The 57,671-nt window shown below is 63.4% G+C and carries 50 protein-coding genes and 2 tRNA genes (2 of these 52 cut by a window edge); 33 read left to right on the forward strand and 19 right to left on the reverse strand.

Features of this window, described 5'->3' with window-relative positions; all coding sequences use genetic code 11:
* Together AC22G6_RS09365 and AC22G6_RS09370 are read left to right on the forward strand one after the other, a co-directional pair.
* A protein-coding gene (locus AC22G6_RS09365; RefSeq protein ID WP_487366564.1) for a DUF7379 domain-containing protein crosses the window boundary here: on the forward strand, positions 1-1,491 show its final stretch. Its footprint begins 4,551 nt before the window's first position; the window shows 1,491 of its 6,042 coding nt (coding positions 4,552-6,042); the start codon falls outside the window, past its left edge; the stop codon is at positions 1,489-1,491.
* Between the two features lie 108 nt (positions 1,492-1,599).
* The gene (locus tag AC22G6_RS09370) at positions 1,600-2,571 is read left to right on the forward strand and encodes a toll/interleukin-1 receptor domain-containing protein (RefSeq protein ID WP_487366565.1); all 972 of its coding nucleotides are present in this window, start codon (positions 1,600-1,602) and stop codon (positions 2,569-2,571) included.
* Between the two features lie 37 nt (positions 2,572-2,608).
* On the opposite strand, the gene AC22G6_RS09375 is transcribed toward AC22G6_RS09370, so the two are convergent.
* Together AC22G6_RS09375 and AC22G6_RS09380 are read right to left on the reverse strand one after the other, a co-directional pair.
* Positions 2,609-3,229 carry a glutathione S-transferase family protein gene (locus AC22G6_RS09375; RefSeq protein ID WP_487366566.1) on the reverse strand — a complete coding sequence of 207 codons (621 nt, stop codon included), beginning with the start codon at positions 3,227-3,229 and terminating at the stop codon, positions 2,609-2,611.
* Between the two features lie 234 nt (positions 3,230-3,463).
* Positions 3,464-3,814 carry a hypothetical protein gene (locus AC22G6_RS09380; protein WP_487366567.1) on the reverse strand — a complete coding sequence of 117 codons (351 nt, stop codon included), beginning with the start codon at positions 3,812-3,814 and terminating at the stop codon, positions 3,464-3,466.
* A gap of 159 nt (positions 3,815-3,973) precedes the next feature.
* Between AC22G6_RS09380 and lysS the strand changes: the two genes are divergently transcribed.
* From lysS to AC22G6_RS09405, 5 genes are all read left to right on the forward strand, one after another.
* Positions 3,974-5,476: a lysine--tRNA ligase gene (lysS, locus tag AC22G6_RS09385; RefSeq protein WP_487366568.1), complete on the forward strand. Its 1,503-nt coding sequence runs from the start codon at positions 3,974-3,976 to the stop codon at positions 5,474-5,476.
* 233 nt (positions 5,477-5,709) lie between these two features.
* Positions 5,710-7,272: an SIR2 family protein gene (locus AC22G6_RS09390; protein ID WP_487366569.1), complete on the forward strand. Its 1,563-nt coding sequence runs from the start codon at positions 5,710-5,712 to the stop codon at positions 7,270-7,272.
* A 125-nt stretch (positions 7,273-7,397) separates the two neighbouring features.
* On the forward strand, positions 7,398-7,889 hold the full coding sequence (locus tag AC22G6_RS09395) for a hypothetical protein (RefSeq protein ID WP_487366570.1): 492 nt from the start codon (positions 7,398-7,400) through the stop codon (positions 7,887-7,889).
* 198 nt (positions 7,890-8,087) lie between these two features.
* The gene (locus AC22G6_RS09400) at positions 8,088-8,408 is read left to right on the forward strand and encodes a DUF3175 domain-containing protein (protein ID WP_487366571.1); all 321 of its coding nucleotides are present in this window, start codon (positions 8,088-8,090) and stop codon (positions 8,406-8,408) included.
* Between the two features lie 395 nt (positions 8,409-8,803).
* Complete coding sequence (locus AC22G6_RS09405; protein WP_487366572.1) at positions 8,804-9,673, forward strand: DMT family transporter; 870 nt, start codon at positions 8,804-8,806, stop codon at positions 9,671-9,673.
* 51 nt (positions 9,674-9,724) lie between these two features.
* Here the strand turns inward: AC22G6_RS09405 and AC22G6_RS09410 are convergent, their stop codons facing one another.
* Complete coding sequence (locus AC22G6_RS09410) at positions 9,725-10,375, reverse strand: alpha/beta hydrolase (protein ID WP_487366573.1); 651 nt, start codon at positions 10,373-10,375, stop codon at positions 9,725-9,727.
* A 218-nt stretch (positions 10,376-10,593) separates the two neighbouring features.
* Here AC22G6_RS09410 and AC22G6_RS09415 point away from each other — a divergent pair, with 218 nt between their 5' ends.
* Positions 10,594-10,983, forward strand: coding sequence for a DUF488 domain-containing protein (locus tag AC22G6_RS09415; RefSeq protein WP_487366574.1), 390 nt, complete (start codon positions 10,594-10,596; stop codon positions 10,981-10,983).
* A gap of 110 nt (positions 10,984-11,093) precedes the next feature.
* Complete coding sequence (locus AC22G6_RS09420; RefSeq protein WP_487366575.1) at positions 11,094-11,825, forward strand: hypothetical protein; 732 nt, start codon at positions 11,094-11,096, stop codon at positions 11,823-11,825.
* Between the two features lie 62 nt (positions 11,826-11,887).
* Here the strand turns inward: AC22G6_RS09420 and AC22G6_RS09425 are convergent, their stop codons facing one another.
* Entirely contained in the window at positions 11,888-13,024 is a 1,137-nt protein-coding gene (locus tag AC22G6_RS09425; RefSeq protein ID WP_487366576.1) for an ABC transporter substrate-binding protein, read from the reverse strand.
* A gap of 379 nt (positions 13,025-13,403) precedes the next feature.
* Between AC22G6_RS09425 and AC22G6_RS09430 the strand changes: the two genes are divergently transcribed.
* From AC22G6_RS09430 to AC22G6_RS09460, 7 genes are all read left to right on the forward strand, one after another.
* Positions 13,404-14,483 carry a C45 family autoproteolytic acyltransferase/hydrolase gene (locus AC22G6_RS09430; protein WP_487366577.1) on the forward strand — a complete coding sequence of 360 codons (1,080 nt, stop codon included), beginning with the start codon at positions 13,404-13,406 and terminating at the stop codon, positions 14,481-14,483.
* Positions 14,484-14,621: 138 nt separating this feature from the next.
* Positions 14,622-15,755, forward strand: a complete 1,134-nt coding sequence (locus AC22G6_RS09435; RefSeq protein ID WP_487366578.1) for a hypothetical protein — start codon at positions 14,622-14,624, stop codon at positions 15,753-15,755.
* A 109-nt stretch (positions 15,756-15,864) separates the two neighbouring features.
* Entirely contained in the window at positions 15,865-16,332 is a 468-nt protein-coding gene (dtd, locus tag AC22G6_RS09440; RefSeq protein ID WP_487366579.1) for a D-aminoacyl-tRNA deacylase, read from the forward strand.
* A gap of 154 nt (positions 16,333-16,486) precedes the next feature.
* Positions 16,487-17,575: a polyamine ABC transporter substrate-binding protein gene (locus tag AC22G6_RS09445; protein WP_487366580.1), complete on the forward strand. Its 1,089-nt coding sequence runs from the start codon at positions 16,487-16,489 to the stop codon at positions 17,573-17,575.
* A 17-nt stretch (positions 17,576-17,592) separates the two neighbouring features.
* Positions 17,593-18,705 carry an ABC transporter ATP-binding protein gene (locus AC22G6_RS09450; protein WP_487366581.1) on the forward strand — a complete coding sequence of 371 codons (1,113 nt, stop codon included), beginning with the start codon at positions 17,593-17,595 and terminating at the stop codon, positions 18,703-18,705.
* Positions 18,702-19,646, forward strand: a complete 945-nt coding sequence (locus AC22G6_RS09455; protein ID WP_108948489.1) for an ABC transporter permease subunit — start codon at positions 18,702-18,704, stop codon at positions 19,644-19,646. Before AC22G6_RS09450 ends, AC22G6_RS09455 begins: the two co-directional genes overlap by 4 nt.
* Complete coding sequence (locus AC22G6_RS09460) at positions 19,643-20,473, forward strand: ABC transporter permease subunit (protein WP_108975339.1); 831 nt, start codon at positions 19,643-19,645, stop codon at positions 20,471-20,473. Before AC22G6_RS09455 ends, AC22G6_RS09460 begins: the two co-directional genes overlap by 4 nt.
* Before the next feature lie 246 nt (positions 20,474-20,719).
* Here AC22G6_RS09460 and AC22G6_RS09465 read toward each other — a convergent pair whose 3' ends face one another.
* Positions 20,720-22,153, reverse strand: a complete 1,434-nt coding sequence (locus AC22G6_RS09465; protein ID WP_487366582.1) for an alanine/glycine:cation symporter family protein — start codon at positions 22,151-22,153, stop codon at positions 20,720-20,722.
* Between the two features lie 280 nt (positions 22,154-22,433).
* On the reverse strand, positions 22,434-23,738 hold the full coding sequence (locus tag AC22G6_RS09470) for a hypothetical protein (protein WP_487366583.1): 1,305 nt from the start codon (positions 23,736-23,738) through the stop codon (positions 22,434-22,436).
* 213 nt (positions 23,739-23,951) lie between these two features.
* Here AC22G6_RS09470 and mnmC point away from each other — a divergent pair, with 213 nt between their 5' ends.
* The 4 genes from mnmC (at position 23,952) to AC22G6_RS09490 (ending at position 29,344) form a co-directional block, all read left to right on the forward strand.
* On the forward strand, positions 23,952-25,892 hold the full coding sequence (gene mnmC / locus AC22G6_RS09475; RefSeq protein ID WP_487366584.1) for a bifunctional tRNA (5-methylaminomethyl-2-thiouridine)(34)-methyltransferase MnmC2/FAD-dependent 5-carboxymethylaminomethyl-2-thiouridine(34) oxidoreductase MnmC1: 1,941 nt from the start codon (positions 23,952-23,954) through the stop codon (positions 25,890-25,892).
* A gap of 27 nt (positions 25,893-25,919) precedes the next feature.
* Positions 25,920-26,858 (forward strand): sodium-dependent bicarbonate transport family permease, encoded by a 939-nt coding sequence (locus AC22G6_RS09480; RefSeq protein ID WP_108948495.1) that lies wholly within the window; start codon positions 25,920-25,922, stop codon positions 26,856-26,858.
* A gap of 4 nt (positions 26,859-26,862) precedes the next feature.
* Positions 26,863-27,174: a P-II family nitrogen regulator gene (locus AC22G6_RS09485; RefSeq protein WP_487366585.1), complete on the forward strand. Its 312-nt coding sequence runs from the start codon at positions 26,863-26,865 to the stop codon at positions 27,172-27,174.
* A gap of 106 nt (positions 27,175-27,280) precedes the next feature.
* Entirely contained in the window at positions 27,281-29,344 is a 2,064-nt protein-coding gene (locus AC22G6_RS09490) for a sensor domain-containing diguanylate cyclase (RefSeq protein ID WP_487366586.1), read from the forward strand.
* Between the two features lie 9 nt (positions 29,345-29,353).
* Here the strand turns inward: AC22G6_RS09490 and gltX are convergent, their stop codons facing one another.
* The 5 genes from gltX to thrC all read right to left on the reverse strand — a co-directional run bounded on the left by gltX (position 29,354) and on the right by thrC (position 33,837).
* The gene (gltX, locus tag AC22G6_RS09495) at positions 29,354-30,751 is read right to left on the reverse strand and encodes a glutamate--tRNA ligase (RefSeq protein WP_487366587.1); all 1,398 of its coding nucleotides are present in this window, start codon (positions 30,749-30,751) and stop codon (positions 29,354-29,356) included.
* A 103-nt stretch (positions 30,752-30,854) separates the two neighbouring features.
* Positions 30,855-30,929 (reverse strand) — tRNA-Val (locus AC22G6_RS09500).
* A gap of 51 nt (positions 30,930-30,980) precedes the next feature.
* Positions 30,981-31,055 (reverse strand) — tRNA-Val (locus tag AC22G6_RS09505).
* A gap of 80 nt (positions 31,056-31,135) precedes the next feature.
* Complete coding sequence (locus AC22G6_RS09510) at positions 31,136-32,215, reverse strand: GGDEF domain-containing protein (RefSeq protein WP_487366588.1); 1,080 nt, start codon at positions 32,213-32,215, stop codon at positions 31,136-31,138.
* Positions 32,216-32,388: 173 nt separating this feature from the next.
* Positions 32,389-33,837: a threonine synthase gene (gene thrC / locus AC22G6_RS09515; protein WP_487366589.1), complete on the reverse strand. Its 1,449-nt coding sequence runs from the start codon at positions 33,835-33,837 to the stop codon at positions 32,389-32,391.
* Between the two features lie 335 nt (positions 33,838-34,172).
* Between thrC and AC22G6_RS09520 the strand changes: the two genes are divergently transcribed.
* Together AC22G6_RS09520 and pabB are read left to right on the forward strand one after the other, a co-directional pair.
* Positions 34,173-34,295, forward strand: a complete 123-nt coding sequence (locus AC22G6_RS09520) for a hypothetical protein (protein ID WP_487366590.1) — start codon at positions 34,173-34,175, stop codon at positions 34,293-34,295.
* Complete coding sequence (gene pabB / locus AC22G6_RS09525; protein ID WP_487366591.1) at positions 34,292-36,100, forward strand: aminodeoxychorismate synthase component I; 1,809 nt, start codon at positions 34,292-34,294, stop codon at positions 36,098-36,100. Before AC22G6_RS09520 ends, pabB begins: the two co-directional genes overlap by 4 nt.
* 45 nt (positions 36,101-36,145) lie before the next feature.
* Here the strand turns inward: pabB and AC22G6_RS09530 are convergent, their stop codons facing one another.
* Both AC22G6_RS09530 and parA read right to left on the reverse strand, forming a co-directional pair.
* Positions 36,146-37,039 carry a hypothetical protein gene (locus tag AC22G6_RS09530; protein ID WP_487366592.1) on the reverse strand — a complete coding sequence of 298 codons (894 nt, stop codon included), beginning with the start codon at positions 37,037-37,039 and terminating at the stop codon, positions 36,146-36,148.
* Positions 37,036-37,701 (reverse strand): ParA family partition ATPase, encoded by a 666-nt coding sequence (parA, locus tag AC22G6_RS09535; RefSeq protein WP_487366593.1) that lies wholly within the window; start codon positions 37,699-37,701, stop codon positions 37,036-37,038. Before parA ends, AC22G6_RS09530 begins: the two co-directional genes overlap by 4 nt.
* A 200-nt stretch (positions 37,702-37,901) precedes the next feature.
* Here parA and AC22G6_RS09540 point away from each other — a divergent pair, with 200 nt between their 5' ends.
* Together AC22G6_RS09540 and AC22G6_RS09545 are read left to right on the forward strand one after the other, a co-directional pair.
* Positions 37,902-39,173, forward strand: coding sequence for an O-acetylhomoserine aminocarboxypropyltransferase/cysteine synthase family protein (locus AC22G6_RS09540; protein WP_487366594.1), 1,272 nt, complete (start codon positions 37,902-37,904; stop codon positions 39,171-39,173).
* 112 nt (positions 39,174-39,285) lie between these two features.
* Positions 39,286-39,837 carry a hypothetical protein gene (locus AC22G6_RS09545; RefSeq protein WP_487366595.1) on the forward strand — a complete coding sequence of 184 codons (552 nt, stop codon included), beginning with the start codon at positions 39,286-39,288 and terminating at the stop codon, positions 39,835-39,837.
* A gap of 140 nt (positions 39,838-39,977) precedes the next feature.
* On the opposite strand, the gene AC22G6_RS09550 is transcribed toward AC22G6_RS09545, so the two are convergent.
* Positions 39,978-40,934, reverse strand: coding sequence for a DMT family transporter (locus tag AC22G6_RS09550; protein ID WP_487366596.1), 957 nt, complete (start codon positions 40,932-40,934; stop codon positions 39,978-39,980).
* A gap of 103 nt (positions 40,935-41,037) precedes the next feature.
* Here AC22G6_RS09550 and AC22G6_RS09555 point away from each other — a divergent pair, with 103 nt between their 5' ends.
* The gene (locus tag AC22G6_RS09555; protein ID WP_487366597.1) at positions 41,038-41,829 is read left to right on the forward strand and encodes an AraC family transcriptional regulator; all 792 of its coding nucleotides are present in this window, start codon (positions 41,038-41,040) and stop codon (positions 41,827-41,829) included.
* A gap of 84 nt (positions 41,830-41,913) precedes the next feature.
* Here AC22G6_RS09555 and AC22G6_RS09560 read toward each other — a convergent pair whose 3' ends face one another.
* On the reverse strand, positions 41,914-43,716 hold the full coding sequence (locus AC22G6_RS09560) for a M61 family metallopeptidase (protein ID WP_487366598.1): 1,803 nt from the start codon (positions 43,714-43,716) through the stop codon (positions 41,914-41,916).
* A 785-nt stretch (positions 43,717-44,501) separates the two neighbouring features.
* Between AC22G6_RS09560 and AC22G6_RS09565 the strand changes: the two genes are divergently transcribed.
* The 3 genes from AC22G6_RS09565 to AC22G6_RS09575 all read left to right on the forward strand — a co-directional run bounded on the left by AC22G6_RS09565 (position 44,502) and on the right by AC22G6_RS09575 (position 50,000).
* On the forward strand, positions 44,502-45,464 hold the full coding sequence (locus AC22G6_RS09565; protein ID WP_487366599.1) for a 2-hydroxyacid dehydrogenase: 963 nt from the start codon (positions 44,502-44,504) through the stop codon (positions 45,462-45,464).
* 107 nt (positions 45,465-45,571) lie between these two features.
* On the forward strand, positions 45,572-48,751 hold the full coding sequence (locus AC22G6_RS09570; RefSeq protein ID WP_487366600.1) for an error-prone DNA polymerase: 3,180 nt from the start codon (positions 45,572-45,574) through the stop codon (positions 48,749-48,751).
* A 94-nt stretch (positions 48,752-48,845) separates the two neighbouring features.
* Positions 48,846-50,000: an NAD(P)/FAD-dependent oxidoreductase gene (locus tag AC22G6_RS09575; RefSeq protein WP_487366601.1), complete on the forward strand. Its 1,155-nt coding sequence runs from the start codon at positions 48,846-48,848 to the stop codon at positions 49,998-50,000.
* Between the two features lie 63 nt (positions 50,001-50,063).
* Here AC22G6_RS09575 and AC22G6_RS09580 read toward each other — a convergent pair whose 3' ends face one another.
* The gene (locus AC22G6_RS09580) at positions 50,064-50,969 is read right to left on the reverse strand and encodes a LysR family transcriptional regulator (protein ID WP_487366602.1); all 906 of its coding nucleotides are present in this window, start codon (positions 50,967-50,969) and stop codon (positions 50,064-50,066) included.
* A gap of 109 nt (positions 50,970-51,078) precedes the next feature.
* On the opposite strand from AC22G6_RS09580, the gene AC22G6_RS09585 reads away from it, so the two are divergent.
* Both AC22G6_RS09585 and AC22G6_RS09590 read left to right on the forward strand, forming a co-directional pair.
* Positions 51,079-52,098: a zinc-binding alcohol dehydrogenase family protein gene (locus tag AC22G6_RS09585; RefSeq protein WP_487366603.1), complete on the forward strand. Its 1,020-nt coding sequence runs from the start codon at positions 51,079-51,081 to the stop codon at positions 52,096-52,098.
* 142 nt (positions 52,099-52,240) lie between these two features.
* A complete protein-coding gene (locus AC22G6_RS09590; protein ID WP_159098210.1) occupies positions 52,241-52,528 on the forward strand; it encodes a hypothetical protein in 288 nt (95 codons plus the stop codon).
* Between the two features lie 41 nt (positions 52,529-52,569).
* Here AC22G6_RS09590 and AC22G6_RS09595 read toward each other — a convergent pair whose 3' ends face one another.
* The 3 genes from AC22G6_RS09595 to AC22G6_RS09605 all read right to left on the reverse strand — a co-directional run bounded on the left by AC22G6_RS09595 (position 52,570) and on the right by AC22G6_RS09605 (position 56,006).
* A complete protein-coding gene (locus AC22G6_RS09595) occupies positions 52,570-53,259 on the reverse strand; it encodes a VIT1/CCC1 transporter family protein (RefSeq protein WP_108948511.1) in 690 nt (229 codons plus the stop codon).
* 96 nt (positions 53,260-53,355) lie between these two features.
* Positions 53,356-54,663, reverse strand: a complete 1,308-nt coding sequence (locus AC22G6_RS09600) for a homoserine dehydrogenase (protein WP_108975381.1) — start codon at positions 54,661-54,663, stop codon at positions 53,356-53,358.
* Between the two features lie 44 nt (positions 54,664-54,707).
* Positions 54,708-56,006 (reverse strand): pyridoxal phosphate-dependent aminotransferase, encoded by a 1,299-nt coding sequence (locus tag AC22G6_RS09605; protein ID WP_108948513.1) that lies wholly within the window; start codon positions 56,004-56,006, stop codon positions 54,708-54,710.
* A gap of 160 nt (positions 56,007-56,166) precedes the next feature.
* Here AC22G6_RS09605 and AC22G6_RS09610 point away from each other — a divergent pair, with 160 nt between their 5' ends.
* The 3 genes from AC22G6_RS09610 to AC22G6_RS09620 all read left to right on the forward strand — a co-directional run.
* Positions 56,167-56,547: an Mth938-like domain-containing protein gene (locus AC22G6_RS09610; RefSeq protein WP_108948514.1), complete on the forward strand. Its 381-nt coding sequence runs from the start codon at positions 56,167-56,169 to the stop codon at positions 56,545-56,547.
* 89 nt (positions 56,548-56,636) lie between these two features.
* A complete protein-coding gene (locus AC22G6_RS09615) occupies positions 56,637-57,092 on the forward strand; it encodes a peroxiredoxin (protein ID WP_108948515.1) in 456 nt (151 codons plus the stop codon).
* A gap of 22 nt (positions 57,093-57,114) precedes the next feature.
* Positions 57,115-57,671: the start of a PhoH family protein gene (locus AC22G6_RS09620; RefSeq protein ID WP_108948516.1), read on the forward strand. It continues 871 nt past the right edge of the window; only the first 557 of its 1,428 coding nucleotides appear in the window; its start codon is at positions 57,115-57,117; its stop codon lies beyond the right edge, outside the window.

Consider the following 57,671-nt stretch of genomic DNA (forward strand, 5'->3'; position numbering starts at 1 on the left):
GCCCACGGCATCTTCGGCAAGCGCGCACGCGACGGCAGCTACCGCAGCGGCGTGGTGCTGTCGGACGGTCTGCTGCTGTCGGCACGCGAAATCGATCTGATGGAAACCGTGCCCGAACTGGTCTTCATCAACTGCTGCCATCTTGCCAAGGGCGGCTCGGGCGGCGGACGTCTGGCCGCGGGGCTGTCGCAGGAGCTGATCAGCATGGGCGTGCGCTGCATCGTCGCGGCCGGATGGGAAGTGCGCGACGACGCCGCAAAGCTGTTCGCCACCCGCTTCTTCGAGCAGATGCTCGAACACGGTGCGAGTTTTGGCGATGCCGTCCATCGCGCGCGCAAGGACACGTTCGCGGAATACGGTGACTGCAATACCTGGGGCGCCTACCAGGCATACGGCGACCCCGACTTCCGGCTTCGTCATGTTCACCGCGAACCCACTGACAACTACCCGCTCACCGCCCCCGAGGAACTCCTCGACTGGCTGGAGCAACGCCACCTCGACGCACACATCCAGACCGCAAACAGCGTGCGCTTCAGCGACCTGCAACACCGGATCGACGCCCGCTTCGCGGCCCTTCCCGAAGGCTGGAAGCGCCGCGCCGACGTTCAGCAGGCCCTCGGCCGCCTGCTCGCCGACTACCCGCTCAAGGACAGCTTTGCGGGCGCCCATGCGGCCTACCTGAACGCTGTTCGCGCCGACTCGTCGGACATGAAGGTCCCCTTCTCGGCCATCGAGCAGCTGATCAACCTCGAGAGTCGCGAAGCGGAGCGTCTGTGCAATCCCGGGCCGGAGCAGGATCTGAAGGCGGCCAGGGCACTCGCCGACAGCGCAGTGCGCCGCGCCCAGGCGCTGGCCGCCTTCGCAGCCTGCACCGGCGCGGGAAGCGACGTGCCGGGGGCCGCCAACGCCGCCGCCCCGAACATGGAGCGCATGGCGATTACCGGCAGCGCCTACAAGCGCCAGGCAATCGTCATGTTGCGCGGTGGCGCGGCGTGGGACGAGATTTCGACAGTGCTGCAGGCTGCGCGCGACGCCTATCAGGCCGGCGAAGGCCAGCCCGGACCTTCGCCCTGGAACCCCTATGCCTGCATCAATCGCCTGCAACTCGACGCACTCGTGACCCGGCCTTCGAGCAGGCGCGACGACCCTACGCCGCTCATCGAAACCTGCCAGCTTGCAGCACGCGGCAACTTCGAGCTCAGCTACCGGTTCTTCGACGCGGTGGCGAGTGCAGATGCCACCCTGGCCGCGTGGCTGCTGGGCGTGCGGCAGGCCGGCGGCAGAAGGGATCGTCAGCACGACGCAAGCGAACTGTTCGAGGCCTATCGTGCCGCGCTGGTACAGGTTGCCCACTCGCCGCGCGAGCTTGCCTCGGTGCGGGGGCAGATCTGCCTGCTGGCGGAGTTTCTCGCCCGCCGCAACCTCTCCGGCGATGCAACGCGTGTGAAAGTGCTGACGACACTCGCGGAGCGACTGGCCGAAGCGCCCTGAACCCGCATGCGGGCCGCCCCTGTTCGTACCCACTGCCGAAGCAGACTATGCTTGAATGATGACGCACGACGTACCCTGCAGTGATCCGCGACCATGGGAGAGGCCAGGATGCAAGGCATTTTCGTCAGTTACCGCCGTCAGGACAGCCAGAGCGCAGCCGGTCGCCTCAGCGATCACCTGAAGGAGCACCTCGCCGGGGTGCCGATCTTTCGCGATGTGGAGACGATCGAACCGGGCGTGGACTTCCTCGACGCCATCGGCCGTGCGCTGCAGTCGTGCGGCGTGCTGATTGCCGTCATCGGCCCGCGCTGGGCATCGATCACCGACGACAAAGGGCAGCGTCGGCTCGAAGACCCCAACGACTACACCCGTCTGGAGATCGCCACCGCGCTCAAGCGCGAGGGTGTGCGCGTGATTCCGGTGCTTGTGGACGGCGCCAGCGTCCCGAGCGGCGACGCACTGCCCGCGGATCTCCAGAGCCTCGTGCGGCGCAACGCCATCGAACTCTCGGACAAACGCCGGGAGTACGACGTCTCGCAGCTGGTGAACACCCTGCGCAGCGTGCTCGCGATTCCAGACCCTGTCCCGGAACCCGCTCCAGCGCCAAAGCCACCAGCCGAGGTCAGAGAGACCCGACACAGATACTGGATCGTCGCGGCCGTTGTCGTGCTGGCCATCATCGGCTACGCAATCGAAGAGCCCCTCCCCACAGACATCGATAACCTCGACCCGTCGACGGATGTAACCCAGAGCGGGCACGACCCCGACAGGGTGACTGCGGTCCCCGATCTTCCCGCCGGCGTGCCGCTTCTGACCGGCCTCTGGCACGACAACGAGGGCGGCCGCTACGAGATCTCGCAGCAAGGCAATCAGCTCATCATCCAGGGCATGAGCCCCGATGGTTACGTAGCAGGCTCGGCCGTCCTGCAGGGCTCGCGCGGCGAAGGCGCCTACACCCTGAATGGCCATCCACTGCAGAGCAGCTTCGTCGTCTCTCCCGACGGAACACGCATGGAGATCGCCGTTCGCGACCCCGCAAGCGGTCAGCGCGATTTCGGTGTGCTGATCAGGATGCGTTGAGTGCAGGCGCAGATCAGCCGGCACACTGCCAGCTTTGCTAGACCCGATAGCCCTCTTCCGCCAGCACCTGACGCACGGCCCGACGCGTGAGCATGCGGGTGTAGTGCGCCAGACAGTTCGGAGGCAGCGCGATGTCGCTGCGGGTGGCCCAGAACTCGACGTAGAACAGGGCCGCATCGGCAATCGTCAGGCAGTCGCCGACGGCGTAATCACGACCGTCCAGCACGTCGTTCATCACCGCGAAGCCCTGCTCCACGATATCGCGCCCCTGCGCTTGCACCGCTGCATGGTCTGTCGGGCTGGGGGCAAACTTTCCGGTGGTAAAAATGCGGGCAAAGCCCTGCCCATGCACCGTACCCACCGCATGGTTCATCACTTCGAGCACCCGCGCCTGCCCTTCGGCGTCATCCGGCAGCAGCCCCCGCTTCGGCCAGTTGCGGGCAAGCCACCAGGCGATGGCGACGAAATCCGTCAGCGCAGTGCCATCGTCGCGCACCAGCGTCGGGATCGTGCCCTTGGGGTTGAGCGCACGGTAGGCCGCAGTGTCCTGGCCCCCCGCAAGCAGGTTGACCAGATGAACCTCGAAAACGAGCTCAAGCTCTTCGAGCAGGATGTGGATGCCGGTGGTGCACGAACCCGGGGTCATGTAGAACTTCATCGGATCTTCCTGTGTCGGGGCGCGGATGGCCGTTGCCCTCGACGCAAGACACGTGCCTTGCGCACCTCAGGCACGAGCGCCCCCCGCAGGCGCCCGCAGCCCGCGGATGGCCGGATTATCGTGCGAAGGCCTGCGTGCGCTTGTGCGCGCTATGCGACAAGCACTGGGCGCCGTGTCGCACAAGCGACCTTCGCCGGGGTAATTCTTCGCCGCTGGCTTCGCCACCGATCTCCGCTACGAAGCCCCGCGCAGCACGCCCGCATCGCGCAACATCGCCTTGTAGGCTTTCATCACCGGCCGCGAGATGGCGGTTTCGGCCAGCACGCGGTGTTCGTAGATCTCCGCCACCAGCGCCTCGCGCTCGCCACCGCGTGCGCGTGCGATCAGGGCATGCATGTCCTCGCCCAACAGCCTGCCGGCGCGATGGCGCGTGCTGTCGTAGAGCAGCGGGATCGTGTCCTTGTCACCCGGTCCCATCCTGCACTTGCCATCGAGAATCTTGAGCATCACGGTGGTCGTGCAGTCGATGTCCGACGGGTCCGAGAGGTGGGCCGCAGCCCATTCGACGATCTGATCCGGCAACATCCTGGGCTCCCTGTTCCGGTGACTGGCCGCTTTTCCGAGCAAAAAATGCGCCATCTCCCGCCTCTTCATCCACATCCGCCACGTTTTTCTGCAACGCCGATTTGCTACCGACTGGCGTGCCTGCGACAATTGCGCACTTGATTACATTGCCGATGACTCATGTCCGACCAGAACGCACCACTCAACGCCCAGGACGAAAACCATCTCATCGCCGAACGCCGCGAGAAACTCGCGCAATGGCGTCAGACTGGCCGCGCCTTCCCCAACGACTTCTCGCGTGAAAACACCGCGGGCAAGCTTGACGAGCTCTACTCCGAAAAAGAACCGGAAGTGCTCGAAGCCACGCCGGTCGAGGTCAAGGTTGCCGGCCGCGTCATGCTCAAGCGCGTCATGGGCAAGGCAAGCTTCATCACCATTCAGGATCTGTCCGGTCGCATCCAGCTCTACGTCCAGCGCGACAGCGTGGGCGAAGACGTCTATGCCGAGTTCAAGCACTGGGACATCGGCGACATCGTCGGCTGCGTCGGCACCCTGTTCAAGACCAAGACCGGCGAGCTCACGGTCAAGGCCAGCGAAATCCGCCTGCTCACCAAGAGCCTGCGCCCGCTGCCAGACAAGTTCCATGGCCTGACCGACCAGGAAACCAAGTACCGTCAGCGCTATGTCGACCTGATCATGAGCGAAGAGTCGCGCTTCACCTTCGTGGCGCGCAGCCGCCTGGTGCAGTCGATCCGCAACTACATGACCGGCCACAACTTCCTCGAAGTCGAAACACCGATGATGCACCCCATTCCCGGCGGCGCATCGGCCAAGCCCTTCGTCACCCACCACAACGCGCTGGACATGGAACTCTTCCTGCGCATTGCGCCCGAGCTCTACCTCAAGCGCTTGGTGGTCGGTGGTTTCGAGAAGGTGTTCGAGGTTAACCGCAACTTCCGCAACGAAGGCCTCTCGCCGCGTCACAACCCCGAATTCACCATGATGGAGTTCTACGAGGCGTACGCGAACTACCGCACGCTGATGGACTTCACAGAAGGCCTCATCCGTCACGCCGCGCGCGAAGCACTCGGCACCGAGACCTTCACCTATCAGGGCCGCGAACTCGACCTGTCCAAGCCCTTCCACCGCCTGACCATCGTCGAAGCCATCCGCAAGTACCACCCCGGCTTCACCGTCGAGCAGCTCGCCGACGCCGACTGGGTCAAGCAGAAGATCAAGGACTTCGGCGAGCCGGTGAAAGCCGGCGGCATCGGCAGCCTGCAACTGCAACTGTTCGAAGCCTGTGCCGAAGCCGAACTGTGGGAACCCACCTACATCATCGACTACCCGGTCGAAGTCAGCCCGCTGGCACGCGCCTCGGATGCCGACCCGGAAATCACCGAGCGCTTCGAGCTCTTCATCGTCGGCCGCGAAATCGCCAACGGCTTCTCCGAGCTCAACGACCCCGAAGACCAGGCCGCCCGCTTCCGCGCGCAAGCCAGTGCCAAGGACGCCGGCGACGAAGAAGCCATGTACTACGACGCCGACTACATCCGCGCCCTGGAATTCGGCCTGCCCCCCACAGGCGGCTGTGGCATCGGCATCGACCGCCTGGTCATGCTCCTCACCGACAGCCCGGCAATCCGCGACGTAATCCTGTTCCCGCAGATGCGCGCGGAGTAAGCACCCCGCTTCATCCGGCGAACAGCGCCCCATAAAAACCCGCGTAGCCTCTGGCTATGCGGGTTTTTTGTTGTTCGGCACAGCCGCAGAGAGTTTCCATGGACATACTTGGAATGGGTTTGTATGCTCCCGAACATGCCAATCCGCTAGTTCATCAGTCCTTCACTTTTCGACCCTGCCCCCTTGATATTACCGAGTGAGAGCATAACGTGAATCTGAGCTCTGGAAATCCAATGGATAACATCACAATCAAACTTGTATCGCTTTTTGAGGCAGCTGGCGCAGCACCTTTTCTGTTTATTGGTTCCGGATTTTCCAGACGGTATCTTGATATAGAGGATTGGGGATCATTGCTTCGCCGCTTTACGGAGAACCTCAGTCCATACGAGTACTATTTCGCCACCGCAGGCGGTGACCTACCGTCCGTTGCATCACTGATAGCCGCGGACTTCCATCATCATTGGTGGTCCGATCCAAAATTTGAATTGAGCCGTGAGAAAAATAAATCAAAAGTGAAAGATAAGACGTCGGCTCTTCGCATCGAGATCTGTAACCATCTGAACGCAGCCACTACACACGGATACAAAGAAACGGCCTTTCCAAACGAAGTTGCCGCGCTATCAAAACTTAACGTTGACGGGATCATTACAACTAATTGGGATATCTTTTTAGATAAACTTTTCCCCGACTACCGTATCTACGTTGGGCAAAGTGAGTTACTTTTTTCTAATCCACAGTCTATTGGTGAGATCTACAAGATCCACGGATCTTCGCTTAAACCGGCATCGCTGGTGCTAACGCGGGAGGACTACGAACTATTCGACAGCAAGAATCCATACCTTGCAGCAAAGTTAATTACGTTGTTTGTCGAACACCCAATAGTATTTATCGGTTACTCGCTAGCCGATCGCAACATTTCATCACTCTTAAAGGCGATCGTTTCATGCCTCGGAGGCGACAATCTGACGAAATTGAGAAATAATCTCATATTTGTTCAGCGAGCACACAAACTTGATCCAGGAGTGAGCAACACCCTCCTTAGCATTGACGGAGCACAACTACCGATAACCATCGTTCGTACTGACGACTTCCTTCCTGTGTATGAGGCAATCGATGCAACAAAAAGGAAGATTCCAGCGAGGATTCTCCGTTTCTGCAAAGAGCAACTCTATGAACTTGTGAAATCCACAGATCCGGAAACGAAACTAAGTGTGGTGGATATCGACAACATCGAGAAGACAAATGATCTGGAATTCGTTGTCGGTGTTGGCGTCGCAACCGATGCCACGTCTGGCGGAACGTCCGATATTGGCTATCAAGGCCTTAGGGCTATTGATCTATTTCGAGACCTACTGGAAGATAACGAGCGCCAACTCGACGCTTCTCGCATTGTAGAACATACAATTCCTGCTCTATCCAAGTCCTGTAAATATCTTCCAGTTTACAGGTACTTGAAACAGCTAGGCATTAACTCGTACGAAGAGTATATAAAAAGAGGTTACGCACTTGATCGACATATAGAAAAATCCCCCAAGGAATTCAGTACATCGACATATGCTCGACAATACGTCGCTAGCGAACGCGAAAAATCTGTCGAAGAACTAATCGAGACTAACCCGCCTGAGAAGGCCGCTATATTTCTGCCGTTTGTTCCACTCGAGAAATTTGACTCCGACGTTGTTCGTGCTTTTCTTGCCGACAACATCGAGAAGCTAGAAGCTGCTAACTCAAACTACTCAACGTATTTTCGCAAAGCCGCATGCTTGTATGACTACTACGTCAATTCGTGGCTATAGCCAAATCGAACAAGATCAAGAAGATCAGAGTCGTTTGATTCCCGATGAGGTAGGATCAATCATCCACCCAAGGTCTGCCCCTCGATGACTAAACAATCATCAGACAAATCCGACAGCGCGATTAAATGAACTCCGCACTCGTAATTGCCATTCTGTCCCTCGCGGCTGGCGCTGTTGTCTTCGTAAAAATGCAACGGTGTCTGGGAAAACGGAAGCCCAACATCATCTCCCTGCAACTGACGTTCAGTGAAGCGAGCTTCCGCAACGTGCTGCAGCGCTGGGGAACGGACGGCGTTACGCGGTTCAAGGCGCACTTCGCGCTCGACTATGTCTTTCTGCTCACCTACGCGATCTTTGGCTTTTCGCTGGGGGCGTGGCTCACCAGCTACATTTCGACACCAGGCGCACTCAGCGCAGTTCTTCCGTGCCTGTTCCCGGTTGCGGCAGTCTTTGACGCCGCAGAGAACGTCTTGCATCAGAAGGTCGTGTCGGCAGATCCGGGCAGCCAACCGGAAGTGCTGTTTATCGCAGCGGGGGTGGCAGCGTCCGTAAAGTGGCTGCTCCTGCTCTCATTTATTCCTGTCGCCGCAGTTGCCTCATTCACAAACGCAGCGTGAGTCTCCGTCATATCAAAGGGAGGAGGCTTCTTTCGCCCTTGCGACAAATTGGGAACAGCCTCGACTGATTTCGCTCAAACGCGCAGGCTGCGAGATCATGACCTACCAACACGATATGAAGGACTGCTCGGAACCGCGCCCACAATATCATTCCGTGAGATCAATGCGGTCTGACTCATTGTTTCCGGAACTCCCGTCATGCCTCGCGTAAAGCCTCCGACCGCAGCCCGCCCCGCAAAGGCGAAATGGTCCCAGCAGATCACGCAGGACAGCAACGCCCTTGATCTCGAGTCAGGCGTTTTCACTCTGGAGGATCCGGTCGAGATCGCTCAATCACTCAAGCGGTCGGCGGAAGCAAGCCAGCGCCTCAAGTCCACACCGTTTCGGGCAGCGATGTCGATGCTTTGCTTCTACATCAACCGCGCCGGAAACCAGCTCTCCGACACGCAGCGCGCTCGACTCGAATCGGCAAAAGACGAACTCCGCGTGCTGTTCGGCCGACCGCGCCGCGGAGAATGATCAAACGTGATCAAAGAGGTCCGAGTCGATTGAAATGCCCGTTCGACTCTGCCCCCTTTGACCACCCCCATTGACCGCCCTCACTGACTGAACCCGCTGATGCGCACCACCCATGACACTTGGGCTACGATATGCCCCATGCCGCTCCAATACGCAGGTGACACATCCCTGGTTTGCCCTCCGAAACCAGGGATGCCAGAAGCTGGGCGAACGCGCACGCAAACAACCGAATATTGAAATCAGGAAAGGCGCTGCTGGCGACGGCTCTGCCATCGTCCATCTGTATGTGTGCCCCATCGCCTGACAACCCTGTGCTTCTGCTGCTTTCAGCTGACTCAACCGATGGCGTCGGCGCGAACCGCTGACGCGCAGCAACCCGCGTTATCGCATCTGCCATGAATACAACCGCTTTTATCCTCGTCGTTACCGGCGCATTACTGCACGCACTCTGGAACCTGTGCGCAAAAAAGGCCTCAGGCGGCCTGCACTTCGTTTGGCTGTTTGGAGTCGTCAGCCTGATTGTGTCCTTCCCGTTCGGATGGGTCGCGTGGTCAGAACATTCGCAACAACTCGGCGTTCAGGCATGGCTTGCCATCATTGCCAGCGGGATCGTGCATGGCGGGTATTCGCTTGTACTTCAGAAGGGCTATCGTGAAAGCGACTTTTCGATCGTTTACCCATTGGCACGTGGAACGGGGCCTCTGTTTGCTGTTCTCGGTGCGATCATCGTACTGGGTGAAGCGCCCAGTCTGCGCGGCTGGCTGGGTATCCTCGCGATTCTGACGGGCATCTTCCTGATTTCCGGTGCGGCGCAAGCGCTTCTCATCCCCTCACCGAGGGCTCGGGCGGGCCTCCTGTGGGGCGCCATCACCGGACTGTTCATTGCCAGCTACACCGTCATTGACGGTTGGGCAATCAAGGCGCTCGGTATTGCGCCCGTGCTCTACTACGTTCTGGTTCTCGCCTTGCGCACCGTCATCCTTGCGCCGCAAGCGCTCCGTAACCCTGACGCGCTCCGCACTCAATGGTCTGCGAATGGCCGCTACATCGTTGCGGTCGGGGTACTGTCGCCTCTGGCATACATCCTGGTTCTGTTCGCACTGACAATCGCACCGCTGAGTTACGTGGCGCCAGTCCGCGAACTCTCCATGCTGCTCGGCGTGCTGTTTGGCGCCAAGCTGCTGCGCGAGTCATTTTCGCTATCGCGTGGCATCGGTACGGCGTGCATGGTCGCAGGCGTCGTGCTGCTGGCCGGCATTCAGTGAGGGCGCAAAAACGACCAACGGGGCGAGACGCCCCGGGTCCTTGTCAGCGCTTCAGCCCAGCCTAGAGAAACGACCTGTTTCGAGAAACGTCCTCACCGCCCGATGGCATGCGCGGCTGACAAGCATCGCGGAGTGCCCCAGGCGCAGCTCGATGTGATCGCGCAGACCTTCGATGCGGGTTTCGGCGACGCTCACCACGCCGTCGTTGGGTCGCCCGAGACCGGGAAAGAGCATTCCCGCACCGAAACTGCGTGTCCCAGCGATCATGCCTGCCTCGATGCTTGCAGGGATTACGCCCGGCGCAGCCATCCACTCCCCAAGCACCCGTCCGGTGATCCATCTCAGCCCGCCAATCTTCCGCAGCACGCGTGCGCAGTGGGAGCCGGCTACCGGCGAGCCCAGCAGCACCACCCGTCCGATTCGCGCATCTCGCACCTGTGCGAGCATCGCCAGAATCACCAGACCGCCCTGGCTGTGCCCCACAAGGTGAATCGGCGCGCCCTCGATTGCCGCGACGCGCTTCGCCAGCGCGCTGGCATTGTCTGCCAGCCCCCTGCGCACTGACGGATAGGAGAAGGTCTCGACCCGGTAGCCAGCCTCTTCGAACCAGCGGCGATGAAGTGCGAACACGATGCCGTGCATCCACAGGCCGTGGACCAGCACAACGGTGGCGGGTGAGGATGACGGGGTTTGCGGTGACATGGCCGGTGCAGCATAGCGCATGTGGTGGCGTTTGCAGCCCACAGCGAGCGGCGTTTCGAGCGGCGCTGATGCCGGAATCCCGTGCTTCGGTCAGGCAGGCAAGAGCCAGCGACTGATCGCGTCGCGGTATGTAAAATAAAATGATCCACTGCTGACAAACTCGAAGGGCCTTATTCGCCTTTCTACGCTGAAGCGTTCATCCAGAGGGCAGACACATCATGGGCGTCCGGGTTGTTCGGTTGGGTACTCCAAGGGCTGAAGGGGAAGGCACGCGCATCGGCACGGTGAAGCGTCCTCCACGCGGCGTGCCCAAGAGCGAATTCGCTACGCAGAACTGGTATGACGTCTGGCTCCCCAATCTTTCACCAAGCGCTGAACTCGTCAAGCTGGCCCTGGCGGCCGAGTCGGAGAAGGACTGGAGCGCCTTCGTCAGGAAATTCCGCGCTGAAATGGCCGAGCCGGAGAAGAGCCGGGTTCTTGATCTTCTTGCGGCCCTGTCTCATGGCAGCAATTTCTCTGTCGGCTGCTACTGTGAGAATGAAGCACGTTGTCACAGGTCCGTATTGAAAGCGCTCCTGGAAGAGCGCGGCGCCAGTTTTGACAGCTGATTTCAACAGCTGATCGAGCGATTGAGCTGCGCCCGCGGTTCATGCGGAAGCCTCCTTCCGCCTTGTGACACGTTCTTCCGGGACGCCCCAAACCAGCACAGGGAGGACAGATGAGCGATACGGATTCCGGTACGGACAAGCGTTCGCTGTTATCCGCTTGGAAAGACGTGGTTTCACTGCTGCGTGACACGCTGCTGCTTTGTCTGGGCGTTCTTCTGATCATCTTTCCCACGACATTCAACAACATCCTGGTTGGCGCCGGCTTTGAGGAAGGCAGCGTTGTCGGGTTCAAATGGAAGTCCCGCCTCGTTGAAGCGGATCAGGCCCTGAAGGATGCGCGCGCGAGCATCACGGACCTGACCATTCAGAACGAAAAGCTGTCTGAAGCCCTGATCAAGGCACAGGCAATGATCAATGACCCGGCCGAAACCGAAAAGCTGACTGAGCTCCAGGAAGAGAACAGCAGGCTCAAGCTCACATCAGAGAAAATCGAAGCCAGCGTGCAGGCCACGATCACGTCCAATGCCACCCTGGTCGAAAAAGCACAGACATCCATCGGTACGGCGAGCCAATGGGGGGTCGTCTATGGCGGCGACACGACCATTGCAGGCGCCCAGTACGAAGCCGGCCCGGTCGCCAAAAAGCTGGGGCTTCCAAACACTGGCATCTATCTTCGCCAGGGCTCCTACCGCAGCGTGGCGCTCGCATCCAGCAGGGCCGAAGCGGAGCAGCTGCTCTATCTCGCCAGGAGTCGCCGAAGCGACGCCTACGTTGTCGACATGAGCAGATGGTGCCCGCAATCAACACGAAAAGCGGACTTCCATGAATGCCTGCAGCCCTAGACCTGGAAGCAGCGGGATCAAACGACTCTGCCCCCTTTGATTCTCTTTGATTCTGCGTTGCTTCAGCGAATCAGACGCCCATTGCGGTCCAGGATTGAGATGTCGGTGTAATCCGAGCCGGCATGGTCGTTCTGCGCGTAGCGAATCGTCATGCCGCCGGCGTCATAGGTACCGAGGCCATTGAGGGCGGCGAGAATGCGCGAGGGCGTGGGTTCGCCTGCCCGTCTGATACCTTCCACCAGCACTTTGGCCATGACGTAGCCTTCGAGCACGGTATGGTTTGCCGAAGACTTGCTGTCGAGGCGCTTGAGGTCCTCATCAAGCTGACGCGTTACCGCGAGTGAGATCGATTGCGGCTTGGGGACGACCTGGACCACGCCAAGGCCGTGCGCAAGCGTGTTGCCGATCTGCTCAGCGACCTGCGGGCCCGCCGTCACCGAGAGCGCAATCAGCATGGCCGAACTGCCGCGTTCGCGCATGTCCTTGACGAAGGCCGCGCTCGCTGCCGTGTTCGACACCATGATCACGCCGTCGGGCGAAGCCGCAGCGATCTTGCCGGCTGCGGCCGCCACGTTTGCCGTGCCCTTCTCATAGCCCCCGGTCGCGACAAGTTCGAGCCCCGCCTTGGACAGCGCTGCCTGCGCGGCCTTGAGGCCATCCTCACCAAAGGGGTCGTCCTGGTGAAACACGGCCACCCGCTTGATCCCCATGATGCCCATCTGCTGCACGATGGTGTTCACTTCGGCCGCGTAGCTGGCACGCGTATGAAAGACCCTGGCCGGGACCGGTGTTCGCAGCGCCGATGCGCCCGAACGCACGCCAACCAGCGCCATGCCCGCGCGGTCCAGCGTTCCGGCCTTCAGCAAGGCATCGACGTTGCCCGTACCGACAAAACCGATCAGTGCGACCGGCGCATCACGTTCGATGAGCTCGGTGGTTTGCTTGAGCGTATCTTCAACCTTGTACCCGTCGTCCCGGCTGACAAGCCGCAGCGTGTTTCCCCTGACGCCCCCCTCGGCATTGACCCGCGCGAAATACGCCTGGATGCCGAGTTTCACATCGTTGCCAGTGGGCGCGAGGGTGCCGGAAAACGGCGCGACCTGACCGATCACGATTTCGGCCGCCGTCGCAGCGGGAATGGTGCCGGCGAGTGCGAGCGCAAACAGGGAACAGCAGAGGGATCGAAACGGATTCTTCATTATGTTTTGTCTCCTTGGTGTGGCGAATCGTGCGTCCGCGCCCGGATTATGACCGAATCCCATTCCGCTGAAACAACGATATGTGGTCCTGTGCGCCTCATGGATGCACCGTCGTGGCGTACGTGTCTCATGAGCGGCGCATCAACAGCATCCAGCCCGCGGTGGCACCTCGAACAGCACTTCAGGCCACGGAGCATTGGCGGACAGGCACAACGTTGCACTTGACGGCACATCCCGCGCCGACGCTTACTGGAACCCTCGATAGCGTGTTGGCCGGTACAGTCGCCTGCCCACCCCGCGCAGGAGCGATGACGATGGGTTCGATCACACTCACGACCAGGATTCCGGCCCCTGCCAGCCAGTCCATCGTGGCACGGCCATGAGCGCGCCGCGCGTGCTTGAACTCGCCGGCTCTCCATACCAGATGGGCTCTGCCCACGGACGTGCGTACGCCGACGATATCCGCCGCTACACCGCCGAGCGCGTGGCACTGGCCGGCAGCGAAACCTGGACCGGACACGCGATGGATACCGACGCCGTGCTGGCACTGGCCGAAGCCTGCATCGGCGCGCACAAAGCCTACGCGCCCGACCTCATGGACGAACTGGCGGGCCTCGCGGAAGCCACAGGCCTGAGCATCGCAGCGCTGATCGTCACCAACGGCTTCACCGATTTCATCGATCTGGTCTATGCACAAGGCGGCAGCGCGACGGCAACCCGCGCGCTTGAAGACGACTGCACTGCCTTCATCGTCCCCGACCACCTCAGCGCCGATGGCAAGGGCTGGTTCGGGCAGACCTGGGACATGCACGCCGGCTCCGGCCCCCATGTGGTGTTGCTGCGCGGCCGGCCCGACGGTGCGCCCGCCTTCATGGCCTTCAGCCTGACGGGCTGCATCGGCATGATCGGCATGAACGACGCGGGCATCGCCGTCGGCATCAACAACCTCCTCGGCGCCGAGGGTCAGATCGGCGTCAGCTGGCCCTTCGTGGTGCGGAAAGCGCTGCAGCAGACCGACATCGACGCCGCGCTTGCATGCATTACCCGCGCCCCGCTGATGGGTGCGCACAATTTTCAGCTGTTCGACCGCCACGGCACCGGCATCAACATCGAAGCGATGCCCGGCCACTGCCATGTCACACGCAGCAATGCCGAAGCGCTGGTGCACAGCAACCACTGCCTTTCACCCGACACCCTGCGCCGCTGCCGCCCGCGCGCACCGGCATCGCAAGCGTCCGGCGAAGCCCGCCTGTCTCGCGCACAACATCTGCTTGGCAGCACCAGGGTGACGCCGGAAGACCTGATGGCGCTCACCCGCGACCCGACGATCTGTGTCCGGGCCACACCGCCACTCGAGATGCAGACCTGCGGTGCAGCGATCATGCAGCCAGCAAGCGGCCGGTTCTGGGCGGCACAGGGCCTGCCGATCGAAAACGGGTACGCTCGGTTCGACATCTGAGCAGGCGCGAATCATCGAACCGGAACCCGACGCAGCAGGGTCTGGCCAGCACGATTCGCGCCGTACTCTCAGCCAGTGCCGAGGGACGCATCGAAGGGCTCTGATATGCTTTCCCGGACACGACATTGAAGGTCGAAGATGAGAAGGCTGTATTTTTCCGTTTTTCTGGCTGCGGTCCTGGCGACAACGCTGGCAGTCGTCTGGAAGCCCGCACCGATCGAGACCCAGCTCCTGCGCGTGCAACTGAACAGGCAGCTGCCTGAATACGCGAACGCGCTGAGCATTGAGCCGCTCGAACTGCAGGCCTTGTTCCTCGATTACGCGAGCGATCCGCTTCTTGCCGGCAAGGCGCGGCTGGCGATGCTGCGCTATCCGCAGATGACGCGGCCGGTGCTTGAACACTACGGCGCCGAACCCCTGTTCCAGGAAGCCCTCAAGGACTATGGCGATCAGGCGATCCCTCCGATCTACTACTACCTCACGCACGAACTCGCATCCGTTGTGGTGCGCAGGCGTGCAGAGGATCTGGCCACTTCGGCGGAGCAGACATGGCGCAATTTCTGGGGTGAGGCAGACGAGGCCGATGTGCCGGAGACCAGCGCGCCGCGTGACGACGCCACTACCGCCATGACCCCGGAGCGCCGTGGCTGGTATGCGGTTGGTTTCATCCTCGAAGAAGGACACGACTTTCTCGGACAGTTTGTCGTCAAGGCGGATGGCGATGTGCACCAGGTCCAGACCGAACGGGTACTGGAAGCACTCAATTCATTCTTTGCGGGCGGCGTACGCGGGCTCGAATCCAAGTATCGACGCAGCGAACCCGTGGGGCTTGGCGATGTGGGCTGGGCGGGCGTCGATCTCGCAATCGGGATCAGCGCGCTCAAGGTCCTGCGCATGGGGCGTACCGCCAGAGCGGGCGCCGGAGCGCGTGCAAGCGGTCTGACCGAACGCAGCGCGGCACTGGGCTCTTCGCTGCTGCGCGGCAGCGCAATCGGACTTCGCGTGGCCAAATACGGTGCGCCGTTCGCACTGGGCTATATCGTCCTGCGTCATCCGAGCGTGCTCAACGCCCTGTTCCGCGAGGTCGCCGAAGCGCTTGGGGCCCCCGTACCCCTGATACAGGCCCTTGGGTGGACGCTCGCGCTGCTGCCGCTCCTGCTGCTAGCGCAGCTCCTGCTGCGTCCGCTTGCCGCGCTGTTGTCCGTATCATCCACCAGCCTGAGGTGGATTGAATCCGTGATCCGAGGTCGATCCCGATCCGCGATCAGGTGAGCATCCGGCGCACCGAATGGCATCCTCCGGGCGCGCGCGGCGGGCACGGCCTGCCCTCGCACCCTGCATTCCCTCCCCTGACATACTGAAAGAAGGACAAGCAGAACCCATGATGGCATTGCTCCAGCGCGTGTCCGAAGCACGCGTCGTGATTGACGGCAAGGTGGCAGGTGAGATCGGCCACGGTTTTCTGGTACTCGTCTGCGCCGAGCAGGGCGACACCACTGCCGAGGCCGACAAGCTGCTGGCCAAGGTACTCAAGCTGCGGGTGTTTTCCGACGACGCCGGCAAGATGAACCGCTCGGTGCAGGACCTTGAAGGCGGCCTGCTGATCGTCAGCCAGTTCACCCTCGCGGCCGATCTCAAGGGCGGCAATCGCCCCAGTTTCACCAACGCGGCCCCCCCTGCCCTTGGACGCGAACTGTACGCATACGTGGTGGCGCAGGCAAAGATGCTGCACCCGGTCGTTGAGACGGGCGAATTCGGCGCAGACATGAAGGTGCAGCTCATCAACGACGGTCCGGTCACCATCCCGATGCACTTCCCGCCATCGGCGAGCACCGGGCAGGCAGCCTGAGATGCGGTACAGCCCGCCAGAAATGCGCCGAACACTGCGCCGGACTTGACCGATAACCAGTTGTGCAAGGCACAATACGACGTCCGGCGGAGAGCTTACCGTCAGGGGGCGCTGCTCGCAGTGCGACAAACATTCAATTTTCTTGGAGCTAGCCATGGAATTGCGCGTCAAGATGCTGGCTGCGGTCCTCGCCGTAGTCACCACCACTGTTGCAGCCGAAGACAAGTCGCTCAACATCTACAACTGGAACGACTACATCGCCGAGGACACCATCCCCGCCTTCGAGAAGGCGACCGGCATCAAGGTCAATTACGACCTCTACGACAGCAATGCCACGCTGCAGTCCAAGCTCCTCACCGGCAGCAGCGGTTACGACGTGGTGTACCCGAGCGTTGAATACGCGGGCAAGCAGATCCAGGCAAAGATCTTCCAGCCGCTCGACAAGAGCAAGCTGCCGAACCTGGCGAACATTGACCCGGTGATTCTCAAGGCCCTGGAAGCCGCCGATCCGGGCAATCAGTACCTCGTCCCCTACATGTGGTTCACCACCGGCGTGGCGATCAACGTCGACAAGGTCACCCAGGCGCTGGGCGGCACCCTGCCCGACAATGCGTGGGACCTGCTGTTCGATCCCAAGGTGACCGCAAAGCTCAAGGACTGCGGCATCTCGATGATGGACGAAGCCAGTGACCTGGTGCCGGCCGCAATGCTCTACGCTGGCAAGGACACCAAGAAGATGGCCAGCGCGGACATCAATGCCGCCATCGAGCAGATCCGCCCGGTGCGCAAGAACGTGCGCACCTTCAATTCCTCGCCGATCGACCTCATGGCCAAGGGCAGCGTGTGCGTGGCCATGATGTTCTCGGGTGACGCGATGATCGCCGGGGACCGGGCGAAGGAATCGAATACCGGCGTCAAGGTGCAGTACATCATCCCCAAGACCGGGGCGATGATGTCGATCGACGTGATGGCGGTACCGAGCGATGCCAGGAACGTCGGCAATGCCCACGCATGGATCAACACCATGATGGACCCGAAGGTGATCGCGCAGATCTCCAACGAGACCTTCTATTTCAGCGCCAACACCGCCGCACAACCGCTGATGTCGAAAGCGCTCACCGACAATCCGATGCTCAACGTGCCCGCAGAGCTGAAGGCACTGCTGCATCCGAAGCCGGTGCTGACGCAAACCGTTCAGCGTGATCTGACGCGCGCGCTGAGCCGCTTCAAGACCGCAAAGTAAAGTCGAGCAGGAACCCGATGGTGGCACAGCAAGCGGACAAGGGCGCAGCCTACCTGCGCATCGAAGGCGTCAACAAGCGCTTCGGTCAGAATCACGTGGTGAAGGACGTTTCGCTCGAAATCGTGCGAAAGGAAATCTTCGCCCTGCTGGGCAGCTCCGGCTGCGGCAAGTCGACCCTGCTGCGCATGCTCGCAGGGCTCGAAACCCCGAGCACAGGGCGCATCGTGCTCGACGGCGAAGACCTCGCCACGGTTCAGCCCCACCATCGGCCAACCAACATGATGTTCCAGTCCTACGCGCTGTTTCCGCACCTCACGGTAGAGGACAACGTCGCTTTCGGACTGCGCCAGGAGCGCCCCCGGATCGCGCGCGACGTCATCGCCGCGCGCGTGACGAAGATGCTCGACCTGGTGCAGATGCAGCGTTTCGCGCGGCGCAAGCCGCACGAACTCTCGGGCGGACAGCAGCAGCGCGTGGCCCTGGCACGCAGTCTCGCCAAGGAACCCAAGCTGCTGCTGCTCGACGAGCCGCTGGCGGCACTGGACAAGAAGATCCGCCAGGAAACCCAGCTCGAGCTCGTCCATCTCATCGAGCGTGTCGGCGTCACCTGCATCATGGTCACCCACGACCAGGAAGAGGCAATGACGATGGCCGACCGCATTGGCGTCATGTCTGACGGCGTGTTGCTGCAGGTGGGGACACCGGACGAGATCTACGAGCATCCGAACTGCCGCTTTACCGCCGAGTTCATTGGCGAAACCAACATGTTTCATGGCCGGCTCGGCCAGCAAGGGGTTGCCTGCAGCGATTTCCCTGCACCCATCATCATCCCGCCGCTGACCGATCACGCCGATGGCAGCGAGGTCTCGGTGTCGGTCCGCCCGGAGCGCATCGTACTCGGTCGTGACAAGCCCGAGGCGGCCGACGGCACGATGAACCTGGCCGCTGGCGAGGTGGTGGATATTGCCTATCTGGGCAGCTATTCGATCTATCACGTCCGGGTCGGCACCTCGCGTACCGTCATCGCCAGCGTGCCCTCCGCACGCTGGGGCGATGCGCCGCCGCCGACCTGGGGGGATTCTGTCTGGGTGTCGTGGAAGGCACCTGCCGGGGTGGTGCTCGGGCGATGAGCACGCGCAAACTGTTCCTGCTGCGTGGCCGTTTCTGGGTCGGAATGCTGCCGTGGACCTGGCTGCTGCTGTTCTTCCTGCTGCCCTTCGTGCTGATCGTCAATGTCAGCCTGTCCACGCCCGAGCTCTCGATTCCGCCCTACGTGCCACCGCTGCACACCGCCGCCGATGGTACCGGGGTCGAGTTCGTGCCCGACCTGTCGAACTACCAGCGTCTGCAGGACGAATTCACCTCGATCGGCGAGGACGGCGCCTATCTGCTCTACCTGCGGGCCTACGGCAACTCGCTGCTGCTGGCCAGCCTGACCACGCTGTGCTGCCTGCTCATCGGCTATCCCTTCGCCTACCACATAGCGCGCGCACGCGAATCCATCCGCAACGTGCTGCTGATGATGGTGATGCTGCCGTTCTGGACCTCCTTCCTGCTCCGCGTCTACGCCTGGATGGGCCTGCTCGACAGCAGCGAGGTGGGTCTAATCAACCAGTTGCTGCTGGGGCTGGGCATCGTCGACGCGCCCCTGCCCCTGCTCTACAACACCGGCGCGGTGCTGACCGGCATGATCTACAGCTACCTGCCCTTCATGGTGCTGCCGCTGTACGCCAACCTGGTCAAGCTCGACCCGCGCCTGCTTGAGGCCGCCAGCGATCTCGGCGCGCGTCCGCTGACTACCTTCCTGTCAGTCACGCTGCCGCTGTCGCGCAACGGCATCATTGCCGGCGCGATGATGGTGTTCATCCCGGCGGTGGGTGAATTCGTGATTCCCGACCTGCTCGGCGGCGGTGACGTACAGATGATCGGCCGCAACATCTGGGACGATTTCGGCCCCAACCAGGACTGGCCGATGGCGGCTGCGGTTGCCGTGGTGATGGTGCTGCTGCTGATCGTGCCCATCATCATCTTCAACCGATCCAGCCGGCAGGAAGCGGAGGAACTGCGATGAGCGTCGCGGCAAACCGGTGGGGCGCACGCAGCTGGCTGGTGCTGGTGTTCGCCTTCCTCTACATCCCGATCCTGTGTCTGGTGGTGTTTTCCTTCACCTCGGGCGAGATCACCACGCAATTCGACGGCTTCTCGCTGCGCTGGTACGAGGCGCTGCTGGAGGACCGCGAGATCCAGTCCGCGGTGTGGCTGTCGCTGCGCATCGGCGCCATGGCGGCTACCGCCGCGGTGGTGGTCGGGTCAGCCGCGGCATTCGTGCTGACGCGTTACCGGCCTTATTTCGGCAGCAGCTTCTTCGCCGGGATGACGACGGCACCGATGGTGATGCCGGAAGTGGTGACCGGCCTGTCGCTGGTGCTGCTGTTCACCCACCCCGCCCTGTCCTTTCTCGGCGGACGCGGCGCGCTCGCGATCTGGGCTGCGCACACCACGCTGTGCGCAGCCTACGCCGCCGTACTCGTGCAGTCGCGCCTGCGCGAGGTGGACCGTTCGCTGGAAGAGGCCGCGCTCGACCTCGGCTGCCCACCGTTCAAGGTGTTCTTCATCATCACCGTGCCGGTGATCGCCCCGGCACTCATATCCGCCTGGTTGCTGACCTTCACCCTGTCCATGGACGATTTCGTGCTCGCCGCGATGCTCTCCGACCCGGGCAGCACCACACTGCCAGTGCTGATCTTCGCCCGTCTGCATCATGGCCTGAAGCCCGAGATCAACGCCCTCGCCACCATCATCGTCGTGGTTGTGTCGATCGCAGTGCTCACTGCGAACCACATGATGATGTCGTCACAACGGGCGCGGATGCGGGCGCGGGAACTCGCCCAGGGCTGATTCTTCGTGCATCTGCATGCCACGACGAGTGCGCAACTCGTCGTGCGCAAGCCCCCCGAGCGCTTGCCCCGGGCCGAGCTGCAGCGCTGAACACGCCTCGGCCGCGCCGGCGATCACATCACGCGACACGCCCCGGAATGCACGCGGCCGCGGCGCCAGTGAGGTGCCGCGGCCGGCGAATAACAGCACATGCCGCCCGGGCCGCAGGCTTGACTGCCGGCCCGACGCAGCATGCAGCGCAGCGACTTACTTCCGCTTCGCCCAGAAATCCGCGTTACGGATGCCGAGTTTTTCGGGATCGAAGGTCGGATCCTTGCCTTCCTTCTTCTGCTGCTCGTAGTCCTTGAGCGCAAGCAGCGCGGGCTTCTGGATGATCAGGATGGCAATGATGTTGAGCCAGGCCATGATGCCTACACCGACGTCGCCCAGATCCCATGCTGCGCCGGCACTCTTTACCGAACCGTAGGTCACGGCCACCATGACGGCGATCTTGAGCACGAAGTACAGCCACGGACGGTGCACCTTGCGGTTGATGTAGGCGATGTTGGTTTCGGCCATGTAGTAGTAGGCCACGATGGTCGTGAAGGCGAAGAAGAACAGCGCCAGTGCGACGAAGGTGCTGCCAAAGCCCGGCAGAACGGATTCGACCGCGGCCTGGGTGTAGCCAGGGCCGGCTTCCATGCCCGGCAGGCCATTCACAAGCATCGCGCCGTCAGGGCCCTGCACGTTGTACATGCCGGTCGACAGCAGCATGAAGGCGGTTGCCGAGCACACGAACAGGGTGTCGATATACACCGAGAAAGCCTGCACATAGCCCTGCTTTGCCGGATGCGACACCTCGGCTGCGGCGGCGGGGTGCGGACCGGAACCCTGACCCGCTTCGTTGGAATACACCCCGCGCTTCACGCCCCACTGCACGGCCAGGCCGAGCACCGCGCCAAAGCCCGCCTCAAGACCGAAAGCGCTCTTGAAGATCAGTGCGATCATGCCCGGCACCGCCTCGATGTTCAGCAGCACGATCACCATCGCCACCAGGATGTAGGCCAGCGCCATGAAAGGCACGACGATCTCGGCAAACAGCGCAATCCGCTTCACGCCACCAAAGATGATGAAGCCGAGCAGCAGCACGATGCAGGTCGCGCTGACCGCGGTGTCGATACCCCACGCATTCTGCAGCCCCGAGGCGATGCTGTTCGCCTGCACGCCCGGCAGCAGCAGGCCCATCGCGATTGCGGTGGACACTGCAAAGATCCACGCGTACCACTTCTGCCCCATGCACTTCTCGATGTAGTACGCCGGGCCGCCGCGGTACATGCCCTCGTCGTCCTTCTCCTTGTAGATCTGGGCGAGGGTCGACTCAATATAGGCGGTGGAGGCGCCGAGGAAGGCCACCGTCCACATCCAGAACACCGCACCCGGGCCACCGAAGGTGATGGCGGTGGCCACACCGGCGATGTTGCCGGTACCGACCCGGCCCGACAGCGACATGGTGAGTGCCTGGAACGAGGACACGCCGGCGTCCGACGCCTTGCCGGTGAAGGTCAGGCGGATCATCTCGCCAAGGCCGCGCACCTGCATGAAGCGGGTACGGATCGAAAAGTACAGACCGGCGCCAAGGCACAGATAAATCAGGGCCGGGCTCCAGATGATGCCGTTAAGCATGCTGACAAAATCGTTCACTGCTGCTTCTCCGTGAAACATGACGACAGGTTGTCCTGCGTCGAATTTATAGTTTGATGGGCTCCGGGCGAGCCTCGATGCTTTCGTGCTGCGCACCACGTGCCGACACCGCTCGCGGGGCCGGAACACGCAGGACTCCCGGCCGGATGTAGCGGAAAATTCCGGGCCTGAATTGTTCCGTCTGCTGCACCGCAAGATTATACGGTTGACGCATTACTTCATGCGTTTCACGCATAACATTGCATCAGAAACAATCAGGGCAGGAACGCGTCCGGGAGCCTCACAGACCACGCCACCACGCAAGGATGAACAGCACCATCACCGCCGCGACATAGGCCTGCAGGCTGTAGCGCACGTTGCCGCGCGCCATCTCGGCCCCCGACGCACCGTAGCGCCCCTGCAAGGCAAGGTGGATACCCGACATGGGACTGGCTGCCAGACCGATGGCCCAGCACTGTACATAGACCACGGCCATCAGCACCGGGTCGGGGTTCAGCGGCGCCAGCCAGGCCGCGACCGTTGTGATGGAGATCACCGCATGGATGCCTAGCACACAGAGGAAGATCATGCCCGCCAGCACCAGCGCCGCCTGCGGGGCGCCCACGTGCGTCATCGGCAGCCAGCCCCCGCTGCTGGCGATCAGCGCGTCGAGGCCGGTCGCGAAGACGGCGGCGGCCAGAAACAGCGACATCTCGCCACGCATCGCGGGCAGACGCCGTGCGACATGGCGCGCCATCTGCGTACCCCCTTCGATCAGGCCCGCACGCAGCATCACGACGGTCACGGCCATCACGGGCGCGGCGAGAGTGACAACCGCGAGTGTCGACCACGAGGGCAGAAACCAGTGTCCGGCAATGACCAGCAAGGCCAGCGCCATCGGCACCCACAGCGCAGCCGGGCGCATCGGATAGCCGACGAAATCGCGGCCGAGCGCAGGGTCGCGCAGCAGATCGCGCCCCGCGAGCACGATCAGCACCAGTGCGAGCGGAATGCCCGCAGCGGCCATTTCGCCCAGCGTGGCACCGGGCGCATAGGTAAGAGCCACCGCCGTCGCGGCAAAGAACGGCGACCACAGGGCCGCACCCAGAAAGCCGCGCGTCAGCGCATTGAGCTGAGGGATAGAGGGTGTCCTTCCGCCCGCCATGCGGTCGCCCATGATGAAGACCGCCGACAGGTTGATGACCGCGCCGAAGACATGGACGCCTGCAATCGTGCGCCACAGCGCACCCGGCCCACGAGGAGACTCACCCGCCTCACCCAGGCCGAGCAGTTGCAGAAAGCTGACGCCTGCAAGCATCCCGAGCAGGGCGATGTTCTTTGTCAGCACACCCGTCCAGGGCCACTGCCCATTCTGCAGACCGGCCCAGACCAGGGCTGCCACACCGATCCCGATCAGCAGCCAGGCCACCCGCCGCTGGCGGTGATCCAGCCCCTGCCACATCAGCGCGACCGCGCCCCACGCCGCCAGCCCGCCGAGCCATTCGGGCACGCCGGTGGCGGCGCCCGACAGGATCGCAATGAATGTCATGAACAGGATCAGCAGCGCGGCAAGGCGATCGGCGAGTTTGCGCGTAAAAAGGGGCATGTAGCAGGATGACCATGGGAAGTTCGGGCTCACCGGAGCGTACACCGGAAGCATGCTCCACGTCCCATATTGGGCGCTCCGCGATAGGCAATGCACGTATCCCCGACTCGCGAACGCGCTGGAAGCGATAAGATGGCGGCCGATTCGCACAACGCATGCGCCGGAGCCGGTTCCAGTTCGCACGCGTCGCGTCACCACCTCGCCCAATCTGCCATGCCAATCCTGCCTGCCAGCTACACCCTTGCCGACGACGGCACGCCCTACTCCGACACCTTCGAAGACGTCTATCACTCCGCAGCCGGTGCGATCGGACAGGCCGAGCACGTGTTTCTTGGTGGCAACGGGCTTCCGGGGCGCTGGCGCGGGCGCGACCGCTTCGTCATTGTCGAGACCGGCTTCGGACTCGGGTTGAATTTTCTCGCGACCTGGGCGGCATGGCGCGCCGACCTCGAGCGCGCTGCAACCCTGCATTTCGTCTCCTGCGAGCTGCACCCGTTCGCGGTCGAAGACCTCGCTGTGCTACATGCGCGCTGGCCCGAGTTTGCACCGCTCGCGGCAGAACTCCAGGCGGCCTGGCCCAGCCTGACACCCGGTGTGCACCGACTGCATCTGGACAAGGACCGGGTGTTTCTCACCCTGTATTTCGGCGATGCGCGGGACGGACTGGCGCAGCTCGACGCCCGTGCAGATGCTTTTCTGCTCGACGGTTTCTCACCTGCGCGCAATCCGGACCTGTGGTCGCAGAAGGTCTTTCACCTGCTGGGCCGGATGGCTGCCCCGGGCGCAACGCTGGCGACCTGGTCGGTTGCCGGCGAAGTGCGCGAAGGCCTGCGCCGCGCCGGTTTCGAAGTGGAAAAGGCACCCGGCTTTGCCGGCAAGCGTCAGATGCTGCGCGGCCGTCACCTCGGACCTCGTGGCGGGCAGGTGGAAGAGAAGCCCCTGCCCCGCGAATCGGATGCACCGCATGCCGCGCGCCGCGCCATCGTGATCGGCGCCGGCGTTGCCGGCAGTTCGGCGGCCGAGCGGCTTGCCGCACGCGGCTGGTCAGTGGACGTCATCGATGCGGCCGACCGCCCCGGTCAGGGCGCCTCGGGCAACCACGCCGGCGTGCTGCGGCCGCTTCCCAGCCTTGACGACAACCGGATGAGCAGGCTGACGCGCGCGGGTACCCTCTACGGCTGGCGCCACATCCGCCGCCTGCGGGCGCGCGGCATCAGCGTCCGGGCCGAGGACTGCGGCGTGCTGCATCTGGCGCGCGACGCTGCGCAGCTGGACAAGATGCGGGCGGTGGTCGAACGCCTCGCCCTGCCCGCGTCACTGCTGCGTTTCGTCGATGCGGACGAAGCTGAACGCATCGGTGGCTGGCCCGTACCGCTGGGTGGCTGGTGGTTTTCCGATAGCGGCTGGGTGCAGCCCCCGACCCTGTGCGCAGCCAATCTGGCCGCACACCCCAGCCGGATCCGCACCCACTTCGCTTGCCCGGTCGCGCAGATCGAACGTGTTGCGGACGAATGGCGGGCACTCGATGCAGCCGGACAGGTCATTGCGGCAGCACCTGTCCTGATCATGGCCGCCGGAACCGGACTGCGCGATTTTCCGCTGGCCGGGACGCTGCCGATGGTCAGCGCCCGCGGTCAGGTGAGCCTGCTCGACGCCGCCGCCGGCAGCGCCCCGCGGGTCGTGATGTGCCGCATGGGCTATGTCAGCCCCGAAGTGGACGGCCTGCGCTGCGCCGGTGCGACCTTCGACGTCGGGGACGACGAGCCGGACCTGCGCGAACGCGATCACCACGAGAACATCGAAAAGCTCGAGGCCATGCTGCCAGGCTACACCACCCAGCTCGGCCCGACCGCACTGCGCGGGCGCGTGGGATTTCGCCCGGCATCGCCCGACCGCCTGCCCATGGTCGGCGCGATCCCGTCCGTCAGCAGCGTCGCACCGCGTACCCCACTCTCGGAAATACCGCGCCACGCCGGGCTGTACGCGCTTTCCGGCTTCGGCGCCCGCGGCCTTGTGTGGGCGGCGCTGGCGGGGGAGTTGATGGCTTCCCTTATTTGCGGGGAGCCCGCACCGGTGGAGAATGACCTGATCGCGGCGGTGGATCCCGCACGTTTTATACTGCGTCCTGTGCGCCAATCAGCCACCGACGACTGAAATCCAATCCACTGGAACCGCCCAATCATGGACGCCATCGCACTTTTCTTCGTACTGGGTTTCGCTGCGCGCCTTGCGCGTTCCGACCTGAAGCTCCCCGCCCAGCTCTATGAAGCACTCTCCATCTATCTGCTGCTCGCCATCGGTCTCAAGGGTGGGATGGAGCTGGCAAAGCAATCACCGATGGACGTCCTTCCCCAGGCGGTGGCCGTCATCGCGCTGGGCATCGTCATCCCGCTGGTCGCCTTTCCCATCCTGCACAAACTCGGTCGTCTCGACCGTTTCAACGCCGCATCCATCGCCGGCCACTACGGCTCGGTGAGCGTGGTCACCTTTGCCGTGGGTATCGACTACCTGAGCGCGCGCCAGCTGGCCTACGAGCCCTACCTGCCGCTGTTCCTGGTCTTGCTCGAAATGCCCGGTATCGCGGTCGGCGTGCTGCTGGCGCGACTTGGTGGCAATACCGGCTCGGTACGCTGGGGACCCTTGCTGCATGAGATCTTCCTCGGCAAGAGCATGGTGCTGCTCGCCGGCGGCCTGCTCATTGGCTGGGCGGCAGGACCAAAGGGGCTCGCACCGCTGGAGCCCTTCTTCTTCGGCCTGTTCAAGGGCGCGCTGTGCCTCTTCCTGCTGGAGATGGGCCTAGTGGCTGCCGCGCAGGCGGGTGCACTGCGCACCAGCGGGGCTTTTCTCGCCGGCTTCGCCATCGTGATGCCGATCCTCTCTGCGGTGTTCGGCACCGTCGTCGGAACCGCAATCGGGCTCTCCGCGGGCGGCACCCTGCTCCTGGCCACGCTGGCTGCGAGCGCGTCCTATATCGCCGCTCCGGCAGCAATGCGAATCGCGGTGCCGGAAGCCAATCCTGGGCTGTCGATTACTGCGGCCCTCGTCATCACCTTCCCCTTCAACATTCTTGTGGGCATCCCGCTCTACCATTACATCGTCGGTCTGATCCACGGGAGCTGAAACCATGCCAAATACCCATCCCTGCAAGCTCGTCGTCCTGATCACCGAAAAAGCGCTCGAAGAAAAACTGGCAGACGACGTCATGCACCTCGGCGCGCACGGCTACACCGTGGCCGACGTACGCGGCAGCGGCAGCCACGGCAACCGCGCAGGCACCTGGGATGCCGACCGCTCCATCCGCATGGAAGTGCTGTGCGACGCCAATACGGCCGTCACCATCACCACGCATGTCGAAGCGCGCTATTTCCGGCACTACGCGATGGTGGCCTTCGTCACCGACGTGGGCGTGCTGCGGCCGGATAAATTCGCCGGCTGAACCCGCACCCGGTGGACGACCGTTTGCGCGGCTGATTGACGTTCGTCACGAACGACTCGTGCCGACCGGGCTAGACTTGCGTCGACTCACGTCCGGTTGCAATGTCGTGCAATACAAGCTCGTCGTCCTGATTGCCAGCACCGCACTTGCCGCGCTTTTCGCGGGTGGCGCGATGTTATCGCTGCAGCAACATGACAACCGACTGAAGCTTCAGTTCGAGACACAAGCGGCACGACTGCAGAGCATCTACGAAGTGTCCATGGACGAGCTTGAGCATGAAGCACGAGCGCTCGCTTACAACATGGCGGCCGATCCCGAGATCGCGCGCATCCTCGGAGACGCCAACCACCTGCTCCGCGCAGGCGGTGAAAGCAATGAGGCGCGCGCGCTCGAATTGCGGGCCGCGCTCACCGCCAAGCTCGATCTGCAGTGGCAGGACATGCATCGCATGTTCGACCTGCGCCAGCTTCAGTTTCTGCTCACGCCCGACCTGCGATCTTTCCTCCGCCTGCATGCACCGGAACGCTACGGTGACAGCCTGATGGAACTCAGGCCGATGATGCGCAGCATTCAGAACGACCGTATTCCGCGCAGCGGCTTCGAGATCGGTCGTGCATTTGCCGGCATACGTGGCGGCGCCCCCGTCATCCGGCCCTACGCCAACGGGCACGAGGCTGCCGATCCGCCGCAAGCCGGCGAAACGGGCGAGCATGTCGGCACACTTGAGGTCGGCATCGGGCTTGATGGCCTGCTCAAGCGACTGAGCGAAAAGCTCGATATCGGCGTTGCAGTACTGCTACGACCGGAACGTGTAACACAGGCGATGTTGTCGCTCTATCAGCCTGTGACCCGCGCCCCTGAGCGCAGCAACTGCTGCTTTTTGCTGTCGGCATCCCGCCCCGAGGCCGAGGCCTGGCTTGCCGCCGGCCTGATCGAGCGTGGCAGGACCGAGGCGGAGTCGAAGCTCCAGACCTGGGACCGGAAGCAGTTCCAGGTCATCCGCTTTCCGTTGTTCGATTTCGTGGGCGAACAGAACCCCGCAAGGCCCCCGGCCGGCAGCATCCTGATCTGGCGCAACGCAGAGACCGAACTCGCCGCACACACGAAAGCCCGAAGCATCACCCTCAGGAATGCATTTGCCGGCTATGCCCTGGTGCAGTTGATCGTGCTGCTCTTGCTGAACCTGTCGCGCCGGGAATGGAAGCGCCAGCTCGATCTGCAGACCGCCGCAATCAGTCGCTTGTCGCGCCAGAATGCCCTGCTGCTGAACACGGCCGGCGAAGGCATCTACGGAGTGGATCCGAATGGCGTTGCGAGCTTCATCAACCCTGCTGCGCTCACGATGCTTGGCTACACCGCGGCACAGGTCATCGGCAAGAACCAGCACCGGCTGTTTCACCACCATCACCCGGACGGCTCACCCTATCCGGACGAAGCCTGCCCGATATTCCAGACCCTGCACGATGGCAAGCGCAGAAGCTGCGAAGACTGGTTCATCCGCGTGGACGGCACCGCATTTCCGGTGGCCGTGACCGTTGCACCGATCGACGATGGCAAGCAGCGCGACGGCGCTGTCGTGGTGTTTCGCGACATTTCCGAGCTGAAGGATCAACGGGAAGCGCTGCAGCAACTGGCCACGACCGACTCGCTGACCGGTGCATCGAACCGGCGCCAGTTCCTGGAGCGGCTGGATAACGAACTCTCCCGCCTGAAACGCAAGGGCGGCACGGCCTCGATCCTGATGGCCGACCTCGACCACTTCAAGAACGTCAACGACACCCATGGTCACGCGGCGGGGGACGCGGTGTTGAAGCATTTCGTCGACATCGTGCGTCAGACCTTGCGCAAGACCGATGTAATCGGACGCCTGGGCGGTGAAGAGTTTGCAGTCCTGCTGCCCGGCGATGGCATCGACGGCGCACGCGAGCTCGCCGAACGGCTGTGCGAAGCCGTCAAAAACTCGCCGTCGCGCTTCGAGCGCACACTGATACCGATCAGCGTGAGCATCGGGGTCGCAAGCCTGAACACCCGCGATGGCTCGGCAGAGGCCTCGCTGCGGCGCGCAGACAAGGCGCTCTACGATGCCAAGCGCGCCGGGCGCAATCAGGTCAGGATTCACACGCCCGGGCAGTCAGGCGCAGACCTGACCGCCCCTGAGGCAGCTCCCTGACACAAGGCCTCAGCCGTAACGCGCCAGGCGCGACAACACGCGCTCGCGGCCCAGCACCTCGAGCACCGCGTCAATCGACGGTGTCTGCGGGACGCCGAGAACGGCCACCCGCAGCGGAATCGCGACCTGCGGCATCTTCAGGCCATGCTCGGCCATGGTGTCCTTGATCGCCTGGCTCAGCACGGCCTTTTCCCACGCAGCCGACTCGAAACGTGCGCGCAGGCTCGCCAGCGCGGCGCGCGCGGTCTCGGTGAGATGCTGACCGACCACTTCGGGCGCCGGGTGTACATCGGCACAGAAGAGTTCGGCGGAATCCGTCAACTCGTTGAGGGTGGCTGCGCGATCCTTGTAAAGCGCCACCACGGCATCCAGCGCCGGGCCGGCTTCCGGGTCTACGCCACGACGGGCAAGGCGGTTCGCCACTTCGCCAGCCAGACGGCTGTTATCCGCCTGCTTGATGTAGTGGGCGTTGAGCCAGTTGAGTTTCTCTGTGTTGAACTGGGCAGCCGAGGGCGTGATGTGGTCGAGATCGAACCACTCGACGAACTGCTCACGGGTGAAGACCTCGTCGTCGCCGTGGCTCCAGCCCAGGCGCGCCAGATAATTGATGACCGCTTCGGGCAGGTAGCCTTCATCGTCGTACTGCATCACGCTCACTGCGCCATGGCGCTTCGAGAGCTTGGTACCGTCGTCGCCGAGAATCATCGACAGGTGGGCGTACTGCGGCACCTGCGCGCCGAGCGCCTTCAGAATGTTGATCTGGCGCGGCGTGTTGTTTACATGGTCGTCACCGCGAATCACCTGGGTGATGCCCATGTCCCAGTCGTCCACAACCACGCAGAAGTTGTAGGTCGGCGTGCCATCGGGGCGGGCAATGATGAGGTCGTCCATTTCCGCATTGGCAATCTCGATACGGCCCTTGACGAGGTCGTCCCACGCCACCACACCGTCGACCGGGTTGCAGAAGCGCACAACCGGCTTCACACCTTCTGGCACCGGCGGCAGCACCTTGCCCGGCGCGGGGCGCCAGCGGCCGTCATAGCGCGGCTTCTCCCCACGTGCGCGCTGAGCCTCACGCAACAGGTCGAGCTCCTCGGGGCTGGTATAGCAGTGATAGGCCGTGCCGGCAGCAAGCATCTGGCCGACCACTTCCTTGTATCGGTCCATGCGCTGCATCTGGTAGAACGGACCCTCATCCGCGTCGAGCCCCAGCCACTTCATGCCGTCGAGGATGGCCTGCACCGCCTCGGGCGTGGAGCGGGCGACATCGGTGTCCTCGATGCGCAGCACGAAATCACCCTTGTGGTGACGGGCATAGGCCCATGAGAACAGGGCGGTGCGGGCGCCGCCGATATGCAGATAACCCGTGGGGCTTGGCGCGAAGCGGGTGCGAACGTGAGCAGTCATCGAATATCCCCTGGCATTGGGCGCGGACAAGCTCGGTGCAAGGACGTCGCCACAGTCTGAAAATAAAAAACCCCGCCGTCGAGACGACGTCGGGGTTGGTATCTGGTGGGCGGTACTGGGATCGAACCAGTGACCCCTGCCGTGTGAAGGCAGTGCTCTACCGCTGAGCTAACCGCCCGGTCAGCGGGGATCAATCCCTCTGCCGGCTTTCGCTACGAGTTCCCACCGTTGGTGGGCGGTACTGGGATCGAACCAGTGACCCCTGCCGTGTGAAGGCAGTGCTCTACCGCTGAGCTAACCGCCCTTCGCGAAAGAGGCCGGATTGTAGAAGCCGCACCGGATAACGTCAATAGCCACGCGCAGTGTTCGCGACCACCAAGCTCGTCAATTCAGCGCCACTTCGGTCAGCACACGGTTTCGACCACTGTTCTTGGCGGCATACAGCGCCTTGTCGGCACGCTCGAAAATGCCGTCGAAGCCTTCGTCGTCGTGCCGTGACGCCACGCCGAGCGAAACCGTGAATGGGTCGAGCGCGAGTTTGTCCTGACGCCGGATGAGGCGCAGGCGCTCGACCTTGACCCGTATCGATTCCGCCAGTGCTTGCGCCTCTTCAAGACTTCGTCGCGGCATCAGGATGACGAACTCCTCGCCACCGAAGCGCACCGTCACATCCTCTGCGCAAACCGCGGTCCGCATTACCTTGGCAACATGACGAATCACGACATCGCCGACCGCATGCCCGTAGGTATCGTTGATGCGCTTGAAATGATCGATATCGAGGACGACCACCGAGAGCGGCTCGCGCGCACCGGAAACCGCCATCTCGTCGAGGTGATACTCCATGCCGCGGCGGTTGAGCAGTCCGGTCAGGGGGTCGCTGAGCGCCTCGCGCCGATGGCGCTCGAGCTCGTCGCGCAGCTTTCGCGCTTCCTGGTCGGCGGAGTCGAGACGCGCCTTCAGCGCTGCGTTACTTGAATGCACCTTGGCAGTGGCCGCCAGCAGATCCGCGGCAATCGCGGTTACAGCCTCGCTGTCGTTCCTGCGCTTCAACAGGCTGATGTTGTTTTCCACCGCGGAGTGGAAGCCCGAAGCGTGCTCCCCCGCTTCGCTGATATCGCCGATCAGCCCGTCGACCAGTTCCTGCAGGCTCCCGCCCAGACCGCGCAGGTTGCGGAACTGTTCGATCGCGAGATGCTCGTCGTAGAACTCGCGCATCAGCAAATCGTCGAGCCGCTTGTCCGCCGCCAGATGGGCGTCGATGCGGGCGTTCATCGCGGCGTCGCCCCCCATCCGGTACTCGTAGGCAACGGCGTAGTTGATTGGGCTGGGATGAAGAGCATGAACGATCAGAAACTCGATCACCTCATGAGCGAACACTCGGGCATCGCTATGGGTTACAGCCGGCTGCACCGCAGCGGGTTCGGCACTGACACCACTCATCTGACCACCGGTTGAATACGTCATTCACGGAATTCATGCAAGGAACATTCACAACGCACCAAGGAGGTGCGGTCGTACCTGTCTACATGGCTGCTTCAACGAGTTTAACGCGATGATGATGACAACACCAACCGAAGTCATCAAAAGCCCTAAAACCGCAGGCGCCGCATCGGCAAGCGCCTGCCAGACACCCTGTCTCAGACCCGCTCAGCGATGAAGCGCTTGATCTGCTCGCCGTCGGGCGCCATCACTTCGACGCGCTGAGGCAGTTTCTCGAGCCCCTGCAGATCAGCCGGCACCTCGGGGTCGCGCCCGAGCGCTTCGCGAATGGTTTCGGCAAACTTCACCGGCAGCGCCGTTTCCAGCACCAGCAGGGGCACACCCGCCGGGACTTCGGCTGCGAGTTCGCGCGCCACCTTGACGCCATCGGCGGTGTGGGTGTCGATCATCACGCCGTAGGTTTCGTAGATGCTGCGGATGGTGTCCAGACGGTCGGCGTGACTGCTGCTGCCCGACACAAAGGCAAAGTCGTCCAGACGGGCAAACCACGGCGTGGTGCTGAGATCGAAAGGCCGGCCGGCATCGACCTCTGCCCACAGCTCGGCCACTTTCTTCGGGTCGCGGCCCACGAGATCGAACACGAAGCGCTCGAAGTTGGACGCCTTCGAGATATCCATCGACGGGCTCGAAGTCACGCTGGTCTCGGCGGTCTTGCGCGGGCGATAAACGCCGGTGCGGAAGAACTCGTCGAGCACGTTGTTCTCGTTGGTGGCGAGAATCAGCTTTGCCACCGGCAGGCCCATCTGTCGTGCGATATGACCGGCGCAGATGTTGCCGAAGTTGCCCGAGGGCACGCAGAACGCGACCTGCTCGTCGTTCGACTTCGTGGCCTCGAAGTAGCCCTTGAAGTAATACACGATCTGGGCTGCGACGCGCGCCCAGTTGATCGAATTCACCGCACCGATCTTGTGCTTTGCCTTGAAGGCGTGATCATTGGAGACCGCCTTCACGATGTCCTGCGCGTCATCGAACATGCCGGTAACGGCAATATTGAAGATGTTGTCGTCCTGCAGCGAGTACATCTGCGCACGCTGGAAAGCGCTCATCTTGCCGTGCGGCGACAGCATGAACACCCGCACGCCCTGTTTGCCGCGCATCGCGTATTCGGCCGCAGAGCCAGTGTCGCCCGAAGTCGCACCGAGGATGTTGATGCTCTCCCCGCGCTTGGCCAGCACGTACTCGAACAGGTTGCCGAGCAGCTGCATGGCCATGTCCTTGAAGGCCAGCGTGGGGCCATTCGACAGCTCCAGCAGACCCAGCTTGCCGTCTTCGAGCCAGCGCACGGGCGTGATGTCGGCCGCGTTGTCGCCGGGGCGCACGTGGCAGTACACCGCTGCGGTGTAGGTCTTGTCGCAGATCGCCTTCAGGTCTGCGGCGGGAATGTCGGTGATGAACTTCGACAGAATCGCAAAGGCAAGCTCCGCATAGGACAGCGAGCGCCAGGCGTCGAGCTCTTCCCGGCCGATCAGCGGATAGGACTCCGGCAGGTAGAGACCGCCGTCGGGGGCTAGGCCGCCGAGCAGGATGTCGCAGAATTCCGGATTGGCGGGCTGGCCGGCATGGCCACGGGTGGAGATGTACTTCACGGAACAGTCCTCGGAGTCAGCTGATTCTGCGCACGCCGATCACCGGCGCGCGAATGCGAAGGCGTGAGTTTAACGAAAGTGCGTGGAGATTCGCAGGTTTGTGCATCACGCAGGCACGGTGACAACCGACATCGGTGCCGGTTGCAGGGCCATGAGCGACGCGGCCGACACCCGGACCGCGTTCAGAGACGTTGAAGAAAATCCGTCGCCTCATACCCGTCACGCCACTGCCGCAGCGCGCCGAAACCCGGTCAACGGTGTTTTGCTGGCGCAACATGATCGACCTTTCGCATTAGAATTTCACTTTCACGACGCCCTCCTCCCCAGACTTGACCATGACCCGCCAGCTCTCCGTGCGCCTGACCACGGCCCTGCTCTCCGAGGCTTACCGCAGCGTTCGACACGGCCTCGCGAACGGCTTGTGCACTGCAGCGCAGCCTGCGCCGGGCCGCCCGTGACAACGCCCCTTGCCCCTGACGAAACAGCGAACCCGGGCTGGGCCCTGTTTGACGACAACCTTCCCGACGGCGAGCACCTGTGGCTGACCGACCTGCAGTACACGCTGTGCTGCCGCTCGCCAGGCGAGATCGAATTCACGTTCGGCAAGATCGAGGCTGCGCGCAGGCAAGGCCATTGGGTTGCGGTGGCCGCAGCCTACGAACTGGGTTATGCACTCGAACCCCGGCTGCAGGCCTTGCTCCCGGCCGACGACGCCCCGCTGCTCCGTGCCTGGGTGTTTGCAGAGGGCGAACGCCTGTCACAGGCCGAGAGCCTGGTCCGGATAGAGGAAGGACTGTCGCTCCTCGACGAGCACCTGCAGAGCGCAGGTGTGGCAGCGCTCGAGCGTGGCATCGAACGGGCTGACTACCTGGCGGCTATCGGTCGCATCCGCGAACTGATCCACGCCGGGGACTGCTATCAGGTCAACTTCACCTGGCCGCTCACCGGCACGATCTATGGCTCGCCACTGGCGCTGTACCGGCGCCTGATGGAGGCGCAGCCGGTCGGTCACGGCGGATACATCGCGGATGCCGACGGCGCCATCCTGTCGCGCTCGCCCGAACTCTTCGTCGAGCGCAGCGGCAAACGGCTGAGCTGCCGCCCGATGAAAGGCACGGCGCCGCGCTCGAGCGACCCGAACGCACTGGCGAGCTCGACGAAGGATCGCGCCGAAAACGTGATGATCGTCGACCTCATCCGCAACGACCTTGGTCGCCTCGCGCCCGCAGGTGGCGTCAAGGTCGAATCGCTCTGCACGATCGAACCCTACCCGTCGGTGTGGCAGATGACATCGTCCGTCCATGCGGAGCCGGTCGATGCCGATCTGATCACGGTATTCCGTGCCCTGTTTCCCTGCGGCTCGGTCACCGGTGCGCCGAAGATACGCGCGATGGAGATCATCCGCGAGCTCGAGCGCGAGTCACGCAGCCTGTACTGCGGTGCGCTTGGGTGGGTCGCACCCGATGGCGACTTCAGCTTCAATGTGCCAATCCGGACACTGAACGTGCAACCCGACGGCCGCTTCCGGCTGAACCTCGGGAGCGGCGTGGTGGCGGACTCGGACGCTGAGTCCGAATGGGAAGAATGCCTGCTGAAAGGGCGCTTCCTGACTGCCCTCGGCGCACCCTTCGGCCTCATCGAGACCCTGCGCTGCGAAGTGGGCGCCGTACCCACCTTCCCCCTTCTCGAGGCGCACCTGTCCCGACTGCTGCGCTCATCGCGGCATTTCGGCCACACGTGCGACATCGGTGCGCTGCGGTCGGCCCTGCTGGCCCATGGACGCACGCTGACGCCCGGCATTCACCGGGTCCGGCTGGAGCTCTCGTACGCAGGACGTTTCGTGATCGCCAGTCAGGTGCTGGATGCACCACCCGATACGCCACCGGAAATCGTGCAATGGCCCGAACGGGTCGACAGCACGGACATGCTGCTGAGGTACAAGACGACGGCGCGCGAGACCTATGATCACGCACTGCACGACGTGCTGGGCCGCGGGTATTTCGACGCGGTATTCCTGAACGAACGAAACGAAGTGACCGAGGGCGCACGCAGCACGGTCTTCATCGACACCGGCGACGGGATTCTGCACACACCGCCACTGTCGGCGGGCGTACTGGACGGCGTGCTGCGACGGCAGCTGCTAGAGGACGGGCGCGCAATCGAACGCACGCTGTCGATGGACGACTTGCGCAGCGCCCGCGCAATCTACGTCGGCAACGCCCTGCGTGGATTGCAGCGGGTGACGCTGGCAGCGCCGGCTTGAGCCGGGAGGTCCGGAGCTGCCCCACCGAGCAGCCCCGGGCAGACCTTACTTCTTGCTCTTGCCCTTGGTCACGACAGGCAGGGAATCGAGCACCGCGACCAGCTCTTTTGCCGAACGCTCGCCCAGCAGTTTAAGACCGGCACGCAGCACTTCGGACTTTGTTGCCAGCCGTCCGGCACGTGCCAGCGCGGTACGAATTTTCTTGAGCGCAGCCTGCTCGCTCTTGGGCATCGAGAACGAATCCCGCACCACCTTGCCAGCCTTTTCCTTTTTCGCCTCGACGCTCGCAGCCGGGAGCTTGATGACTGCGGGGCCGGCGACCGACTTCTTCGCACCGCCGGACGTACCGGCCACGGCTTTCGCAGGCGCCACCTTCGCAGCCGATGTTCCAGCGGACTTGAGCTTGGCCGCCTTGGGCTTTGCTGCTGCCGGTTTGGTCGCTACCGGTTTGGTCGCTACCGGTTTGGTCGCTGCCGGCTTGTCCTCTGCTTTCGCGCCGGCTTCGGCCTTGCGCTTTGCAGGCGGCTTTTCTGCAGCGGGCTTCGCCACCGCAGCGCGCGTCGCGACCGCGGCAGGCTTGGCCGGCGCAGGCTTCTTCGCTGCGCTTGCACGACGTCGGACCGGGGCCTTGGAAGTCGCCGTCGCAGCGGGTGCAGCCGCAGCAGCAGACGCGGGAGCCGGCACCGGCTCGGCAGCCGCGACCGGTTTCGCCTCGACCGGCGCTGCCGGCGCAGGCTTCGCTGTCGCGGGCTTGCGCGCACGCGGTGCCCGCGGCGTCACGGGCTTTGCCGCGGGCTTTGCGGCAGGCTTCGCGGCCTGAGCGGACTCGGTCGCAGTCGCTGCAGCCGCAGCCACTTCGGGCAAGCGCCCGGCAACCGAGGCGTCTTCCTGCTTGAGCGTGGCACGCAGTGCCGACTGCGTCTTGATGCGTGTGGTCATTTTGTTTCTCCTGTCAGTTCAAGGACCGCCGCTACGAGACGGTCCACTTCATCACGGGCCGGGCCGGCACTGCGCCCCAGCCGATATACCGACCCGCCTTCGACTGCGCTCTGGGCGTAGGCATTGCGCTGGGCAAGACTCGCAGCCACCACGGGCAAGGTGAATTCGCCAAGCACCTCGAGCACGTCCCCTGCCAGAGCAGTGCGCTGCACCCGGTTCGGCAGCAAGGCCGCGCGCAAGCCCGGACGGCGCGCCATGGTTGCAACCACCAGGCGCTCGACCGCACGCGTCGACCACAGGTCGGTCGGGCTGGGCACAACTGGAATCAGGATGACGTCGGCCAGCTCGAGTGCGGCGAGCGTATGCGCGTGTTCGATGGATGGCGGGCAATCCAGCAGCAGCATGTCCGAGCGGCAGCCGACATTGCCAACCTGCGTTTCGAGTGAGGCCAGATCGCCCTGCATGCTCATCACCGATGCCGGAAAGGGGTCGGCCGGATTCGCCGCGGCAGCCCATCGCGCCGCGCTCTCCTGTGGATCGAGATCGCACAACGAGATCCGGTAACCCGCACCTGCGAGCCCCTCTGCCAACTGCATGGCGACGGTCGTTTTTCCGACGCCGCCTTTTTGCGATAACAGGGCAATGACGCTGCACTGTTTCATTGTTACATCTCCTCTGTTGCCCAATGCGGATGCAGACACATGTCTGCTGCATTTCCGATCCGCATCAAGTAATACTTTATTATTGTCCACTCTGACCCGACTCGTGACAAGCGCGGCGCCCCTTTCATCATTTCAAGCTATTTCGATATCTCTCGCGCTCTGGATATACTCCTCCGACACTTTCAGAGGGGACCCTAAGAATGAAACTCGAAACAATCGCCGTACACGGTGGCTACTCTCCCGATCCGACCACCAAGGCGGTCGCAGTACCGATTTACCAGACAACCTCCTACGCGTTCGACGACACCCAGCATGGCGCCGATCTGTTCGATCTGAAAGTGGCTGGCAACATCTACACCCGCATCATGAACCCTACCACTGCCGTGCTGGAACAGCGCGTCGCAGAAATGGAAGGCGGCATTGCGGGCCTGGCGGTTGCCTCCGGCATGTCGGCGATCACCTACGCAATCCAGACCATTGCCGAAGCCGGTGACAACATCATTTCGGCGGCGACGCTGTATGGCGGCACCTACAACCTCTTCGCGCACACCTTTCCGCAACTCGGTATCGAGGTGCGCTTTGCCGACTATCGCGACCCCGACGCTTTCGCCAAGCTGATCGACGACCGCACCAAGGCCATTTTCTGCGAATCGGTCGGCAACCCGCTGGGCAACGTCACCGACTTCGAGCGCCTCGCCGAGATCGCGCACAAGGCCGGCATCCCGCTGATCGTCGACAACACCGTGCCCTCGCCCTACCTGTGCCGCCCGATCGAGCACGGTGCCGACATCGTCGTGCATTCGCTCACCAAGTACCTTGGCGGTCACGGCACCTCGATCGGCGGCGTCATCGTGGATTCGGGCAAATTCCCCTGGGCCGAGCACAAGACGCGCTTCCGTCGCCTGAACGAACCCGACGTGTCCTATCACGGCGTGGTCTATACCGAAGCGCTCGGCGCTGCAGCCTACATCGGGCGCGCCCGTGTCGTCCCGCTGCGCAACATGGGTGCAGCGATCTCGCCCTTCAACGCCTTCCTGATTCTGCAAGGCATTGAAACGGTTGCGCTGCGCATGGACCGCATCTGCGAGAACGCGCTTGCCGTCGCGAGCTACCTGAAGACACACGCCAAGGTGTCGTGGGTCAACTACGCCGGCCTGCCTGACCATGCCGACCATGGCCTGGTGCAGAAGTACATGGGCGGGCGTGCCTCGGGCATCCTGTCCTTCGGCGTTCAGGGTGGCCTCGAAGGCGGCGGGCGTTTCCAGGACGCGCTCAAGCTGGTCACGCGTCTGGTCAACATCGGCGATGCAAAGTCGCTCGCATGCCACCCGGCGTCCACCACCCACCGCCAGCTCGCGCCCGCTGAAATGGCCAAGGCCGGTGTGTCGCCCGACATGGTTCGGCTGTCGATCGGCATCGAGCATATCGATGACATCCTCGCCGATCTCGAACAGGCGCTCGCTGCAGTCTGATTGAAGTGGTTATCCGTCCGACCGTGTTCATGCACGGCCGGACGCCAAATCACGCGCTGCCGTAGTAGACTCGCGGATTGTTTCGTTTCGCCCCTCGCACGGGCACTCCGTCATGTCGCTCATTCCTCAGGCACGAGATGCCGCACTTGCCGGCGATGCTGCGCGCCGTCGTGCCAGCATCTGTCTCCTCCTCTCGCTGCTGGCCACACCTGCCTCGACCTGGCTGTTCCTCAATCTCGACATGATCTGGCCGCAGATCATGCAGCTCGAAGGCGGCGCCTTCATGCTTGGCGCGACCGTGCTCGGTACCGTGCTCGCACTCACCCCACTGGTGGCCGGCGTCGGCTTTCTGCTTGCCGTCTGGTACGGCGTGGAGAGCGTCTACCTGCCGCGGCAGCGTCCGTCCCCGCTGATCGACAAGGGCATCGTCGCCGGTGGCCTGCTGGTATGGTTCGCTCCTGCGCTGGCTGCGGCAGCTTCGGTCATCATGGGACTGGTTCAGGGCCGCGTCCATTTCACCCGCCCGCCTCGCGATTACTTCCTCGCCACCGACCCGATCGCGTTCTGGGAAGGCATCGGCTTCTGGCTCATCATGGGCACCCTGTTCGGCCTGCTGGCTTGGCGCTACTGGCGCAACAAGCTGCTGAAGAAGGAAGCGGTGTAAGCCTCCTTTCCGGGGCTTCAATCACCCGCAACGGCAAAACTGGGCCGGCGACCTCACGGATGCCGGCCCTTTTGGTTTTCATCGGCGCACGGGTGGTGATGTGCGGCCCTCTCAGCCGGTGCGACACGAAGACGGCTCCTTCACCTGCAGCGCGTCGCCGACTGCGCCAGCCTTCCCGCACCAGCCCTTGCGAAGATGGCCCCGAGCCAGGCATGTGCGCTGACGATCATGATCCCCGCCAGCACGAACGCAGTCCCGACGATGAACCGCAACTCCAGCGCTTCGTCGAGCAACACCGCGCCGAGCGCAACCCCGAATATCGGAGTCAGAAACGAGAACACCCCAAGCCGCGACGCCAGATAGGTTCGCAGCAGCCAGAACCACACCAGAAAGCTGATGAAGGACACGACCAGACACTGGAAGGCGAGGCTGCCGATTGCGACTGCAGATGGATTGAAGCGGGTCTGGCCCGACACCATCGCGGCCGCCAGCAAGACCACAAAGGCGCCGACCAACTGGTAAAGCAGGGTCTGTGAAGACGGCGCCTGCGCGAGTCGGGTGACGCGAATCGAGACCGTCGTCGCGCCCCAGGCGGCACCGCCGAGCAGGGCCAGCAGATCCCCCCAGAGCTGACTTGCGCCAGCGCTGCCCCCAGCGTTCGCGCCCGGCCCGAGAAAGGTCACCGCCACGCCGGAAAACGCCACCGCGATGCCGGTCCATTGCACACGGTCGAGCCGCTCGGCGGGAAGTTTCAAGTGCAGTCCCAGCGCGGCAAAGATCGGCGCGGTGTAGAGCAACACCACGGTGTGCCCCGCAGACGTGTGGCGCAAGGCCTCACCGACAAACAGGTACTCCAGGGCGAAGAGCACCCCGACGAGCGTGCCTGCCCGCAAGGTGCCCGCTGCAAACGTGTCCCGTCGCAACAGACACCAGATGCCGACCAGTACCGCTGCAACGCCCGAGCGCAGTGCAATCTGCAGTGTGGGTGCAATATCCGGAGCGGCCGCTTTCAGGGCGATCTGCTGCATGCTCCAGATCAGGCAGAGCAGAACCATCAGGCCGGTCGCGCGACCATCCAGGGGTTTTCGGTAATCCACGACGTTTTTCCTTTCAGTCAGTGCGTAGCCCGATTATCGATCTGGCGGATCAGCGACATATAGTGAGAAACTGCCAATCACTAGCGACCTTCGGCCAAACACGATGAAAAGATCCGGGCACACCACGCTGATGGAACCTCACGGCGAGCATTTGTCCGCGGCAATCCACTTCCGCGCCGCCGCGCTGCCCGCGAACACGCTCTACCCCGTCCACAAGCACGATGGCGGTGAGTTCGTCTATTCGTTCATGGGCGTCATGGAGATCAAGGCCGCAGACGAACACTTCCTCGCTCCGCCGCAATACGGGATCTGGCTGCCTCCGGACGTTGAGCATGTTGGGCTGAACCGGGACGAGGCCGGCCATTGCTCGCTCTACATCGCCCCCGCACGATGCGACCGCCTGCCCCGTCGCCCCTGCGCGCTGGAGGTGACGCCCCTGATCGTCGCCATGCTCGACCAGCTCAGACTGCACCCCGAAGCCGAGCCCGCAAGCGAAGAGCATGAGCGCTTCCTGCAGGTCCTGGTCGATCAGCTGTCACACGCACGTTGCGCGGGCAGCTACCTGCCGACGTCTGCCGATGCCGCGCTGGATGTCGTGCTCCGCTTTCTGGAGAATCACCCCGACGACAACCGCAGCCTGCCCGAACTGGCAAAACTCGCAAACACGACCGAACGTACCCTGGTCCGCCGGGCCCGGCGAGACCTCGGCATGTCGCTGTTCGAGTGGCGTCAGCGCCTGCGGATTCTCAAGGCCGTGCCCCTGCTCGCCGAGGGACTGAAAGTGGAGACGGTTGCCATTGATCTGGGCTACGCGAGTTCGTCGGCCTTCATCACGATGTTCCGTCGCCTCATGCACCAGACGCCGGCCGAGTTCATCCGGAGCCGAAAGCCCTGACCGCTGCAGGAAACGCAGCCATGCTGCTGCAGCCCGACGCGGTGACCCGCAGCGGGCGCGGTGCCCCGTCGGATCACGTCAGACTCAGTGCCCCAGCCAGCCCTTCCGCAGACGGCGCACCGACGCTGCAGCCTTCTCGTCCACGGCCAGTTTGACCGCGTCACTTGCGGCCGCTGCGAGTTCGACGTCGAAGCACATCAACTCGTCGCGGCGGAAGGCGTGGACTTCGATTGAATCACCCGCCTGATGACGCTCGAGCATGCTGTCGAGGTTGGCAGCGCTGACCTTGAGCCCGTCGATGGCGAGCAGCACATCACCCGCTGACAGCCCGGCGAGCTGAGCCGCGCCGCCGTCATACGCGGTCGCAATCTTCGCTTCGCCCTTTCCGTTTCCACCCGCGAGCTTGATGCCGAGCGTTGGCTTCGCGCCCGGCGCCTCGGGCTGATACGCCACGCCGAAGGGCTTGAGCAGGCGAGCCAGCGGCAGGTCGTCCGTTCCTTCGACCGCCTTGCGCAGCCAGCGCGCCAGCCGTGCGCCACAATCCTTGCCACCGACCTCCTCGACGATGGCAAAGATGCCGTCCTCGGCAACACCGACGCCGGTCTGTCCATGGCGCTGCCACAGCAGCCGCATCACGTCATCCAGGCTGCGCTTGCCGCCGGTCTCGCTGCGCAGCTGCAGGTCGAGCGCGAGTGCGATCAGCGACCCCTTGGCGTAGTAGCTGACGATTGCGTTCGGCGAATTTTCGTCCTGCCGGTAGTACTTGCTCCAGGCCTCGAACGAGGATTCCGCCACGCTCTGCCGATGACGACCTGGACCGCGCAGGACGGCAGAAACCGTCTTGCCCACCAGTCCAAGATAGTCGGCCGGCGAGATCACGCCTGAGCGCACCAGCACGAGATCGTCGTAATAGGACGTGAAGCCCTCGAAGGCCCACAGCAGCCGGGTGTAGTTTTCGACCGCCAGGTCGTAGGGCACGAAGGCGGCGGGCTTGATGCGCTTGACGTTCCAGGTGTGGAAATATTCGTGGCTGCACAGGCCAAGGAAGGTCTTGTAGCCGTCGGGCAGACCGGTCATGCCTTTCCACGGCAGGTCTGCCCGGCTGGCCAGCAGCGCGGTGGATGCGAGGTGTTCCAGCCCGCCGTAGCCGTCGCCGACCAGTTGCGTCAGAAAGACGTAATAGTCCATTGGCGGCGGCGCACCGAAAAGCTCGATCTGGAACTGACAGATGTGTTCGAGATCGGCTGCAAGGCGCTCGGTATCGCAGTCGTGGCGACCGGTGAGCACGATGTCGTGGCGCACCCCGCCCGCCTCGAAACCGGCAAGCGTGAATGTGCCCATCTCGACCGGGTGATCGACCAGTTCGTCGTAATTCTCCGCCCGGTACAGCCCGAACCCGTAAGCGAGCGCCGCGCCGATTTCGCCACGCGCACGCGGCAGCGCGGTCGCCACTTTCCAGTCGCGATAGGCCATGCCTTCCGGACTCTCGATCTCGACCAGACAGGGCCGGTCGGTGCGCCCCTCCACCGCAAGAAACACGCTGGTGCCGTTGAAGAAGCCGTGCGTCTGGTCAAGATGCGCCGCACGCACCGACAGATCCCATGCATACACTTCGTAGAACACCGTCAGCGGCTTTCCTGCAACCAGCCCGGTAACGAGCCAGGTGTGCTTGTCGAGCTTCTCGACCTTCGCAGCCTTTCCTCCCGACTCGGCACGCAGGCTCACGACGTGGCGCGCGAACTCGCGAATCATGTAGCTGCCCGGAATCCAGGCCGGCAGGCTGAAACGCTGGCCTGCGGGGTCCGGATCACTGACCGTGCAGCGCAGCTCGAACACATGGGCTTCAGGACGCGAGGGGCGGATGAAATAGCGGATCGGGGCAGTCATGGGCAGGACGGGCGACAGCAGCCTGAAAACGGAGAAGTCACGATTTTAGGCGCTTTGCGAGGAGCTGCCTATTTATTGTGCAGCACGCAAAAGTCCTGTTGCTTCAAGGCGTTTGAACGCTCCCTCACACCTTGTCCACAGCTTCGCCCACGGCCTTCGGGGATAAACCCGATGGGTCGGACCTGTTTTCCACACCCCACGCGGAAAATTCGTGCGGATCGCCACCAAAAACACTGGACAAACGTCGAAGCTCGCCGGAAAACAGGTCTGAGCGCCGCTTCTCCCGGACTTGCCTCATTTTTAGGCAGACAATGAAATCCCTTTCGATTCAAGGAGGTTTCGGCTTCCCTCACACCTTGTCCACAGCTTCACCCACGTCGCACGGGGATAAACAGGACTGATCGAACACACAATCCACAGGCCGCGCAGAAAATACGTAGAAACCGCAGCAGAAAACAGTGGACAGATCGCAGACAAGGCCCGGAAACGGTCTTGAAACCACCATTTCATGGGACTGCCTCATTTTTAGGCGAGCCTCGAAAAGCCTGTTGATTCAAGGCCGTTGCGGACTCCCCCACACCTTGTCCACAGCTTCATTCACCTTAGTCGTGGATAAACACAGTTGATCAAAAAAAGGTCGGCATCGATTCCTGCCTGCGCGGCACCGGTCGTCTCTCCGAAACCCGTGCGATGACATCCCGGCCCGCCTTCATCCGACCAGCGCTTTGTTGGTGCAGCGCGCTTGGCAGATAATCCGGCACGGAATTTCACAAAGGTACAGATCGATGCCCCCATTCAAAGCCGTCTTCCTGGACATCACCCCGCTCGACCAGAACGATCTCGACCTGACTTCGCTGCGGGAAGCATTTTCTGGCTTTGAGGCCTACGAGCACACCCCGGCTGAGCAGGTGATCAGCCGACTGCAGGGGGCACAGGTCGCGATCGTCAACAAGGTCAATCTGACGGCTGAAGTGCTTGCAGCCTGCACGCAGCTTGAACTGGTGCTGGTTTCCGCGACCGGTCTGAACAACGTGGATCTGGACGCGGCGAAGGCACGCGGGATTGCCGTGTTCAACTGTCAGGGCTACGGCACCGCCACCGTTGCGCAACACACGCTGATGCTGTTGCTGGCGCTGGCGACCCGGCTACCGGATTATCAGGCTGCGGTGAAAGCGGGCCGCTGGCAGCAGGCAAAGCATTTCTGTCTGCTCGATTTTCCGATTGTCGAACTGGCGGGCAAGACCCTTGGCGTGCTTGGCCAGGGCGAGCTCGGCGGCGCAGTAACGCGACTGGCCGAGGCACTGGGCATGCGCGTGGTGGTCGGCAATCTTCCTGGGCGTCCGCCGAAGGCGGATCGTCTGTTCCTGGATGCCTTGCTGCCCGAAGTCGATGCGCTCACGCTGCACTGCCCGCTCACCGAGCAAACCCGCAATCTGATCGGCGCACGCGAGCTCGCACTGATGAAACCCGGCGCCTTCCTGATCAATACTGCGCGTGGCGGACTGGTTGAAGAGCAGGCGCTGGCCGATGCGCTGCGACGCGGACATCTCGGCGGCGCCGCAACCGACGTGCTGATTCAGGAGCCCCCGGTCGCTGGCAACCCCCTGCTGGCCGACGACGTACCACGCCTGATCGTCACGCCACACAGCGCCTGGGGCAGCCGCGAGGCACGTCAGCGCATCGTCGATCAGCTGGTCGAAAACACGCACGCGTTCAGGTCGGGGAACGCGCTGCGTCGGGTTGCGTGAGACGGATACGGCCTCGCTGAGCAGGATGGTGCGCGCGGGTCCGGCGGCCCGCGCCACACGGAACCATGTGGATTGCCGTTACGACTGTATTTATTTACAGTCCACACATGATCCCGCGCTTTGCCGAACTCCATTGCCTGTCCAACTTCAGCTTCCAGCGTGGCGCTTCGCATCCCGAAGAACTGGCCACGCAGGCGGCGGCCTTCGGTTATGAGGCGCTTGCCATCACCGATGAATGTTCGCTGGCGGGGGTTGTCCGGGCGCATCGCTGCATTCGCGAACATGCGCTGCCAGTGCGGCTCATCATCGGCAGCGAGATCCGGCTTGAGGATGGCCCGGCGCTGGTGCTCCTGGCCTGCACGCGCAAGGGATACGGTCAGCTCTCGCGGCTGATCACCCGCGGCCGCCGCGCCGCCGACAAGGGGCATTACCGGCTGCTGCGCAGCGATCTCGAACACGGGCTGGACGATTGCCTGGCCGTGCTGCTGTCACCCGACCTGCCCGACGAAAGCACCGAGGCCGCCGCCCACTGGCTCGCCAGGTGGTTTCCCGGTGCAGCCTGGATGGCCTTCATGCAGACGCTCGACGGCCGCGACGCCACCCGTCTGACGCAACTGCGCCTGATCGGCGCACGCACCGGCCTGCGCCTCATCGCCAGCACCGGCGCGCTGATGCACGACGCCAGCCGCCGCCCGCTGGCCGATGTACTCACAGCGACGCGCCGGCTCACCACCGTGGCCGATGCCGGGCTTGCGCTCGCCGCCAATGCCGAGCGCCGGTTGCAGGCGCGTGAAGTGCTCGGGCGCCGCTTTCCACCCGATCTGCTGGCCGAAACCCTGGTACTCGCCGAACGCTGCAGTTTCACGCTCGACGAATTGCGCTACGAGTATCCGGAAGAGCTCGTCCCAGTGAGCGAAACGCCCGCCTCCTGGCTGCGCAAGCTGGTCGAAGCGGGGCTGCGCTGGCGCTACCGCAAGGCAGCCTCGGCCGAACACGCCCTCGCCTGCACAGCCAATGCAGAAGACGACCCGGCGCCCGCCAGGGTTCGTCACCAGATCGAGACCGAACTCGCCCTGATCGGCGAGCTCGCCTATGAGGCGTATTTCCTCACCGTGCACGACATCGTCCGCTTTGCCCGCAGTGCCGGCATCCTGTGCCAGGGGCGCGGCTCCGCTGCCAACTCGGTGGTGTGCTGGGCGCTGGGCATTACCGAAGTTGACCCTTCGCTCGGCATCATGCTGGTCGAACGCTTCATCTCGCGCGAGCGCCAGGAACCGCCCGACATCGACGTCGACTTCGAGCACTCGCGCCGCGAAGAGGTCATCCAGTACATCTATCGCAAGTACGGCCGTGAGCGTGCCGCGCTGGCCGGCACCGTCATCAGCTACCGCTCGCGCAGCGCGCTGCGCGATGTGGGTCGGGCGCTGGGTTTCGAAGCCGCACAGATCGAGCGCCTGACCCGCGACCGCTACTGGTTCGACGACGGACAGATCATTCCCGAGCGGGTCCGCGAGGCCGGCTTCGATCCCGACAGCCCGCAGCTCATCCAGCTGCTGTCGCTCACCCACGCCCTGATCGGCTTTCCGCGCCACCTGTCGCAGCACGTCGGCGGCTTCGTGATTGCGCGCGGCCGGCTCGATGAGCTGGTCCCGATCGAAAACGCCGCCATGCCCGACCGCACCGTGCTGCAGTGGGACAAGGACGATCTCGACACCCTCGGCCTGCTCAAGGTCGACGTGCTCGCGCTCGGCATGCTCTCCGCACTGCGCCGTGCGCTCGACATGGTATCGACTTGGCGTGGCACCCCGCTCAGCCTGGCCAGCATTCCGCGCGAGGAGGAAGCGGTGTACGCCATGCTGTCGCGCGCCGACACCATTGGCGTGTTCCAGATCGAATCCCGCGCGCAGATGACCATGCTGCCACGGCTCAAGCCGACGCGTTTCTACGACCTGGTGGTCGAGGTCGCCATCGTGCGCCCGGGCCCGATCCAGGGCGGCATGGTTCATCCCTATCTCGAAGCGCGCACACGCAAGGCCCGCGGCGAAGACCCGATGGCCGGTCTGCGGCATGAGATCCGCGCCGTGCTGGAACGCACGCTGGGGGTGCCGATCTTTCAGGAGCAGGTGATGCAGCTCGCGGTGGCGGCGGCCGGCTTCACCGGCGGCGAGGCTGATCAGCTGCGCCGCTCGATGGGCGCATGGCGGCGCAAGGGCGAACTCGAGCGTTACCGCAACAAGCTGCTGCAAGGCATGGCCGCCAACGGCTACGAAGCCGAATTTGCCGAACGCCTGTGCAAGCAGATCGAAGGCTTCGGCAGCTATGGTTTTCCGGAATCCCATGCGGCCAGCTTCGCCTTGCTGGTCTATGCCTCGGCCTGGCTCAAATGCTTCGAACCCGCAGCCTTCCTGTGTGCCCTGCTCAACAGCCAACCGATGGGCTTCTATTCGCCCTCGCAACTGATCCAGGACGCACGCCGCCATCAGGTCGAGGTCCGCAGCGCGGACGTCAATGCCAGCGACAGGGAATGCACACTGGAGGCGATTGACGATGAAGCAGCCGGTCCTGATCGTGCACACACGAACCCTGCCGTGCGTCTGGGCCTGTGCATGATCCGCGGGCTCGGCACCGAGACCGCTACCCGCATTGCCACCTCCCGTGCCACACGGCCCTTTGCCGACGTGGCCGACCTCGCCACGCGCGCCGGCCTGGATGCCGCCACCCTGCAACGCCTGGCCGCGGCCGACGCTCTCAAATCACTGGCCGGCAACCGCCGCCAGGCCTTGTGGCAGGCCACCGGCAACAGCCCGCTGCCCGGCATGCTCAAAGGCGCAGCCGGCTACGAAACCGCACTACGCTTCGCCCCGCCCTCGGAAGCAGAGGATCTGCGTGCCGACTACAACAAACTCGGTTTCACCCTAGGCAGCCACCCGCTGAGCCTGTTGCGCACAACCCTGCGTGGCATGCGCTTTCTGGACGCCACCGAGATCATGCACTGCCCCGACCGCATGCTCGCCCGCGCCGCCGGCATCGTGACCTGCCGCCAGCGCCCCGGCACCGCCAATGGCACGATGTTCATCACCCTGGAAGACGAAGCCGGCCTCATCAACATCATCGTTCGCCCCGAGCTGGTCGAACGTCAGCGCCGGCAGCTTCTGGGAGCGAAGCTGCTGGGGGTGTACGGACAGATCAGCCGCCAGGGCCAGGTGGTGCACCTCATCGCCGGCCGCGTGGTCGACCACTCCGCCCTGCTCGGCGAGCTCGAGACCCACAGCAGGGACTTCCATTGAGGCAGCCCCGGGGGGCTCCGCGCCGCATCCATGACGTTGGACGCGGCTCCGGATCTGCGCCAGAGTTCACCCTTTGCACACAACAGGGACAACAGTGAACTCGGAAACGCAGGCTCGAACCGATGCGGACTTCATCATTGTCGGCGCGGGCATTGCCGGTGCCTCGATCGGATACTGGCTGGCGCCCTTCGGCCGCGTCCTCATCCTCGAACGCGAATCGCAGCCCGGCTATCACGCCACCGGACGCTCCGCCGCGATCTTCGTGCCAAGTTACGGAAACGCTCAGGTGCGGGCACTCACCCGCGCAAGCCTGTCCTTCATGCAGTCGCCCCCTGCAGGCTTCACCGGCCACCCCTTGCTGAGCCCGCGCGGGGTGCTGGTCGTGGCCACACCGGACCAGTTGCCACACCTCGATGACTTCTGGCGCGAGCTGCAGGCCACCTCATCCACGGCCCGCCGTCTGTCTGCGGCCGAGGCCTGCGCCATGGTGCCGGCCCTGCGTCCGTCGCAGGTCGCGGCTGCGGTGTATGAAGAGGGCGCCTTCGATATCGACGTCAACGCATTGCATCAGGGCTTTCTCAAGGGGGTACGCCACGCCGGCGGTCAGGTCGTGTGCGACGCCGAGCTCAGCGCCGTCGAGCGCAGCGGCGAGGTCTGGACCCTTAGCGCCGGCACACGCACGTGGACGGCACCGGTGCTGATCGATGCCGCCGGCGCCTGGGCCGACATCGTCGCCGGGCTGGCGGGTGTCGCACCGCTGGGGCTGATACCCAAGCGGCGCACGGCCTGCATCCTGCCCGCACCCGCCGACATGCCCACCGCACACTGGCCGATGGTGCTCGGCGCAGCGGAGGACTGGTACATCAAGCCCGATGCAGGCGCCTTGCTCGCCTCACCCGCAAATGCCGACCCGGTGCCGCCGCAGGATGTACAGCCCGAAGAGCTGGATATTGCCCTGGCGATGTACCGCGTCGAAGAGATGACCACGCTGGACGCAAGCCGCCCGCGAACCCCGTGGGCCGGCCTGCGCACTTTCGCTTCCGACTGCGGGCTGGTCGGCGGTTTCGATGATCGGGTGCCCGGCTTCTTCTGGGTGGCCGCACAGGGTGGCTACGGCATCCAGACCGCCGCTGCAATGGGTGAAGCCTGCGCAGCGCTGGTGCGACAGCTGCCGCTGCCGGCCCACATTGCGACCGAAGGGATCAGCGAGGCCGCGCTCGGACTTGCCCGCATCCGCAACGCGCAGTAAGTGCCCCTCACGCTACCGGGCGCACTGCCGCCCGCAGCGCGCACGCTCACCAGCGGGCTGGCATCAAGCACCCGCCGCCAGTTGATCGATCCGCCCTTGCAGATGATGGCGCAGCAACTGCACCGCAGGGCCGATCTGGCGCCGGCTGGCACACAGCAGGTTGAGCGGGCTGGACTCCCCCGACCATGCAGTACACAGCGCCACCAGGCGCCCATCGCGCAGGTCCTGCTCGGTGTCGAGCCGCGATTTGTAGGCGATCCCATGCCCGGCCACGGCCCAGCGCCTCACCGTCTCGCCATCGTCGGCGATGCGGTTGCCCCTGACGTTGACCAGGCTCTCTTCGCCATCACGTGAAAAGCGCCAGCGATCGTGCACCTGATCGCTGAGCATGAAGCACAGGCAGTTGTGGCGAACGAGATCGGCAGGCGTCTCGGGCCTGCCATGACGTTCGAGATAGGCCGGCGATGCGCACAACACCCGCCGGTTGCCGGGCGCGAGGGGCAAGGCCACCATCCTCGAGTCCGGCGGATTGCCGTAGCGGATCGCGATATCCACCGGCTGCTGGAACACATCCGCAACCCGGTCCGACACCTGCACCCGCAACTGCAGGCGCGGATAGTCCGCAACAAACTCGTCCAGCCACGGCAACAGCAGACGCCGCCCGATGTCTGACGGGATGGATAGCTGCAGGCTGCCACTGAGTTCGAGTTGTCCGGCCGTTGCCGCGCGTCTGCCCTGATCAAGCAACTCCAGCGCCTGCAGACAATGCTGCAGATAGGCTTCCCCCTCCTGCGACAGTCGCTGACTCCTTGTGGAGCGCACAAAGAGCCGCACGCCGAGATCGGTTTCGAGCCGTTTAAGCGAGGCGCTTGCCGCAGCCGGGGTGATGTCCATCATGCGCGCCGCGGCGCTGAGGCTGCCGCCCTGAACGGTACGGACGAAGATTTCGAGATCCTTGAGCGCAATCATTATCAAATCTTGTTTGAAATACCTTCTTCATTATCGGCGTTTTTCCGCGCAATGAAGTCGTGCATCATCCAGGCATTCGCAACGCACCGATCACGAAGAAGGAATCAGCATGAAAGCCATCGCCTATCAGAACGCCCACCCGATCACCGATGAAAACGGCCTGCAGGATGTCGTCCTGCCCGAACCCGTTGCCACCGGTCGCGATCTGCTGGTCGAGGTCAAGGCCATTTCGGTCAATCCGGTGGATACCAAGGTCCGGGCCAACGCCAGCGCAGAGGCCGGTGGATGGAAAGTGCTGGGCTGGGATGCCACCGGGGTTGTGCGTGCAACAGGTCCTGACGTAACGCAGTTCAAGGTCGGTGACCGCGTCTGGTACGCTGGCGACATCACCCGTCCGGGCACCAATGCCGAACTCCACCTGGTGGACGAGCGCATCGTCGGTCACATGCCCGCATCGCTCGATTTCGCGCAGGCCGCGGCCCTGCCGCTGACCTCGATCACGGCGTGGGAGATGCTTTTCGACCGTCTGCGCCTGAAGGCCGACACCACGCCGACCAACGAGCGTCTGCTGATCATTGGCGCGTCTGGCGGCGTCGGTTCGATCATGACCCAGCTCGCCCGTCGTCTCACCGGCGCCACGGTGATCGGCACCGCATCGCGGCCCGAGACCGAGGCCTGGGTACGCGAACTGGGCGCGCATCACGTCATCAATCACACCCGTCCGCTCGCCGAAGAGCTCAAGCGCATCGGCATTGACCAGGTGACCCACGTCGTCAGCCTGACCAAGACCGACCAGCATTTCCCGCACATCGTCGAAGCCATCGCGCCGCAGGGCAAGTTCGGTCTCATCGACGACCCTGAACCCATCGACGTCCGCCTGCTCAAGCGCAAGAGCGTGTCGCTGCACTGGGAACTGATGTTTACGCGCTCGATGTTCGGCACCGAGGACATGATCGCCCAGCACCGCCTGCTCGACGAAATGGCCCGCCTGGTCGACGCCGGCACGATCCGCAGCACGGCCGCCGAACACTTCGGCAGCATCAACGCCGCCAACCTGAAACGGGCACATGCGCTGCTCGAGTCCGGCAAGGCGCGTGGAAAGATCGTGCTCGAGGGCTTCAGCGGCTAAACGAGGGCCCGAACGCGGGCCTGACCGGCTCGACGGTTCGGCGGATCGACGGGTGCAAAGCATCGATCTGGCACTCATCATGCTTTCCGGGTCACGGGAGGGGTGCAGGCGTCTGCGCCCTCGCGACCAAATGGAGCGCATCATGCAGGCACTTGCCAGCCGTACCGACAAGCACGGAAACCCTGTCCAGATCGGCGATGAGGTTCGCATTCTCAGCATCAGCATGGATTCCGACATCGACGACGATGAACGCGAGATGTTCGAATTCATGCTGGGCGCGATCTGCGAGATCGAACGCTTCGATGCAGACGGCCGCGCCTGGGTGTCGATGTGGTGGAGCACCGGCGAGGGCAACGCCACAACCAGTGTCGGACTCGCGACACACGAAATGGAGCGGGTCACCAGCCACTGCCCCAAACCGTCCGCCTGAAGCGGGGGCTCAGCCGGCCCGTCCTGCTCCGCCGGGCAGGATCAGACCATGACGCCGAACAGGGCACCGACCCCGGCGGTCAGCGCCATGGCGAGTGCGCCCCAGAAACCGACGCGGATGACTGAGGTGAGAACCGGCGCCCCGCCCGCATTGGCCGCAAGCGCCCCGAGCAGGGCAAGGAAAAGAAGCGAACTGCCTGATACCGACCACATCAGCGCCGACACCGGCACCAGCAACACCACGAGCAGCGGCAGCGCCGCCCCGACCGAGAACGCTGCGGCCGAAGACAGCGCAGCCTGAACCGGCCGCGCCGTGACCGTATCCGAGATGCCGAGTTCGTCGCGTGCGTGGGCGCCGAGCGCATCATGGGTCATCAGCTGGGCGGCGACCTGCCCCGCAAGTTCGCGGTCGAGCCCGCGCCCGACGTAGATGGAGGTCAGCTCCATCAGCTCGTGCTCGGGGTCAGCGAGGAGCTCCCTGCGCTCACGCTCGATGTCGGCCCGTTCGGTGTCGGACTGCGAGCTCACCGAAACGTATTCACCTGCGGCCATCGACATCGCCCCGGCGACCATGCCGGCCACACCTGCAATCAGGATGCTGGAGGAGGACGCCTCTGCCGCTGCCACGCCAAGGATGAGACTGGAGGTGGACACGATGCCGTCGTTGGCACCGAGCACCGCCGCTCGAAGCCAGCCGATGCGTTGGGTGTGATGCTTCTCTACATGTCGCATGCGGGTCGCTCCACGCACGGCATGGACCGCATGCCGTCAGAAAAAGTGGCGCCAGAAAGCAGAACCGCGCCCTGGGGCGCGGTTCGGGGACTCAGATCAGAGCGTTTCGAGACGAAGTCGGGTGACCTTGCCTTCGACAACATCCAGTGCCTCGATGCGGGCAATGGCTGCGTTGGCGTTCTTCTCCACCGTCTGATGCGTGAGCATGATGATGTCGGTCTGCGACTCGCCCTCGGCCGGTTCCTTCTGGATCATCGCGTCGATCGAGATGTCGCTGTCCGCCAGAATGCGGGTGATGTCGGCCAGCACGCCCGGCTGGTCCTCGACCCGCATGCGCAGGTAGTAGGAGGTGATGATCTCGTCGATCGGCAGCACCGAAAGGTCCTGCACCTGATCGGGCTGGAAGGCCAGATGCGGCACGCGGTGCTCGGGATCGGCGGTGTGCAGGCGGGTGACATCGACCAGGTCGGCGATCACGGCCGAAGCGGTCGGCTCGGCGCCGGCGCCCTTGCCGTAATACAGGGTGGCGCCAACGGCATCGCCCTGCACCAGCACTGCGTTCATCGGGCCTTCGACGTTGGCGATCAGACGCTTCTCGGGGATCAGGGTCGGATGCACGCGCAGCTCGACGCCATCGTCACGCTTCTTGGCAATGCCGAGCAGCTTGATGCGATAGCCGAGTTGTTCGGCGTAGCTGATGTCGATCGACTCGAGCTTGGTGATGCCCTCGATGTGCGCCTTGTCGAACTGCATCGGGATACCGAATGCAATGGCGCTCATGATGGTGGCCTTGTGCGCGGCGTCGACGCCTTCGATGTCGAAGGTGGGGTCCGCTTCGGCGTAGCCCAGCGCCTGCGCTTCCTTGAGCACTTCGGCAAACGGCAGCCCGCGGTCGCGCATCTCGGACAGGATGAAGTTGGTGGTGCCGTTGATGATGCCCGCCAGCCACTGGATGCGGTTGGCCGACAGGCCTTCGCGCAGAGCCTTGATGATGGGGATGCCACCGGCCACTGCGGCCTCGAACGCCACCATCACGCCCTTTTCCTGGGCTGCGGCGAAGATCTCGTTGCCATGCACGGCGAGCAGCGCCTTGTTGGCCGTAACCACATGCTTGCCGTTTTCGATGGCCTTGAGCACGAGTTCACGCGCCACACCGTAGCCACCGATCAGCTCGATGACGATGTCGATTTCGGGGTCGGTGACCACGGAGAAGGCGTCGTCGGTCAGCTTGACGTCGTCACCCGCGACTTCGCGCGCGAGAACGAGGTTCTTGTCCGCCACCGTGGTAATACGAATCGGCCGACCTGCGCGACGGGTAATTTCCTCTTCGTTGCGTTTGAGGACGGTAAAGGTGCCGCCGCCGACGGTACCGATGCCCAGCAGGCCCACGTTGATCGGTTTCATTCAGTGCTTCCGTGTTGGTCGTTGAAGAATTGGAACACCACGGCTCAGGTGCCGTGACGTTTGCGATAGTTTTCGAGGAAGCGGGCAATGCGCCCGACTGCGTCGCGCAGGTCGTCTTCATGCGGCAGGAAGACGAGGCGGAAGTGGTCTGGTTGCGGCCAGTTGAAGCCGGTGCCCTGCACCAGCAGCACGCGCTCTTCCTCGAGCAGTTCGGCGATGAAGGCCTGATCGTCGACGATCGGATAGACCTTCGGATCGAGCTTCGGGAACATGTAGAGCGTGGCCTGCGGCTTGACGCAGCTCACCCCCGGGATGGCGTTGATCAGCTCCCAGGCGAGGTCACGCTGACGGCGCATGCGCCCGCCTTCGGCCACGAGGTCGTTGATGCTCTGATAGCCGCCTAGCGCAGTCTGGATGGCGTACTGCCCGGGGACGTTGGCGCACAGTCGCATCGAGGCCAGCATGTTTAGGCCTTCGATGTAATCCTGTGCATGACGCTTGTCACCGCACACCACCATCCAGCCGGCGCGATAGCCGCAGGAGCGGTAGTTCTTCGACAGGCCGTTGAAGATGATGGTGAGCACGTCTTCGGACAGCGCAGCCAGCGAAGTGTGTTCGATGCCGTCGTAAAGCACCTTGTCGTACACCTCGTCCGAGTACAGGATCAGGTCGTGTTCGCGTGCGAGCGCGACGATCTGCTTCAGCACCGAATCGGGATACACCGCGCCGGTCGGGTTGTTCGGGTTGATGACCACGATCGCCCGCGTATTGGGGGTGATCCGGGCGCGCATGTCTTCGATGTCGGGCAGCCAGCCTGCAGCCTCGTCGCACATGTAGTGCACCGGCTTGCCGCCGGACAGACTCACCGCAGCGGTCCACAGCGGGTAATCGGGGGCCGGCACCAGCACCTCGTCACCGGCGTTGAGCAGCGCATTCATCGCCATGACGATGAGCTCGGAGACGCCGTTGCCGATGTAGATATCCTCGATTCCTACATTCTTGATGTTCTTCTGCTGCGTGTAGTGCATCACTGCCTTGCGCGCGGCAAAGATGCCCTTCGAATCCGAATAGCCTGCCGAATTGGGCAGGTTGCGGATCATGTCCATCTGGATTTCTTCAGGCGAGTCGAAGCCGAACGCGGCCAGATTGCCGATGTTCAGCTTGATGATCTTGAGACCTTCGTCTTCCATCTGCTTGGCGCGAACGAGCACCGGCCCGCGGATGTCGTAACAGACGTCGGCGAGCTTGGCAGACTTGCGAATCGGACGCGCAGCGGCGGCCTCGGCCCGGAGCACAGGTTCCGTGGGTGCCGTTGCCAGATTCAAAGTCGTTGCCGCTTTCATGTCCTTCGTCCTTTATGTCTGCCCCCGGAATACCGCGGAGCGCCGGTTCGCCACCTGTGACAGGAAAGTCCTGCTCGCGCAAATGGAGAAAAGGTTGCTATCTTAGCCCCGCCGCCCCGGCGCGGCAATTTGCCCCGACCTACTTCTCGAATGTAAAGCCATGAAGCTACATCAAGACCAGCCTGACAGCATCAACACCGTGACCGGCTACGGTGCAGACCATGTCCTGATCAACAAGGTCCGCCACGATGGCAACCTGATCCTCACCGCCGAGCGCATCGTCGCCGACTGGGCGCCGGGCGGCTTTGCCGGACTCAGTGCCGACGATCTCGCTCAGGTGTGCTCGGTGGACGTGGAAATCGTGCTCATCGGAACCGGCGCGCGCCAGCGCTTCCCGTCGCCCGCCCTGCTGCGCCCGCTCATCGACGCCCGGATTGGCTTCGAAATCATGGATTTGCCCGCTGCGTGCCGCACCTACAACGTCCTCGTCGGCGAGGGGCGTTCGGTGGCAGCCGCCCTGCTCTTCGACCCTGCACAGTAAGCCTGCGGCGACGCCCAGTCATCCTGCGGTAATTGTCATGAATACCCTCTGTCCGGTACGCTGCGCCAACACCCACGACAGGAGACGCAATGACAGCAATCCCCCCCGCCGATTTCAGTCTTCCCGCCACCAGTGGCCAGACTGTGAGCTTGTCGGCTTTGCGCGGAAAGAAAGTCGTGCTGTACTTTTATCCTAAGGACAACACGCCCGGCTGCACCAACGAAACGCGGGACTTCGGCGCGCTGCACGCAGCGTTTGCGGCGGCCGGTTGTGAAGTGTTCGGCATTTCCCGGGACAGCCTGAAGTCACACGAAAACTTCAAGGCCAAGCTCGAACTGCCGTTCGAGCTGATCTCGGACGCCGACGAAACCGCCTGCACCATCTTCGACGTGATCAAGATGAAAAACATGTACGGCAAGCAGGTGCGCGGCATTCAGCGCAGCACCTTCGTGCTCTCCACCGACGGCTCGGTGGCGCGCGAGTGGCGCGGGGTCAAGGTACCCGGCCATGCAGAGGAAGTCCTCGCTTTTGTCCAGTCGCTCTGATCCCGCCCAAAGGTCCTCGAAAATGCCAGCTGCCACTACGAAAAAGACGACCCGCCGCCGCGCCGCCCCGAAGACCAAACTCTTCGTCCTCGACACCAACGTGCTGATGCACGACCCGACCAGCCTCTACCGTTTTGAAGAGCACGACATCTACGTGCCGATCATGACGCTCGAGGAGCTCGACAACAACAAGAAGGGCATGTCCGAAGTCGCGCGCAACGCCCGCCAGGCCAGTCGCATGATGGACGAGATCGTCACCGCCTCGCCCGACGGCATCGAGGCGGGGATCGAGCTCAAGGGCCCGTCGCGCGACCTCGCGACCGGCAAGCTCTTCCTGCAGACCGAAGCGATCAATGTCACCCTGCCGGCAGCGCTGCCCACGGCCAAGGGCGACAACCAGATCCTGGCTGTCGTCATGTTCCTGGCCGAAAAGGAACCCGGCCGTGGCGTGATCCTGGTGTCCAAGGACATCAACATGCGGATCAAGGCCCGCGCGCTCGGCCTTGAGGCGCAGGACTACTTCAACGACAAGGTGCTCGAGGATACCGATCTCCTCTACACCGGCACGCGCGAACTGCC

Source organism: Parazoarcus sp. PS-13 R2A, from assembly GCF_057621855.1.

Coding starts and splice junctions, on each gene's coding strand:
- AC22G6_RS09460 (WP_108975339.1), top strand. CDS start 19,643: ATGAGCGTCGCGGCAAACCGGTGGGGCGCACGCAGCTGGCTGGTGCTG.
- AC22G6_RS09390 (WP_487366569.1), top strand. CDS start 5,710: ATGGATAACATCACAATCAAACTTGTATCGCTTTTTGAGGCAGCTGGC.
- AC22G6_RS09410 (WP_487366573.1), bottom strand. CDS start 10,375: ATGTCACCGCAAACCCCGTCATCCTCACCCGCCACCGTTGTGCTGGTC.
- AC22G6_RS09370 (WP_487366565.1), top strand. CDS start 1,600: ATGCAAGGCATTTTCGTCAGTTACCGCCGTCAGGACAGCCAGAGCGCA.
- AC22G6_RS09380 (WP_487366567.1), bottom strand. CDS start 3,814: ATGTTGCCGGATCAGATCGTCGAATGGGCTGCGGCCCACCTCTCGGAC.
- AC22G6_RS09580 (WP_487366602.1), bottom strand. CDS start 50,969: ATGATTGCGCTCAAGGATCTCGAAATCTTCGTCCGTACCGTTCAGGGC.
- AC22G6_RS09560 (WP_487366598.1), bottom strand. CDS start 43,716: ATGACTGCCCCGATCCGCTATTTCATCCGCCCCTCGCGTCCTGAAGCC.
- AC22G6_RS09375 (WP_487366566.1), bottom strand. CDS start 3,229: ATGAAGTTCTACATGACCCCGGGTTCGTGCACCACCGGCATCCACATC.
- AC22G6_RS09565 (WP_487366599.1), top strand. CDS start 44,502: ATGCCCCCATTCAAAGCCGTCTTCCTGGACATCACCCCGCTCGACCAG.
- AC22G6_RS09415 (WP_487366574.1), top strand. CDS start 10,594: ATGGGCGTCCGGGTTGTTCGGTTGGGTACTCCAAGGGCTGAAGGGGAA.
- AC22G6_RS09425 (WP_487366576.1), bottom strand. CDS start 13,024: ATGAAGAATCCGTTTCGATCCCTCTGCTGTTCCCTGTTTGCGCTCGCA.
- AC22G6_RS09450 (WP_487366581.1), top strand. CDS start 17,593: ATGGTGGCACAGCAAGCGGACAAGGGCGCAGCCTACCTGCGCATCGAA.
- AC22G6_RS09430 (WP_487366577.1), top strand. CDS start 13,404: ATGAGCGCGCCGCGCGTGCTTGAACTCGCCGGCTCTCCATACCAGATG.
- lysS (WP_487366568.1), top strand. CDS start 3,974: ATGTCCGACCAGAACGCACCACTCAACGCCCAGGACGAAAACCATCTC.
- AC22G6_RS09605 (WP_108948513.1), bottom strand. CDS start 56,006: ATGAAAGCGGCAACGACTTTGAATCTGGCAACGGCACCCACGGAACCT.
- AC22G6_RS09405 (WP_487366572.1), top strand. CDS start 8,804: ATGAATACAACCGCTTTTATCCTCGTCGTTACCGGCGCATTACTGCAC.
- AC22G6_RS09595 (WP_108948511.1), bottom strand. CDS start 53,259: ATGCGACATGTAGAGAAGCATCACACCCAACGCATCGGCTGGCTTCGA.
- gltX (WP_487366587.1), bottom strand. CDS start 30,751: ATGACTGCTCACGTTCGCACCCGCTTCGCGCCAAGCCCCACGGGTTAT.
- AC22G6_RS09485 (WP_487366585.1), top strand. CDS start 26,863: ATGCCAAATACCCATCCCTGCAAGCTCGTCGTCCTGATCACCGAAAAA.
- AC22G6_RS09600 (WP_108975381.1), bottom strand. CDS start 54,663: ATGAAACCGATCAACGTGGGCCTGCTGGGCATCGGTACCGTCGGCGGC.
- AC22G6_RS09545 (WP_487366595.1), top strand. CDS start 39,286: ATGTCGCTCATTCCTCAGGCACGAGATGCCGCACTTGCCGGCGATGCT.
- AC22G6_RS09615 (WP_108948515.1), top strand. CDS start 56,637: ATGACAGCAATCCCCCCCGCCGATTTCAGTCTTCCCGCCACCAGTGGC.
- mnmC (WP_487366584.1), top strand. CDS start 23,952: ATGCCAATCCTGCCTGCCAGCTACACCCTTGCCGACGACGGCACGCCC.
- AC22G6_RS09455 (WP_108948489.1), top strand. CDS start 18,702: ATGAGCACGCGCAAACTGTTCCTGCTGCGTGGCCGTTTCTGGGTCGGA.
- parA (WP_487366593.1), bottom strand. CDS start 37,701: ATGAAACAGTGCAGCGTCATTGCCCTGTTATCGCAAAAAGGCGGCGTC.
- AC22G6_RS09555 (WP_487366597.1), top strand. CDS start 41,038: ATGAAAAGATCCGGGCACACCACGCTGATGGAACCTCACGGCGAGCAT.
- AC22G6_RS09510 (WP_487366588.1), bottom strand. CDS start 32,215: ATGACGTATTCAACCGGTGGTCAGATGAGTGGTGTCAGTGCCGAACCC.
- AC22G6_RS09530 (WP_487366592.1), bottom strand. CDS start 37,039: ATGACCACACGCATCAAGACGCAGTCGGCACTGCGTGCCACGCTCAAG.
- dtd (WP_487366579.1), top strand. CDS start 15,865: ATGATGGCATTGCTCCAGCGCGTGTCCGAAGCACGCGTCGTGATTGAC.
- AC22G6_RS09570 (WP_487366600.1), top strand. CDS start 45,572: ATGATCCCGCGCTTTGCCGAACTCCATTGCCTGTCCAACTTCAGCTTC.
- AC22G6_RS09585 (WP_487366603.1), top strand. CDS start 51,079: ATGAAAGCCATCGCCTATCAGAACGCCCACCCGATCACCGATGAAAAC.
- AC22G6_RS09480 (WP_108948495.1), top strand. CDS start 25,920: ATGGACGCCATCGCACTTTTCTTCGTACTGGGTTTCGCTGCGCGCCTT.
- AC22G6_RS09395 (WP_487366570.1), top strand. CDS start 7,398: ATGAACTCCGCACTCGTAATTGCCATTCTGTCCCTCGCGGCTGGCGCT.
- AC22G6_RS09470 (WP_487366583.1), bottom strand. CDS start 23,738: ATGCCCCTTTTTACGCGCAAACTCGCCGATCGCCTTGCCGCGCTGCTG.
- AC22G6_RS09520 (WP_487366590.1), top strand. CDS start 34,173: ATGACCCGCCAGCTCTCCGTGCGCCTGACCACGGCCCTGCTCTCCGAG.
- AC22G6_RS09435 (WP_487366578.1), top strand. CDS start 14,622: ATGAGAAGGCTGTATTTTTCCGTTTTTCTGGCTGCGGTCCTGGCGACA.
- AC22G6_RS09445 (WP_487366580.1), top strand. CDS start 16,487: ATGGAATTGCGCGTCAAGATGCTGGCTGCGGTCCTCGCCGTAGTCACC.
- AC22G6_RS09540 (WP_487366594.1), top strand. CDS start 37,902: ATGAAACTCGAAACAATCGCCGTACACGGTGGCTACTCTCCCGATCCG.
- AC22G6_RS09420 (WP_487366575.1), top strand. CDS start 11,094: ATGAGCGATACGGATTCCGGTACGGACAAGCGTTCGCTGTTATCCGCT.
- AC22G6_RS09400 (WP_487366571.1), top strand. CDS start 8,088: ATGCCTCGCGTAAAGCCTCCGACCGCAGCCCGCCCCGCAAAGGCGAAA.
- AC22G6_RS09610 (WP_108948514.1), top strand. CDS start 56,167: ATGAAGCTACATCAAGACCAGCCTGACAGCATCAACACCGTGACCGGC.
- AC22G6_RS09590 (WP_159098210.1), top strand. CDS start 52,241: ATGCAGGCACTTGCCAGCCGTACCGACAAGCACGGAAACCCTGTCCAG.